The organism is Mesorhizobium sp. M0768 (assembly GCF_040320195.1).
Classification (GTDB): Bacteria; Pseudomonadota; Alphaproteobacteria; order Rhizobiales; family Rhizobiaceae; genus Mesorhizobium.
The window spans coordinates 1-55,629 of record NZ_JAMYPD010000015.1 but is presented as its reverse complement, the minus strand read 5'-3'; the positions used below and the strand labels follow the sequence as shown (position 1 = coordinate 55,629).

Below are 55,629 nucleotides of genomic sequence, written 5' to 3'. Positions count from 1 at the left end.
ACCGCCTCTTATATCGGCTCGCTGGTCTTCCTCGCCGTCATATCGACGGTCATGGCTTTCGCCGCCTACCTGACGCTGCTCGGACGCATTGGCGGCGCCCGCGCCGGCTATGCGACCGTCATATTTCCCGTCTTTGCGCTTTTGATCTCCACGGCGCTGGAAGGCTATGCCTGGACCGCTTACGCGATCGCCGGGCTCGTCCTCGTCGGCGCCGGGAACGTCCTGGTCATTCGCGGGGGACGGCGCTGACGCATGGAATGCTTGCGCAATGCCGCCGCGTTCCGGTTGTGCGGGTCGCGGTTCTATCGAGCTTGACTCTCCGCATCCTCTGTCTAAGCTGCGGTCAATGGGTCAGACCAATGTACCAGGGTTGGCCCGGGAGGGAACTAGACGCGCATGCCGATCCAGGCCGTTGAACCACGCCGGCTTTACCGACAGGTCGCCGATCAGCTCAGGCAGCTGATCGATGCCGGCGAGTTTTCCGTCGGCGACCGTCTGCCGACCGAGCGGGATCTGGCCGACCAGCTCGGAATTTCCCGCCCGACGGTCCGTGAAGCGCTGATAGCCCTGGAGGTCGAAGGCCGCATACGCATCCGCGTCGGCTCGGGTATCTACGTCACCGATCCGCCGAGCGCCGCCGCCTCCGAACCCGAAATAGAGGAAGGCCCGTTCGAGCTGTTGCGCGCGCGCGAATTCGTCGAAGGCGCGATCGCCGCCGAAGCGGCCCTCCATGTCCGGCCTGCAGATATCGAACGGGTCGACGACGTGCTGCGCCGGATGGAGGCCATGCGTCACCCCAACAAGATGACCATTGCGCTCGACCGGGAATTCCACACCGCCGTCGCCGGCATTCTCGAGAACGCGGTGCTGGTGCGCTTCATCGGAGAGCTTTTCGACCAGCGCATGAACCCGTACTTCGAACGCCTGTCGATCTATTTCGAGACCAGCGATTCCTGGCAGGTCGCGGCAAAGGAACATCTTGCCGTGCGTGATGCAATTGCCGCGCGCGACCCCGAGCGGGCCAAGGCCGCCATGCAGCAGCATCTGCGCCAGTCGCAAATCAGATTCTCACGCAATTTCGATGAGAGAGCCGCAGCCAAGGAGGTTGCGGAATAGCAGTTGGCCGGGGGGGAGATCCGGCCGTCAAGTTCAACCAGGGAGGAATTAGATGCTGAGAAAATACGCAGTTCTGCTCGGTGCGATCGCCGCAATTGCCATACCCATGGCGTCGGCCTCGGCGGAAACGGTCCTGAAATGGGCGCATGTCTACGAGACGACGGAGCCCTTCCACACCGAATCCGTGTGGGCGGCCGACGAAATCAAGAAGCGCACCCAGGGCCGCTACGCCATCGACGTCTATCCGGCCTCGCAGCTTGGCAAGGAAGCAGACATCAACCAGGGCCTGATGCTCGGCACCGTCGATATCATCATTTCCGGATCGAGCTTCGCGGCGCGCGAATATCCACCGATCGGCGTCACCTATTTCCCATACACTTTCCGCGATGCCGACCATTTGCTGAAATACACCAAGAGCGACGTCTACAAGGCCCTGACCAAGGGCTATGAGGACAAGACCGGCAATCACATCGCCGCCACCACCTATTACGGGACGCGGCAGACCACCTCGAACCGTCCGATCGCCAAGTGCTCCGACATGCAGGGCCTGAAGATGCGGGTTCCCGACGTGCCGGCCTATCTGGCCATGCCTCGTGCCTGCGGCGCCAACACCGCGCCGATTGCCTTCGCCGAGGTGTATCTGGCCCTGCAGAACGGCACGGTCGAGGCCCAGGAGAATCCGCTGACCACCATCGAGGCGAAGAAATTCTACGAGGTGCAGAAGAACATCGTGCTCACTGGCCATATCGTCGATCATCTCAACACCATCATATCGGCGTCGCGCTGGGCCTCGCTTTCCGACGAGGACAAGAAGATCTTCACCGAGGTGATGCAGGAGGCTGCCGCCCGCGCCACGGCAAAGATCGTCGCCCGCGAAAAGGAACTGGTGCAGGTATTCAAGGACCGCGGCATCAGCGTAACCGATGTCGACCGTGCCGACTTCGAGAAGAATGTGCTGGAGAAGGTCACCTTCGAGGAGTTCGGCTACAACAAGGCCGATTGGGAAGCGATCCGCGCCATCAAGTAGGGCACCGGGAAATCAGATGCTTGATCAAGAGGATAGAGCGGCAATCGGATTTGCTGCTTTAACCTGCCCTTACGTCCGGCTCCGGATTGCGCCGGACGGCCTTTTCAATCCTTGACGACCCACCAGCTTCGGGAGCCCGCGCCGATGGCCGAGGAACACCACATCGAGATCACCGTCGAAGAGATCGCGCACGCCTTCGAGGAGGTGCCGGTACACGTCGACCTGTCGGACCACGGCATCGAGGACTGGATCACGCTTGCCGTATTCTGGGGCATGGTCGTGTGTGTCTTCCTGCAGTTCTTCACCCGCTATGCGCTGAACAACAGCCTTGCGTGGACCGAGGAGATCGCCATCAACGCGCTCGTCGTCGTCGTTTTTCTGGGCGCCGCCATGTGCGTGCGCCTTTCGCGCCATATCCATGTCGACGTGCTTTACCACTATCTGCCGGAGCGCGTCGGCCGCTGGCTGGCGCTCGCCGTCGATGTTATCCGCATCGCATTCTTCGCCTACGGATCCTGGCTGATGTGGCGCTACGTCACGATCGTGGCGCATGAGCGCATGGTCACCGTCAACCTGCCGCGGCGCTGGTTTTTCTACGCCGTACTGGCCGGGTTCGTGCTGATGCTACTGCGCTCGATCCAGGTCTTCATCGGCAATTACAGGCGCGGCTATTCGGTGCTCGAGCGTCCTGGCGCGTTCGAGACGGCGGGGGTCTGAGCGATGCTGCTTCTGGTCGGGGGCTTTCTTGTCCTGATGCTCATCGGCGTGCCGGTCGCCGTTTCGATGGCGGCCGCGTCGATCCTTTACCTCGTCATCTACGGCGTCGCGCCCGATATCATCGCGGCCCAGCGCATGATCGCCGGGGTGGAGAGCTTTCCGCTGCTCGCCGTTCCGTTCTTCATCCTGGCCGGCAACCTCATGAACATCGCCGGCGTGACCGGGCGCATCTATTCCTTCGCCCTTGCCCTGGTCGGCTGGATGAAAGGCGGCCTGGCGCAGGTCAACATCATCGGATCGGTGATCTTTTCCGGCATGTCGGGCACCGCGCTCGCCGACGCCGCCGGCATCGGCACAATCGAGATCAAGGCGATGAAGGACCACGGCTATCCGATCGACGCCGCGGTCGGGGTTACCGCCGCTTCAGCCACGCTCGGACCGATCTTCCCGCCTTCGCTCCCCTTCGTCATCTACGGCATGATGGCCAATGTTTCGATCGGTGCGCTGTTCATGGCCGGCATCCTGCCCGGCGTGGTCATGACCGTGCTGATGATGATTACGGTTGCCATCTTTGCCTACAATCGCGGCTGGGGTTCCGACACGCCTTTCGAGCTTCGGCGGCTGGCCGAAGCGGCGGGCGAGGTGCTGGTGGTGGCTGCCTTTCCGATTGGCTGTTACGTGCTTGTGCAGCTTGGCCTGTCGATCAACATCGCGGTCGGCATCGCGCTGCTGCTACTGATCGCCGCGGACTGGTATTTCGATTTCTCCGCGGTCATGGCGCTGATGACGCCGGTCATCCTGATCGGTGGCATGACGATGGGCTGGTTTACGCCGACCGAAGCGGCGATGGCGGCTGTGATCTGGTCGCTTTTCCTCGGGCTGGTGCGCTACCGCACGATGACGCTGCGTTTGCTTGCCAAGGCCAGCTTTGACACGATCGAGACGACCGCCTCGGTGCTTTTCATCGTCACCGCCGCATCGATCTTCGCCTGGCTGCTCACCGTCAGCCAGGCAGCACAGCTGTTCTCGAACTTCATTTTCGCGCTCACCGAAAACAAGTGGGTCTTCCTGATCCTGGTCAACATCCTGATGCTGGTGGTCGGCTGCTTCCTCGATACGATCGCCGCGATCACGATTCTGGTGCCGATCCTGCTGCCGGTCGCCGCCGTCTACGGCATCAACCCGGTGCATTTCGGGCTGATCATGACTCTCAACCTGATGATCGGGCTTTTGCACCCGCCGCTCGGCATGGTGCTGTTCGTGCTGTCGCGCGTCGCCAAGCTCTCGGTTGAGCGCACCACCATGGCGATCCTGCCGTGGCTGGTGCCGCTTATCGTGGCGCTGCTTCTGATCACCTTCATACCCGCCATCACGCTTTGGCTGCCGACCGAGATGGGCTTGATCCGGTGAGTGGCCAGGTGATTGCCGCGACGCTGTTCGGCCCGCAGGACCTGCGCGTCGTGGAGCGTCCGCTTGAACCGCTGGCACCAGGCATGGTGCGGGTGCGCTTTGGGGCAGGGGGCATCTGCGGCTCCGACCTGCATTATTTCCGCCATGCCCGTACCGGCGACTTCGTCGTCACTTCGCCGCTTGTCCTCGGCCACGAAATCTCAGGCGAAATCGTCGAGATCAACGGCGCCGCGCCCGGCCTCGGCATCGGCGACCATGTCGCGGTCAATCCGTCGCGCTGGTGCGGGCGTTGCGCGCGATGCCTGGAAGGCCGCGCCAATCTCTGCGAAAACATCTATTTCATGGGTTCGGCATCGAAGACGCCGCATATGCAGGGCGGCTTCGCCAGTCTGTTCGACGCCACGCCCGCGCAATGTTTCAAGGTTCCATCTGACGTGGCCTACCAGGCGGCCGCACTTGCCGAGCCGCTGGCGGTCAGTCTGCACGCCGTCGCGCGGGCGGGCGACGTCAGGGGCCGCAACGTCGTCCTGTTCGGTGCCGGCCCCATCGGTCTCTTGACCATGCTCGCGGCCAGGCTTGCCGGCTGCGCTGAACTGACCGTCGCCGACATCGCCGCCGCGCCGCTCGCCTTCGCCCGCAGTTTGGGTGCCGACAGGACGATCGGCCTTTCCGGCGGCGACGCCGAACTCCAGGCGCTTGCTGCCGGCGATTCGCTTGATGTGGCGTTCGAGATTTCAGGCACTGCCGCCGGCCTTGCCGCGGCGATCGCCAGTGTCCGGCGCGGCGGCACGGTGGTCCAGGTCGGCAATCTTCCCGGTGGCCAGATCCCGCTGCCTGCCAATGCAGTGATGGCCAAGGAGATCGACCTCAAAGGCACATTCCGCTTCGGCACGGAGTTCGGCCGGGCGGTCGATCTCATCGTGTCGGGGGAGGTGGACGTCCTGAAGCTGATGACAGCGGAGCGCACGCTTTCTTGCGCCCCCGATGCCTTCCGACTTGCCGCCGACCGTTCACAGAGTGTCAAGGTAGTGCTGACCGCGGACTGAATCGTGGTTTTTGCCAGATCGTTGGCGGCCATAACTCATTGCGAACGGACGAAACTCAGAACGTGCTCGACGTATATGCTCCCACCCAGGTCTCCGGTTAAACTCCGGAGCAATACCCGGCAGCTTGCTGTCAAAATTGTTGGCAGCAAATCCGCTCGCGATGAAAGCCCTTCGTCGCGAGATTTCGTTCAGTTCGGCCATTCCTCGTCCTGCCAATCGCGCGCTGCGTGGATCACCCGCAAAATTGAAATGCTTTGTCGGGCGCCCTTGGCGGTCACGGCATAAGCGATGATGTAGGGCAGGCGACTCAAAGGCTTTTCATAGGTGCCGGATACACGGCCGGGTCGCCCGGTTGCCATTTCCCCAAGCGCGGCCCCTGCGTCCAGAATCCGGTCTGCTGCCAGGCGCGCAGCGCGCGGATTATCCTGCGAGATATAGGCGATCTGTTCCTTGATGTCGTCCAGCTCACCGCGAGACCACTGAACGGCTCGCGTCACACCTTGCGGCCCGTGCCGGCATCAATCGCGGCATAAATTTCTGCCATAGCCTTATCATGAGACACGATGCGCCCAGCTTCGACATCAGCAAGGCCGCGCTTGATACCTTCAATGATTTCAAGCTCGCGATCGACTTACGCTGCGACGGCTTCACCTGCGAGGAATGACTTGCTACGCCGGGTGTCGGTTTGCGATCCGGTCGAGCTTTTCCTTTACATCGGGACTGACGCGAATTGTCATAGTGGTGCTAGCGGCCATAGCGGTGTCCTGTGTTGATCGGTGTACACCTTAGCACAGAGCGCCGCGCTGGTTCATTATCCCCTGACCGCCGAGCCGACGATCGAATCCACAAAGAAGCGCTGCAGCAAGACGAAGAGCACCAGTGGCGGGAGCACGGCAAGCGTGGCGCCAGCCATCACCAGTCCCGTGTTGAGAGCGCCTCTGTTGTAGCTGAGCAGGCGACTAAGGCCGATGACGATTGGATATTCGTGTGCATTGCCCTGTAGAACGGTCAGCGGCCAGAGATAGCTATTCCAGTGATAGACGAAGGCAAACAGCGCCAGTGCCGCGATTGCCGGCGCCAGACTGAATCGAGGATGCGCAAAGTCCCTGTTTTTTGCGAGGTAATCGGCGCTTCACTGTGCAGGTACAAATAGAATGTGCGACCGTGCTGGCTTCCCAGCATCAGGATAGAGCATACGCCTGGAACCTTCATAGCCCGATGCCGCGCTTCTTTCCCAGGTTCCAATCCACGCCCCCCATATCCGAGCACACGACCCCGATGACTTGATTACCCAATCGCTTTTCGAGCGACGGCGACCAGGGCACGAGCTTGAATTCGAGTCCATTGTCGATCATCGCGAGCCGGCCTGAAGCCAGCGAGAAACGCCGCCGGTAAATCCCAGCCACATGATCGCCGTTGGCAGCCTTCGTGAACGAGAGGCCCGTCTGGGCGGCGAGGCGGGCACCGAGCGATTCCACCTCATGATCGTGTAAAGTATCGATCAGATTGCGCACAAGAATGACGCGCTGTCCCTCGCGCTTGGCCAGATCGCGGCTGACAAGGTGGTCGACCCGATCTTGCAGTGCCTGTCTTACGTCCCTACCAAAGCCGCCGTCACCGAATTCGGCAGGCTCGCGTGCAACGAGTTGGCGATCGAGCCAAGTCGCGCCGGAAGCATGGACCTGCTGTTCGATTGACAGGTCGGAGCGGACCGCGAGCGTGACCCGGCCACCGCCATTTGCACTCGCATCGCGGCACAACTCCACGACCGAGCCCGGGTCGGAGTCTCCGGCCGCATCAGGGTCATGGAAGCGAATGTGGTGCGTGCGTCCATCAATGCCATCGACGATGGCATAGGCCGCGCCGCGCCGTTCGTCATAAAGGCCGCGTTCGAGCAGTCGGCCGATCACGGGCGCATCAATCCTTTCGGCGGCTAGCACATAGTCGGCCGTCCCTTTTTCTAGCCCATGCACAGTGAGGCTGCGGTGCATGCGCTTGATGATGTCGCCGCGTTCACCGAGGGCGCGCAAAGTGGGCTCGGCCTGTTCGACCACTATCCACTGGCCGGGACGGATCTCGTTCGCGAGGCCCAGGCTTTCCAGTTGCCGCAGCCGGCCGACTTTGAGCCCCAGGAACTCGTCGGGCCGGCGATCAGGACGTGGCGCGAGATCAATGATACCATGACGGTCGGCGTCACGAACAAGCTGGCGATCGAGCTGCGTCCAGCGCTCAGTGTCGACCTGGCGCTCGATGGCCCGGCGGATGTCGAGGTCCATGCGGAGCCCAAGCGTCTGGGTGAGAATGTCGCTCGCCCGATCGCGCATGCCCTGGCGGATGTAGTCCCGCGAGATGACAAGGCTCTCGCCATCGTCGGCAACGCCGCGAACGAGGATGTGAACGTGCGGATGTTCGGTGTTCCAGTGATCGACGGCTATCCAGTCGAGCCTCGTGCCGAGGTCGCGCGCCATGTCGGCCATCAGGTCACAAGCGAAGTTCTTGAGGTCGCCGAGCTCCATTGCATCGTCTGGCGAAACGATGAAACGGAAGTGATGCCGATCATCCTTGCAGCGGTCGCAGAAGGCGTCATGATCTGCATCTTTGGTGTCGGGACCGAACATCCTCGCCTTCTCACCATCACGTGTAACACCTTCGCGGCGAAGATATTTGAGATGGGTGGCGAGTGGCCCAGACCCTCTGAACTGCCGTACCACACGGGTCTTGACGACGGCGCCGCGTGACCGGTCAGAGATGAGGCGACTGGCGCGGATGCTCGCTGACCTGCCGCGGCCAAACGTTGAAGCTCGCGGGGAGGTGATCCGACCCGAGCGTGTAAGGTGACCGCCGGCGCGCTGTGTGGCCGCAAGAGCCTGGAAGATGAAGGGTCGTGCGCGCTGGCCGGCGCGGGAGCGGATGCGACCAGGGCGGACGCGAAAGCTATCGTCACGCTTCATGCTAGACGGCCACGAGGTGCGGTTTCCATTGAAACACTGAAAAATTGGGAATAGCGCACATCGCTGATTGTGCCAGCACATTGCGAAATGAGACGAAAATTGTAAGGAAAACAATCGGCCGAACCGAGCCGCACCTCGCGGCCCTTTATCCTGCCAATCTCTCTGTTCTCATCCACAGCCAACCCTTCCGCCGCAATTTCCGCGACGGAACAGGCCGGAATGCAATTGAGGACGAACGTGGCGATCATCGCGATATGGCTAAAGAGGGCTGAGCGAATAGGCCGGAAACAGCGTGGTTCGATTGGAAATCGGGTTCACCCGGCTGTGGCTCGATCGCGGTCAGGTCCGCAGCAGGATCGCCCATTGGCGACCGCATTGCGGACGAATAAATCGCCGCAAAGATCGTCTCGGCATAACCATTGCCATCCGATGCAGCGGCGTTCCGAATGTCATGGGGATGCGGAAAGATCGTTGCACCTTGCCGCGCGCGCCGCGGAGTGAGAACTGCACCATCGAGCAGCGGCGCAAGTTTCCTGACGTAGTCGACCGTCTCGCGTGGCAGCGGACGGCCGGTTAAGAGATGTTCCGTGTACCGACCAGGACCGGCATTGTAAGCGGCAAGAAAGCCGCTGCGCCCGAAGCTGTCGAGCATTTCGCGAAGATATGCTGCACCTGCAAGAATGTTGTCACGCGGTTGATAGGGATCGTCACCAAGACGGTATTTGATGCGCAGTTCCTGCCACGTCGCCGGCATGATCTGCATCAAGCCCATTGCGCCCTTGCTTGAAAGCGCACGAACATCGCCGACGCTCTCGACATGCATAACGCCGCGCAGCAACTGCTCTGGAATGGCGAAGCGTTTTGACGCTTCCCGGATATGCCGCGACCACGGGCCAGCCGACAAGATCGTCGACTCGGAGTGCGCCGGCCGTTCACCAGCACAGGAAGCCGCTGCACCAGTTTCGGGCGCCACGAAGCCGAGCATGACACATGCGGCAAACGTCGTCATGCCTCTGTGGGCTGCGTCCCGCAGACCGCAGAACCGATGCGCTGCCAGCCTGCGACGGTGTTCGCTTCCGTTAAGGGCAGGGGCTCGCCAATCGAACCGGCTTTGCCAAAACTGTGATGAAATCGGTGTCCGCAGCCACAAGCAAGTGTCCGGCCCCCTCTTGGCTGCCTCGCGGGCGGTCGGGTCGAAGGTTTTCACCGGCGCGCAATGGATCAAAAGGGTTGGCGAGAAAGATTCGTCGAAGGGCTCCAGAAGCATCTGTTCAGCCTCGCCCGTCGCGCTTCGAAGATCGCTTCCAGTGCAGGCTCCAGACGCTGTTCTCTGCATCGGACCGGAACAGCTTGGCGCGGATCGGCTGCGTAAAGGGCGGGTCGTCTATTGAGACGGAGAGGTAATCCCCAGCCTTGTCTCCGGCGCGGTCCCAAGCCGCACCGACCGCCATCCCTTCGCAATAGATCAGATGGTCGGGCGCGTTTTCGGTTTTGGATTTCTCGGCAGGCAGGATGGCAATCTTCGCCTCGATTGTTAGCGTGGAGAGATTGCCGAAGAAGCCGTCATCATTGCGCGTGAAGGTTCCGATCTGGGTCATTGCAGTGCTCCTTTCTGAGTGTTGGTGCGCGTCGAGCCGAGCCCTCACGGCTCGCTAGCGAGGGATCGTTGGTGATTTCCAGTACCGGAGTGGTGCGCTCCGTGGTCCAGACGGGAACCGCGCGGCCAACTATCGATGAGAGCGGGAGCGGGCCGAAATAGCGGCTGTCAAAACTGTCGGCTGCACCCGGGTTCATAAGGAAGACGTCGGCCTCGGCAACGTCGCGGCAGCCCTGCCAGATGGGCAGGGATCGACCACGACTGTCACGCTCGCGCGCATGTCCATACGTCTTGCCGTTGACGATGATCATTGTGCCTTGGCGACAGACGGTTGCGCCCCCGAGTGCCAAAACACGCTTCAGGAGCGGCACTTTTTTCGGCAGATAGCCGCGTCTTGCCATGAAGGCCGCCAATGGCTCGGGCGGCATGATGACGGCGATATTGGCAATACCGATTTTGTCGGCCGGCTGGACGCGATAGAGCCCGACGGGGATGCTCGCCGATGCGTTCCAGATGGACAGCGGCGGATGGCTAATCCATGCCGGCGCCGCGGCGAGCACTGCGCCGCCAACCATGGTGGCGATGATCTTTGTGCGTCTGCTCATGACTCGATCCCGGGGCGCAGCAGGAAAGCTTTACGACGCTTGCCGGCGTATGGACTCGGCTGCTCGCGTGCGGCTATCCGGCTGTGGACGTGCCGCCGTTGACGCGGCGACATGAAGGTCAGGATTTGCTGCTGTTTCGCCGCTACCAAGCGGCGCGGTTGCAATCTCCTGGCTTGCGCGTGGATGGTTTGCGACGCAGCCCAGACCAGGATGGCAGCGTTCCAAATCGTTGCCATGCCGTGCACACTTGCCGCCTCAACGCAGGTCGGTTCTTCGCCCGCATGAGGGTGGATCGGTGTCAGGTGGCGGGATTTCACCAATAAGACGAGCTGCCGCGCCACGACGTCCCGCGTGCCGCGTGGAGGGAAGCCGGTTGAGGGGATATAAGACAGCGCAAATTGCTGCTGAACGGTCTCGCGATACTGCATTTTCGGTGCGCCACAGATCAGGTGCTGCGGTCGCGCCGGCCGACATAGGCGGGCGCGCGGGCTGCATGGGGTTTTGCCGGCGGAACATAGGTCGCATTGGCATCGCTGGTGGAGGTGCGTGCGCCCAGCTCTATCCAGGCGTGCAGGTCGTTGATGTCGTAGAGAACGCGCCCGCCGACCTTCCGGTATTTTGGGCCGGTGCCGTAGGTCCGGTGCTTTTCGAGTGTGCGGGCGCAGAGCCCGACGATGGGTGCTGCCTCCTTCGTGCGCAAATACTTTTGGGGCGCGTCCGCGGGACCCTTCGACATCGCTCGATCTCCATTCGGTTCTGCTGTCGTCCTGGCCTGCCGGGACGCGCGAAGTGGACCATGATCGAAATGAGGAAAGGCGAGGGAGGGCAAAGATTGGGGGGCGCGTTTTTGCTACCCCTTTGCTACCCCGAAGAAGGACTTCGGCGGCCGGACTTTTCGCTGCGGTTGTGGGGGTAGAAGAGAAGATCGCGATAGCCGCCGGCGACTAAAAAAGCTGCACGGCGTAAGATAGCTCGGACCTTGTGGCGGAGATGATGATCACGCCAATCTCGCGGCACAATCGGCTCTTGCGAAAACAGCACCTCCGCGAGCTGACGATACGTTGCACCCGTGCGGTGACCATCATGTGCGCGTAAATTGAGGATATGCCTGGTCTTGGTCTGTTGCGGCAGCGCGCCGTAAGATGAACTTCCTGCCCGGCCGTTCAGTGCGCGCCAGAACCGGCGCGCTGCATCGAGCCGCGTCTCGAATGCAGCGTCGAGCGGCAGAAGGATAGCGTTGAATTCACCGGCGCGGTCATCAGCGACGAGATGACTTTTCCCAATTAAGGTAGACCAAGTAATGTGAAGGCCTTTGTCCTGCGGCCAAACGCTGGCTCCGGCAAGGCTGGAAGGTCGAACTGTTTGATGGGATGCGGATACCTGCATGACCCGGAGCACGCGCGGCGAGGCCTGTTCCGTCCAGATGATATTGTCCGCTTTCGGAACTCCGGCACCGGCAGTTTTGAAATCGCGCGCCCCAACGGGCGGCGAGATCGGGCTGACCGGCAGGTTCTCCAGAACCAGCGAGTTGCGATGCAAGCTGGCTGCACTCTGCCACGAATTCGTCATTCCGGATCAGATACTCGGCAGCGAACTCCGTAGCCTGGTAGCTGCACATGTGTGCATACGCCGCCGGATCGGTCCAATCGCCTTGCACTGTTCCTGTCCTCTCCGCGTACCCGGATGTGAGGCGTCGGCGTCAACATTCCCGGCGGATAAGGAAGTTGAATAGTTGGAGAGTCGACAAACCATTATGCCGACTCAGCAAAGTGGAGCGCCGGCCGCGTCAGTGCGGAGCGCCGCCAGCGAGAAGATATCGGTAGCCGCTGGTCGTTATCCATCGCGCGCGGGCAAGATGGGTTTCCCAGGACCGGAACGCTCGTTCCGGCTCCTGCTCCGGGTCTATATGCAAGACGATCCTGGCCACCTCTCGCCAATCGGCATCTTCCGCCGCCGCGTCAAGCAGGCGAATGTAGGTGAGCAGACGCTCCTCGTCATAGCCGGTCAGGACCGAGGCATCCGGCGCAATGTCGGCGACATCAGGATCGAGCAGCGGTTTAAGCATGGTATTTGACCGTTCATATTTCGATCGCGATCTCGAAGGAGCCGTCCTTTAGATCGAGCACCAATCATAGCGAATAGGAACGATCATTCCTAGAACGATAGTTCCCTTTCTGGTCCCTAATCCGCCATGAATCTCAAGGAGATCATGGCGGCCAACATGCGTCGTCTGCGCCATGACCAGAACGTGACGCAGGAGGAACTGGCCGCCCGCTCTGGACTGAGCATGCGTTACGTCGGATCGATCGAGCGCGCTCGGGTCTCGGCCAGCATCAGTGTTCTTGGGAGGATCGCAACTGCGCTGAATGTGGACCCATGCGAGTTGATCAGAAAATCGGCACCGTGAGTTGACGCGGGAAACACCTCGAATTTTCGATGATCGGCGAGGCGACATGCAGGAATGAAGTCTCCAGTCGCGAACACGACAGGTAGTCGCCCCAAAGTCCGACGGAGCTCGTTGGGCAGCGACTGCGCTCATCTTGCCGTGAAAAGGAGGACGGCCCCGCCCTGTTCGTCCGGGCGGAGCCTTGGTCGGGGCCTTACTCCGCGTTGCGGCGGCCGTTGGGGCGGGACCAGATAAGGCTGTAGTCTTCGCCTTGCTCATCGTTGAAGAGGTTGGCGTAGATCGGAGCCGTGAAGCTCGGATCGTCCACCTTCAGGCCGAGAAAGTCGCGGCCCTCATTGGAGCGCTTGGACCAAGCGGCGCCGATCTCGACCCGCCCGACGAAGACACGGTGACTGGGGGCGTTGTCGCCAGAGCGGTTGGCCTCGGGGACGATGCGGACGTTCTTGGCCTGGAGCGAGAGGGTGACGATTTCGCCGGTGAACTCGTTGTTGCCGGTCCTCTTGAAGCTTCCGATTATCGCCATGAGTTTTCTCCTTGAACTCTGTTTCGAGCCCGCACCATTGCGGCCTCAATGGCGATCGGCGGGCCGCAGGCGATCGACGCCGCATCGCTTGCGACCGCAGCGCCAGCGGAGGATGGCAGCCAAGCGACTTTGTTGTTTGGCGAGGAATGACGGCGCAGCCGGCAGGGGAAGAAAGTCGATTGGCGCCATTGCGGCTTAGGCGATCGAGGCGCAGCCGACCTTCGGCCAGATCAGCCCATTAGAGAGGCCGTTTGGAGCGGCCCACCAGATAGAGACATCAACGGAGAACCTGGCGATACCGTCGCTGGCGAAATCCTGGCTACGATGGTCACCGGCGTCGATGCTCCTCTGTACAGGCATCGCGAAGTCGCAAGCTGTTGTCAGCAACGCGCATAAGACACGCACGTGATGGTTCAAGTCACGGCTGACGTGCACCACCGGATATGCGCTATCTTTAGAACGGGTCGGAACCCCGTGGTGGATTCGAACTGTGCGTCGCGCGATGCCGTGTCAGCGACGACGCTAACAATGCGACGGGCAAAAAAAGCATCCTGCCCACGCCGGTTGTTCGGTGAGTTCGCCCAGATCCAGGCCCTGTTCGGTTGAACGGGCGTCGTTATTCGCAGCTGTGATGCCAGCTGCGACGCAGCTGAACGTTGACGGCAAGCGTGACGGCGTCGCGCGCCTTTGCTAGGGCGCGGACTTGAGTATCGCAAAAAGACGGGCGGCGCAGGAAGCCGGAGATCGGGCATCCCGGGCCAAGCACTCCAGCGAGCTGCAAATACAGTACCCGCTGCCCGATCGCGGCCGTATCGTACAATCGAAAAAAGGGTAGCGGCGGGCAGCGCTTACGCGCCGCCTCCCTTGGGGCGGAAGTCGAGGACTGGGATGCCGAGCTTCTTTGCCTTGTCTGCAAGATTGTCCTGAATTCCGGTCCCGGGAAAGACGATGACGCCTATCGGCAGCGCCTCCAGCATTGCATCATTGCGCTTGAACGGGGCGGCTTTGGCATGCTTTGTCCATTCAGGGGCAAAGCCGATTTGGGGTACCTTGCGATGGTCTGCCCAACAGGAGGCGATCTTTTCGCCACCCTTCGGCGATTTCCCGTGCATCAATACCATGTCGGGATGCCTGGCGTGGACCTGGTCGAGCTTGGCCCAGATCAGCTGGTGGTCATTGAAGTCGAGCCCAGCGGTGAAGGCGATTTTCGGGCCAGGTGGCAGAAGGACTTCCTGCGAGGCGCGTTTCTTGGCGCTGAGAAAATCGCGGCTGTCGATCAGCGCAGAGGTCATGTTGCGATGGTTGACCATCGATCCGCTGCGCGGTCGCCAACTCGATCCGGTGTGGCGCTCGTAGTGCTCCGCGGCCTGATCACGCATCAGTTCGAAGGCGCTTTGGCGTTCGATCAGCGTCTGCCCTTCGGCCGTCAGGCGTTCCAGCTCGACGGATTTCACTTCGCTGCCGTCCTGCTCACGCTGGCTGCGGCGTTGCGCCTGCTCGTTGTGATCGAGTTCGCGCTCGATCCGATCTGCGGCGCGGTGAAAGATGTTGACGGTCGACCACAGAAGATCGTCGAGATCGGGCTCGAGGCGAGTGTCTTGCAGTGCCACGATGAGGGCGTCGAAGATGTCGGCCATCGCGCCGGCGACGCAGTGGCCCTCTGGAAGCGGTCGAGGATCAGGCTCATCCACGAAGGGACGGTAGCCATAGAGCTGGAGTTCGGTGAGGACGTGGTCGATGGGTGAAGACGAGTGCTGTGGTTCGTAGTCGTCATGCTCGCTCATTGGATGCTCCGCCGGTTGGACCGCGACCGTCGCGGCCTTCATGGCGACGGAAGCCGGCGGACGGGACGGACCTGCACCCGCAGCGAAGCGAAGGGCCGGAGTGTCAGCGGAGGAGGGTGGAGGCCGGCTATTTTGCTTCGCGATGGAAAGCGCTCCCTTGGGGAGCGCGCCGGAAAATAGTCGGCCGGAGACATTGCGGGGCCGAGTCGTTTGCTGGCCGATCGCCCTCTCGAAGGCCCGCAGGCGCGGTTCTCTCCGACTTCAGGAGCATCCAAGTGATGATAGCGACAGCGGACAGGCTGTTCGTTCCGAGTTATCCCGCCACTGCCATGAAACGGGCGATGTCCTGCGGGGCGAGCTGAACACGGACTGCTGCTCGAACGGCATCCAAGCCTAGCGTACAGAGATCTTCGTTGAGGTCCCCAAGTGCCGGCGAGAGCACGACCGGCTCGATCCCGGCAGCATTCGCTCTTTCGATCAAGGTGTCACGCGCGCCGTTACCGGCTGGATCGGCGTCGCGCACGATGTAGAGCCGTCTCAGTGTGAGGGGGAACAGCATGGCAGCAAGATGGGCGGCCGAGAGTGCCGCTGCCATGGCCATATCGGGCAGGATGCACCGAAGCGACAAGACGGTCTCGATGCCTTCGCCGCCCGCCATGACGTCGCCCGGTAGGCCAAAGCGAACCGCGTGACCGAGAAGATCGCCCATCGCGCGCCTCGGCGTACTGACCGGTGCCTTGCCCCTGCCGGAAGGATCAAGCCATGTGCGATGTACGCCAGTCAAATGGCCGTCGAGATCGGTAACGGAAGCGATCATCGCCGGCCAGGTCTCAGTCGGCGCTTGTTCGTCGGGCCGGTAGTAGCAGCGCGGGTGAAAACGCAGGCTTCCGGTCCCGTGCAAAGCGGCAATACTGCGGTTGTGCAGATACGCCTCTACGACCGTACCCGCAATCGGCTGCGACATCGCAAACAGCCGACGCGCTTTCTCCGACATTTCCGACGGCGCGGCCAGCAACTTCGACCGCATTGATGTCTGCTCTGATCCGGGATGCGGTAGGCCGAGAAACGTTATTGCCTCATGGGCAACGTCCCTGAAGTCGCTCAAACCGCGGCTTTCGCGGATGATATCGAGAAGATCGCCATGCTCCCCGGTCGCCGCGTCAGTCCATTTGCCGGCTGCGCCCTTTCCGCTCTGCGAGCCGACGAGCCGCACGAACATAGAGCGACCCGGCGTGTTTCGGACATCGCCAACAAGCCAGTAGCGTCCCTCGCGATGTCCGTTCGAAAGATAGTGGCGACAAACCGCTTCGGCCTGTCGGCCCAGGCGGTGGGCCAGTTCGGACGCGTCGCGTCGGGGCATCATGCATCCTCCCGCGAGTCGATGCGCTGATAGCGCTCCAGCACCTTGCCCAGAATTGCGGGTTCGGGCGCCTGTGGCTCAGTGGGACTGGCCGACCCTGCGCGAATCTCGACGGCAAGGCGCTCGATGCAACCACTGGTCGTCTTGCGCACGAGGAGGTGCGAGTGGGTCGTCACTTCGGCTACGAGGTCAGGTAGGTCCTCGATCCAGATGTCAGCCTTGACGCGGACCTGGGACATGGAGAACTCCACGTTCTCGAAGGCAATGTCTCGCGAGGACAGAAGGGTAATTTTCTGAGGGGTAGTCGCCATCGGGATGTACTCCGAGACGGGCAGTCGAGAGCCTCTCTCTCGACCTTCAAACTCGTCATGGAGATCCCGGCACTCCTCGTCCTCTTGTGCTTGGCAGCCAACCGAGGTTGTTGCGGGGTAGCAACTCAGTGACGGCGTTCCTGTTTACAAACGCGGCTGCATACAAACGTGCAGCAGTAGCGATTAAGGACCACAGCGCGGCGATGAACGACGAGCGGGCCGGTCGCCCCATTGGAAGTATCTGGGTTCTTCATCACGCCTTCGGCGCTGTGGCGTGCGACACCGAGGGCATGCGGCTGAGTTCGAGAGCGAACAGAGCGCTTTTTGCGACGGGAAATCGATTTGGACGTGGTTGGTCATCACGGGCGGCTTGCCGCTAATCGTCGCCAGCAATGACGCTGCCAGCCAAGAAGCGAAGGAGGTACTCCGCTGCCCTGCTCGCCTGAACGCGACGCGGCGCGCGCGGGCGTTGCGACGCAATAGGCCCTGCCGGCCGTATCGATACTGAAACGATGGTCGGATCCCTTTAGGAGTGTGTCTGGCCGGACTGGAAGCAGAGGCCAGCCATGGACTTGTTGCGCAACCACTCCGATTGACAGGTCGAAGGCGCCTCTTCGCCGCAGCACCTCCGGCGGGCGGTTTTCGCAGCCGGTTTTTTGGAGAAGAGTTCTCCGGCAGGACCGTGTCCAGAACGGCGAGACAGGACGGAGTGCTCAACGAGGTCGGCGAACAGCTCAGACCTAAGAACTGCTGAGGACTTCTTATGAAAATCCCCGACCAATTCGACGAGACCACACCACTGCGCGTCGAAATCGCTGCGCGAATTGCCTTTCCCGACGGCTCGATGAGCGCAGCAGGCCTACGCAAGGAACGTGACGCCGGTCGACTTGAAACGGAGCTAATCGCCGGAAAGGAATACGTCAGCTTGATGGCAATCGCGAGGATGAGGGAACTATGCCGCGGACTTCGAAAGGGCCACGCCTGGTATGGCGTGACGAAAGCTGGAAAAAAGATGGAACGCGCCGAAACAAAGCTGGATGGTTTATCCGCGATGGAACCAGCTTCATCAGCGCTGGCGGCGGCGAAAAAGGCCGTCCAGGAACTGAAGCTGAAAAGGCGCTTGCCGCCTACATTGGAAGCAAATACCACCGAGCGCGGGGAGCCGAGGACGTCTTAATTGCCGATGTGGTCAACCTCTACCTTAAAGAGGTTGCACCGAAGCACGCGACACCAGAAGAGACGGCGGCTCGGCTGGATAAGGTCCTTGATTACTTCGGGGAAAAAACTCTCGCCGCCATCAATGGCAAACTCTGCCGCGAGTACGTTGCGTCGCGCCCCACCGAAGCCGCGGCGCGCCGCCAACTCGAGGATCTTCGTGCCGCCATCAACTACTACCGCAAGGAGGGTTATACAACCGCCGCACCGGTCATCACCCTGCCAGACAGGGCCGCCGCCCGCGAACGCTGGTTGACCCGCAGTGAGGCGGCCGCACTGATCTGGGCAGCTTGGCGAATGAAGCAGACATGGAAGGGCCAAGAGAGTGGCCGGCGCACTGGGCGACATCTCGCGCGCTTCATCCTCGTCGCACTTTATACAGGAACGCGCTCGGCCGCAATCTGCGGTGCCGCCATACGCCCAACGAAAGGGCGCGGTCATGTGGACCTAGACCGCGGTATCTTCTATCGCGGTGCCACCGGCGCAAGGAAGACCAAGAAGCGCCAACCCCCTGTACCGTTGCCCGAGCGGCTGCTGGCGCACCTCCGGCGCTGGGCGCGCACTGATCTTCACATCGAGACCAAATCGCGCGGCAAAAGTGCGAACATCGGTCGCAAGATATCGCAGGATTTTGTCGTGGAATGGAATGGAAAGCCGGTGCAGTCGATAGACAAGAGCTTCAAGACGGCGCGCGAAATCGCCGGCCTAGGGCCCGACGTTACTCCGCACGTGTTCCGCCACACCGCGGCGACTTGGATGATGCAGGCCGGCACCGATCTGTGGCAGGCTGCGGGCTTTCTTGGCATTACAGTGGATGTCCTGATCGAAACTTACGGCCATCATCATCCTGATTTCTTGGCAGACGCCGCCGAGAAGATCACGAAGAAGCCGGTTTTCTCCAAGTCGCCGCAAACCGTTCCGAGTATAACTCAAATCACAAGACACGAACGCGGTGTGCTCATCCCACAGGTTTCCCACAGAAACGGCGAAAGGAAACGCGACCAGTCGTGAGCGAACGTGGCGAAGGAGCCCAGGAACAATAACGACTTGCTGGTAACTCCACATCGTTCGGGACGATGGGATCGCACGTTCAAAACTGCCATCCGCACCCCGCTCAAAGGTCTACTCCGGCTCCCCAGGGCGCGTGCTCGCAGCCGTGCCTTGGATCGGTTTGCCGGGTCCCGAAACCGACATTGAATCTGGGAGGATTAGAGGCAAAGATCGTGATGCCTGGCTTGACGGAGGCTTGTCTTCGAGGCCAATGAATACGCGCCTGGCCAAATCTCAAAACAGCAGCAAACGGCGCACTAGCCGCAAGCCCGGCGCACCGCTTCTGAGTGAAACTGTCAATCGGCAAGACCTTGGCGATGCCAACCATGTCGTTGTCCATCATCATTGCCGGGATCGGTTGCTCCGGGCCGCAAGACCACCAAAAAATGGCATGGTCTCGTAGGCGGGACGTATCGGCGTTTCTGGCGCGGACCTCAACCAGGAGGTCGCAATCTTTTACCATCACAAAAGCCCCATCTGAGTCGGTCAGTGGTCTATCTCTGGCCTGCTACCCCGCGACGATCAAGACTGTGCTTTCCGGCGACCAATGCAGCACGACATCCTGACCTTCCGCCAGCCTGCCAGCGCCGGTGTTCTGCACAATCACCTTGAGCGTCTGGCCAGCACGCTCGACAAAGTAGGTGCTGCTATTTCCGGCGAAGATGCGCTTCGATACCTGGCCTCGCAGCAGATTCGCGTTGGCCGCATCCGGAGCCTCGGCATCGGTGAAGATGCGGATGCGTTCGGGCCGCACGGCGCAGCTTGCCTTGGCCCCAGCGGCAAGCTTGGCACCCGCGCCGGCGGCAATCGCTGTGCCGTCCGGCAGTCGGATGCCGTTGCCCGTGCTGTCGCCGCGAAGGATGTTGGCGTCGCCCAGGAAAGTGGCGGCAAACTCGCTCTTCGGCCGATCGTAGATCTCCTCGGGCGAGCCTTCCTGCACCAGCTTGCCATCGCGCAGAATGCCGATGCGGTCGCTCATCGTCAGCGCTTCTTCCTGGTCGTGGGTGACGAAGATGGTGGTGATGCCGATCTCGCGCTGGATGCGCTTGAGCTCGATCTGCATGTCGACCCGCAGCGCCTTGTCCAACGCTCCGAGCGGCTCGTCGAGCAACAACACGCGCGGCCGGATGACGATCGCGCGAGCGAGCGCAACCCGTTGGCGCTGGCCGCCGGACAGCTGATGCGGCCGGCGGCCGCCGAGCCTGCCGAGTTGCACAAGGTCGAGTGCGCGCTGTACCTCGCTGGTAATCACCGCCTTGGGCTCGCCGCGCACCGACAGGCCAAAGGCGACATTGCCAGCAACGCTCATATTGGGAAACAGGGCGTAGTTCTGGAACACCATGCCGATGCGCCGCTTCTCCACCGGCACCCGCTCGACACTTTCGCCGCCTATGGAGATGCGGCCAGAGTCGGGAAAGTCGAAGCCGGCGATCTGGCGCAGCAGCGTGGTCTTGCCGCTGCCGGAGGGACCGAGCAGGGCGTAGAAGCCGCCGTCGGCGAAATCGATAGACACATCGTCCAGCGCCTTGTGGGCACCGAAAGCGCGCGACACGTTCGCTACTTGGACGCCAGCCATTATTTCTCTCCGCCGAATTTGAAGAAGCGCGCTGTCAGCAGCATCAGCGCCATCGACACGACAATGATGATCGTCGAGACCGCATTGATCTCGGGCGTGAAACCCTTGCGGATCGCGGCGTAGATTTGGACCGGCAGCGTCGTCTGGCCGGGCGTCGACAAGAAGTAGGATACGACGAACTGGTCGAAGGACACGGCGAAGGCGAACAGCCCACCGGCAATGACGCCCGGCATGATCCAGGGCAGCGTGACGCGGTTCGTCAACTGCCATTGATTGGCGCCGAGCGAGCGCGCCGCCTCTTCCAGCTCGTGCGCGAAGGTCTGCAGTCGGGCCGACACGACGACAATGACGTAGGGAAGCGCAAGCGCGACGTGGCCAAGCAGGATGGCGAACAGGCCGCGCCCAATGCCGACGCCGAAGAAGAAGATCAACATCGCCGTGCCGGTTATCAGCCACGGAATGGCGATTGGCGGAAACAGCAGCGCCTGCAGGAATTTCTTGCCGCGAAACTCATAGCGGTAGAGCGCAAGTGACGCTGCCGAGCCAAGCACGACGCAGATGATGGTGGTGATGACTGCGATTTCGACACTGTTCCAGGTGGCTGAGATAAGCTGGTCGTTCTGCCTCAGCGAAGCATACCATTCCGCCGTCCATTCGAACGGCAGCTGGTAGAAGGGCGAAACGTTGAAAGACATTAGCGCCATGATGATGATGGGCACATAGAGGAAGGCGAGCAATAGCCAGATGTAAAGGCGGCCGAGCCATTCGAGAACACGTGTCGTCGCCATCACGTAGCCCTCCGCAGCACCGGCGAGGCAACCGCCAGGATGACCAGCACGACGGCCAACAGGATAAAGGAGAGCGCAGCACCAAGCGGCCAGTTGAACACGGCGACGAACTGGTCCTCGATGACAGTGCCGTAAAAGGTGCCGGTACGGCCGCCGAGGATGCGCGGTTCCATGAACGAACCAACAACCGGGACGAAGACGAGCGCTGCGCCCGCCACCAGCCCCGGCATCGACAGCGGAATGATGACTCGATTCAGCACCTGCAGCCGCGAGGCGCCGAGCGAGCGCCCGGCCTCGATTAGCGAGTCATCGATGGCCTGCAGGGTCAGATAGCAGGTCAGCACCATGTAAGGCACGTAGGAGTGCACCAGCCCGATGATTACGGCCGGATAGGAATACATTAGGTCGATGTTGATCTTGAACGGCAGGACGGCGTTGAGCGCAGTGTCGAGAATGCCGCCTTCACGCAGCACCATCGCCCAGGAGAAGATACGCACCAGCCCGTTCGACCAGAACGGCAGGATGACGAGCAGGAAAATCGCCTCTCGGCTGCGGCCTTTCAGCACCTTGGCCAGCACATAAGCGGCGGGATAACCGATGACGATGCACCACAGCGTCACCTCGAGGCCGAGGCGCAGCGAGGCCAAAAGCAATGTCAGATAAAGGCTTTGTGAAAAGAAGGCGGCATAGTTTTCGAGTGTGAACGCCCACGGCTTTCCCGACAGCGGCAGGTCGGTCATGAAGGAGAAGAAGACCATGGCTGAGAGCGGCAGGAAGATCGCAACCGTCAGCCAGAGATAGGCAGGCGCCAGCAGTAGCAAGGCCGATCTCAATCCGCTGCGCGACGCGGCCGCAACCTGTGCTGCCATGACATCCTCCTCCCAGGATGGGGAAGCATCAGCCGACATGCATGGTCGGCTGATCCCGGCTTCTGCTGTTACTTCACGTCGACCTTGAGCTGCTGCCAGAGCGACAGATAGGTTTCGCGCTGGGCGTCTGTGATCGGCGCCTGGAACTGAATGCGCTTGGCGACTGCCGGGTCACCCATCACCTTGCGGTTGAACGCATCCCCGGGAAGTGCTTCTACAGCCTTGGTGTTGGCGGATACCGGGGCTCCGACCTTGGTGACCCATTCGACATAGAACTTCGGGTCGATCATGTAGTTGATGAAGGCCTCGGCGCCGGCGACATTCTTGGAACCGACCGGAATGGAGAAGGCGTCGAGCCAGGCGACAGCGCCCTCCTGCGGGATCACGAGCGAGACCGGCAGCTTGAAATGGGTCTTGGCGCGATCGGCCGAGCCGCTCCAATAGGTGCCGATGTCGATCTGGTTAGAGGCAGCCATCTGGTTCCAGTCGTTCTCCGAGCTCCAGAACGTCTTGATCTGCGGCATCAGCGAGGTGAGCTTCGCCTTGACCGCCTCGATATCCTTGATGTCGTTGATGTTCTGGCCGGTGGCAATGGCGCCGAACTGAACCGCCTCGACGGCATCATCACGGATGGTGACGCGGCCCTTGTGAGCGGGATCCCACATTTCGGCGATGCTCGTCGGCGGCTTATCGAAAGATTTCTCATTGATGGCGAGCGCCGTCAGCCCCCAGACCCACGGCACGCCATAGACCTTGCCGTCATGGACGAGCATCGGCGATCCGGCCTTGTCCTTGCTGATGTCGGGAAAGTTCGGCAGCTTGGACGTGTCGATCGGCTGAATCAGCTTTTCCGCCATCGCCTGGTCGTTGAAGGCGGCGTTGATCATGACGACATCGTAAAGGCCGGGATTGGTCCTGAGCTTGGTCAGCATCTCCTGTTCGGAATTGAAAAAATCGTTGACGACCTTGTTGCCGGTCGCCTTCTCGAAGGCTTCGATGGCCCACGGCTCGTCGGCGCCGTAGCCCTTCCAGTTGAGTACGTGCACCTCGTCGGCCTTGGCGGCAAATGCGAGTGCGGAGGTGAAGACGGCGGTCGCCGTCAGCAGGGCAGTCAAGTCGGGCATGCGCATGTTCGTTCCTCTCTGTGTTTGCCCGCTTCCCGGGCTTTGTCAGGCTGTCGGGCGTTTGGCCACTTGCTTCCGGCCATGGAGGCCGATCGGCGGACCGCCGGCATGGCTTAGGAATGTCTGGATCTCGTGGTCGGTCGGCGCTGATGAACCACCGTGGCGGGTGACGGAAATGGCCGCCGCCGCATTGGCGTAGCGCGCTGCTTCAAAAGGCGGCGCGCCGCGCGCCAGCGCGCTGACGAAAGCGCCGATATGTGTGTCGCCGGCGCCATTGGTGTCGATGGCGTCGACCTCGAAGCCGGCACTCGTTTGCGCCGAGCCATCGGCCAGCCGTATGTGGCAGCCTTTCGCTCCGGCGCGAATAACGACGCCGACGGCCTTCGGGGAGTGGTCGCTAAGAAGCCGTGACGCGAGTGTCTCGACGTCGCCCGGACCGGCAATCGCGGCCGCTTCCATCCTGTTGCAGCTCAACCAGGTGGTGCGGGCGAGTATCCGAGGCAGGATAGGGCGGGGAATGTCGACGACGACAGGTGTCGGGTCGAGGACAAGCGGTGTGTCGGCCGGAAGTGCCTCGATCCAGTCGACAAGCGCGTCTCGGCTTCCCGGATAGCTAAGCGTATAGCCGGAGGTGAACACCCAATCCCCCGGCGCGACCGAGACGGGCGCCATCATGTCAAGGCTGAGCAAGCTCTCCGCACCAGGCCACGAGACGAAGGTGCGCTCGGCATCGCTGCTGATCATGGCGACGCAATTGCCGCTGTCCATGACGGGCGATGGCGTCGTCAATGTCTCGATCCCCTCACTGGCTAAGGCCGTGCGCAGGAAGTCGCCATTGGGTCCGCTGCCGAGCTGGCCGCCGAACACCACCTTCATGCCGGTGCGGCTGGCCGCGACCATCATGTTGAAGCCGCCGCCGGCGACTTGCGTGTAGCTCGACGCCGTCTTCTCCGTACCCGGCGCCGGCAAGGCGTCGATGCGGTAGACATAGTCGACCACCGCGCTGCCGACATGGACGAGACGCCCACTCATGCCGCCGCATCCTTGCCGGGACCCGTCCTGTCGGCACGGCGCTTGGATATACGGGCCGCAACAAGGTCGGCGGTGAGCGCGCCAACCGCCGCAATGTCGATGCCCTTGAGGTCTGCAATGCGGTTCTGAGGCAGTCGGGAAAAGCCGGTGCAGGCGCCGGCCATGCCGGTCGCGATGGCGCCGATCGTATCGGTGTCGCCACCGAGATTGGCGCTGATGACCGCCGCTTGCCAGGGATCACCGCCGGCGACTTCCAGCACGGCGAATGCAGCCGGAACGGACTCCTGACTGGCGACGCCGGTGCCGACCAGATCGGTGATCAGCCGGATCGCGTCCTTCGTCGCCTTGCCGCGCACAAGCTCCTGCGCCCACCCAATGCGCGCAGCAATGTCACCGCCGGTCACCCAATGGCCGAGCGTTGCTCCGCACCTCGCCGCGGCGATGGCGCTGTCGGAAGCGGCGCGCCAGTCGCCGCCTGCGACGCCGCGGCTGACGGCCGCCGCAACGGCGGCTGCGGCCGCAATGGCAACCGAGGTGTTGTGCGTGGCCCGGCAGGTCTCGGCAACTTTGGCGACCAGCGCGTCCAGCGGCTCTGGCGGCATCATGATGCCGACCGGCGCAATGCGCATGGCCGCACCATTTGTGTCGCCGCTGCGCCCCGCTTCCTCGGCCGGCACGCCATTGTTGATGGCGTCGATGGCGCGTTTGGTCGATGGTCCCAGCAGATCGTAGCTGCCGCGCGCTTTGACGTCGCGCTCCCAGTCGAGCAGCGCGTTGACCCACCGCGCATGATCGAAGCGGTTACCGGATTCAACCAGGATACGGCCAAGCAGAAGCGCCTGTTCGGTGTCGTCGGTGATCGTTCCAGCGGGAAACCCCTTCGACACCGGATGGTCGGCGAAAGGAGCAATGAAGCCCTCTACATGGGCGTAGAGTTCGGCAATCCGGGCCGGCGACAAAAGCTGCGTCGGCATGCCCAGCGCATCCCCCAGTGCCCCGCCGACAAGCGCCCCCATGGCCCGATCAGTCATATTCCCGGTGTTGTCGTCCGGCATCACTCAGAACCTCATATGCAGCGCAAAATGCGCCGGGTTGAGCAGGCTGGTCACATATTCGATCGGCCGGTCATCGGCGGCGCGGGTCAACCGGCGACCGCGAAGGAACGGCGTGCCTTGCGGGCAACCGAGGATTGCAGAGTCCTCGGCGTTGAGCATTTCGATGCCGACCCATTCCTCGCCATGGTCGGGAATGAGGCCCGCGCCGCGCAGCGTCTGGTGCAGCGAGCCTTCGCGCAGGCCGCGCAACGGCACGTCCTCCAGTTCCGGCGACAATGGCAGGCGGCTGCGCTCGATGGAGATGGCGTGGCCGTCGCTGGCATTGGTGCGCACCCGGTCGACAGCGATGAAAAACGGGTTTTCTATACCAAGCAGTGCGGCAAGACCGGGGTCCTCGATCACCTCGAGCCGCAGCGTCCGCGTCTCGGCGTTGGCGCCGGCGTTGGCGAGCGCCCGCGACCAACCGATGGAGTCATCAACGGGCTTGTCATCGAAGGTGACGAAAGAGCCGATGCCGACTTTGGTCGTGATCAGCCCGCGGTTGGACAGTTCCTCGAGGCCTTTGCGGACGGTGTTGCGGCTGACGGAGAAACGCTGGACGAGCTTGTTCTCGCTTTGCAGCCGGTCGCCGAAACCGAGAACACCGGAGCGGATTTCATGTTCGAGAACGGTGGCGATCTGTTCGGGCTTGCCCGTGCCGGGAGACAGTTGAACCAAGCGCCGCTTCATATGGGTACCTGTTCAGTGATCCTGTATAATCCTGTTCATATCACGGCAGGCTTGTCAACGAGTGCCGCATGGAGCAGTTCGTGATCCCAAGTCCGGTTCAACAGGACGGCATAAGGAGCGTCAGCCTAGCGCCGCCGCAGCCGAGACGCGGGATCGACCGCTCCCCTCGAGGGGCATCGTTTAGCAGGAGCTCGCGACCAAGGTGAATTCCAGGATCGCAGTCGGATGGGGGGAAAGGATGCCACACAACGCACTAGATACGGCGCACGACGGCCGCCTCGCCATCGTTGATCTCGCGGTCGCCGCCTGGCGAGGCCGTCAAACTACTCCTGTCGAGTGAGGTGAATTACGAGGGGAAATTACCAGCCCGGACCCGCGAGAGGCAGGCGTTTCTTTCGAGAGTTGGAAAATTTTACAAGTTTCGTCGGTCTGCTGCATTCTTCTTAAAAATGGCCAAGACAAGCCGCTTGCCTTCGCGCACACTGTCTTCGAGCGGCTTCGCTTTCGCCAGATGCGCCGCAATCGCGCTAGCCAGCATGCAACCCGTCCCGCGCATTGATGCGACAAGACGAGGTGCGTCGAAGCGGATTGGTTCTTGATCAGAACGCAACAGAATGTCGGTTGATCGAGGTCCTGATGCGTGGCCCCCTTTGATCAGCAGGCCCGGCACGCCGGCTGCCAGCAATTTCCGTCCCAGTCTCACCGCGTCGCTCTCGTCGGCTGGCGGTTCCGCACCAACAAGGAGCGCCAGCTCCAGGAGATTGGGGGTCACAAGGCAGCAAAGCGGCATCAGGTCGCGCCTCATGGCAGCGATGGCACCTGCTTCCAGAAGCCCCCGGCCGGAGCTCGAGGCAAGCACCGGATCGAGCACTGCCGGCACCTGCGGATTTTCGCGCAGCACGCCGGCAATGGCAACGACGATCTCAGCCGTTGCGAGCATGCCGATCTTAATTGCCGCCACCTTGTTGGCCTGTAGCGCGGCGCACATCTGATCGGCCACAAGATCGGGCTGCGAAGGATGGATTTCCATTACGGCTTCGTGCGTCTGCACCGTCAGCGCTGTGACAGCCAGGCAGGTGCGCACGCCAATGGAAGAGATCGTCTCGATATCACGTGCAATTCCAGCCCCACCGCTGGGGTCTGATCCGCCGACCACGAGCACATGCGGTTCTCGCCTCAGCGCCATGGCTTTGTCTTTTCGATCCATTCTCGCGTGCGCGCTTCGGGATCGGCATTCAACGTGATGTCGGTGACCACCGCCGCGCTGTCCGCACCAGCCTCGAAGACGCCGTCGAGCCGGTCGGGGTTGAGGCCGCCGATGGAGACCAATGGGATCGGCGCCACCCGATGCTTCCACTCGCTGATCCGCTCGAGCCCTTGCGGCGCCCATTTCATCTGCTTCAGGATGGTGGGATAGATGGGGCCGAGCGCGATATAGTCGGGCTCGGCAGCGATGGCCGTTTCCAGTTCGAGATGATCGTGCGTGCTGAGCCCGAGCTTCAATCCGGCGTACTTAATCGCCAGCAGGTCGGCCGCAGCCAAATCCTCTTGGCCGAGATGGACGAAGTCGCAGCCTTCCTCAATGGCGAGCCGCCAATAATCGTTGACGATCAGTTGGCAACCATGGACCACGCAGACGCCGTTCGCGCGGCGGATTTCCGTCCGCAGCGTGGCCTCGTCCCTATCCTTGATGCGCAACTGAACCAGCTTGACGCCAAGTGGCACCAGCCGTTCGATCCAGGCGGCGCTGTCGACGATCAGGTAGAAGGGATCGAGCTTCATGAGAAAACCGCCCTGCCGAATGTTGGTGTCGATGGCACCGCGACGTCGCGGGGTTCGAGCATCCCCGAGCTGAAAGCTTCTCGACCGGCGTCGACCGCCTTGCCGAACGCACGCGCCATGCCGACCGGATCGGCCGCCTTGGCGACCGCTGTGTTCAGGAGCACGGCATCAAAGCCGAACTCCATGACTGTTGCCGCGTGCGATGGCCGTCCGAGACCAGCATCCACGATCAGCGGGACATCAGGGAAATGTCCGCGCATCGAGCGCAGCGCCATGATGTTGACCGGCCCGAGGGCGGAACCGATCGGTGCGCACCAGGGCATCAAGACCTTGCAGCCCGCCGCAAGCAGCCGCTCGGCGACGACAAGGTCGTCGGTAGTATACGGGAACACCGCAAAACCGTCCTCGCACAGGATGCGGGCGGCTTCGAGCAGACCGAACACGTCCGGCTGCAGCGTGTCGTGATTGCCGATCACTTCGAGCTTGATCCAGGGCGTGCCGAAGACTTCGCGCGCCATTTGTGCGGTCGTGACCGCTTCCTTGACGGAGTGGCAGCCAGCAGTGTTGGGCAGGATTCTGACACCAAGCGACCGGATCAACGACCAGAATTTTTCGCCAGCCCTGCCGCCTGCCATTTCACGGCGCAACGAGACGGTCACCACCGAGGTGCCCGATGCCCTGACTGCATCGGCAAGGATGGCCGGCGAAGGATATTGAGCGGTGCCGAGAAGCAGGCGGGAGGGAAGCGTCGTCCCGAGAAGATCGAACATGCTAGCCCCCCTGCATGGGCGAGAGGATTTCGATCCGGTCGCCGTCGTTCAATTGGAATTCCGCCCGGCTGGCTTTGTGCACGAGGTCGTTGTTGACGGCGGTCGCGAGCCAATCGCCCTCATAGTCAAGCGCGGCAAGCAGCTCGGCCAGCGTGGTGGCGGCAACCTCATGCACTTTGCCGTTGACCATCAGTTTCATGAGCAAGCTCCACGGGTTTGTCGTGATTGAAGACAATTTCGCCCGCCAGGCGCGCCATGGCAGGGGCGAGAAGAAAGCCATGGCGATAGAGCCCGTTGATCGCGACGGTGTCTCCGCTCATTTCGACGCGCGGCAGATTGTCGGGAAAGGCTGGACGGACGCCGACACCGGTTTCAACGATCTCGGCCTCGCCAAAGGCCGGATGGAGGGCATAGGCGGTACCCAGAAGCTCCATCATGGAGCGCGCCGTGACCGGTCTGGCGGACCGGCTTTCAATCATCGTCGCACCGATCATGAACTGGGCGTCGGCACGCGGTACCGCATAGAGCGGAAAGCGCGGATGCAGCAACCGGACCGGGCGCGACAGCGAGAAGTCTGGCGTGTTTAGGATCAGCATTTCGCCGCGAACGCCGCGAAGCCTGTCATCGGCGGCTGCCATTCCCGTGCAATCGATCTGACGATCGAAACCGGAAACATGCCGGGCGTCGGTGCCGAAGTGGAATTTGACACCCATGGCTGCGAGCTTGTCATGAAGTGCTGCCATCGCCTGGCGCGGATCGAGATGGCCCTCATCGGGAAAGAGCAATCCGCGGCGAAAGCGGCCGGCTAAGTCGGGCTCCAGGAGCGCAATTTCGTCTTCGTCGACACGCCGATGGCCCGACGTGCGGCTGGCGAGGCGGTCGAGCTCGCCGGCATCGCGCGGGGCGGCCACGACAAGTGTTCCGCCCCGTGTCACCTGACCCGGCAGCACCGCATCCCACCAGTCGGCAGCGTCACGTCCAAGGTCCAGCACCGGCTGCTCGGCGCTTTCACGCTCGCACCATGGCGCCAGCATGCCGCCGGCGAACCACGACGCATTGCCTCCAAGGCCATGCCGGATCTCGGCGACCGTGACCGTCGCGCCGCGGGCGGCGAGTTCGAAGGCGACGGTGAGGCCGGCGACGCCGGCCCCCTTTATCAGCACCTTCATGACGGCTTACCTGGCTGAGGCGTGAGCGGTGCGCCGGTCTCGTCCGCTGGCACGTAGAGATCGCCGCCCTCGCGGTATTTCGCCGCCATCGCCGCCATGCCCTCTTTCTGTGCCTCGGCGCGGATGTCGTGAGAGATACGCATCGAGCAGAATTTCGGTCCGCACATCGAGCAGAAATGCGCCAGCTTGTGCGCCTCCTTGGGCAAGGTCTGGTCGTGGAAGGACCGTGCGGTTTCGGGGTCGAGCGACAGGTTGAACTGGTCCTCCCAGCGGAACTCGAAGCGCGCGCGGGAAAGGGCGTCATCCCTGACTTTCGCCGCCGGGTGGCCCTTCGCCAGGTCGGCCGCGTGCGCTGCGATCTTGTAGGTGATCACGCCGGTCTTGACGTCATCGCGGTCGGGAAGGCCGAGATGCTCCTTGGGCGTGACGTAGCAGAGCATGGCCGTTCCGAACCAGCCGATCATCGCCGCGCCGATGCCGGAAGTGATGTGGTCGTAGCCCGGCGCGATGTCGGTCGTCAGCGGTCCAAGCGTATAGAACGGCGCCTCGCCACAGACGGCGAGCTGCTTGTCCATGTTCGCCTTGATCTTGTGCATCGGCACGTGGCCGGGCCCCTCGATCATCACCTGGCAATCTTTCGCCCAGGCGATCTGCGTCAGCTCGCCGAGCGTTTCCAGCTCGGCGAATTGCGCCGCGTCGTTGGCATCGGCAATCGAGCCGGGACGAAGGCCGTCGCCGAGCGAGAAGGAGACGTCATAAGCGCGGCAGATGTCGCAGATCTCCGCAAAGTGCTCGTAGAGGAAGCTTTCCCGGTGATGGTGCAGGCACCATTTTGCCATGATCGAGCCGCCGCGCGAGACGATACCCGTGACCCGGTTAACGGTCAGCGGGATGTAATGCAGCCGCACGCCGGCGTGGATGGTGAAATAGTCGACGCCCTGTTCGGCCTGTTCGATCAGCGTGTCGCGGTAAACCTCCCAGGTAAGATCCTCGGCAATGCCGCCGACTTTCTCGAGCGCCTGGTAGAGCGGCACCGTGCCGATCGGCACCGGCGAGTTGCGGACGATCCATTCGCGGATGTTGTGGATGTTGCGGCCGGTCGACAGATCCATCACCGTGTCGGCGCCCCAGCGGATCGCCCACACCATCTTTTCGACCTCTTCAGCCATCGACGATGTGACGGCGGAGTTACCGATATTGGCGTTGATCTTGACCAGGAAATTGCGGCCGATGATCATCGGTTCGCTCTCGGGATGATTGATGTTGGCGGGAATGATCGCGCGTCCGCGCGCCACCTCGTGGCGGACGAATTCAGGCGTGACGAAGTCGGGGATCGCCGCGCCGAAGGCCTCGCCGTCGCGCTCAAGCTTGCCGTGCAGGATCTCGCGACCAAGGTTCTCGCGGATGGCGACGAACTCCATTTCGGGCGTGATGATGCCAGCGCGCGCATAGGCAAGCTGTGTCACCGCCTTGCCGGTCTGGGCCCGGAGTGGCCGGTTGCGGACTGGAAATTCCGGTGTTAGGCGCTCGCCTGCCGCAAACCCATTGTCTTCTGGCCGGACGTGGCGGCCGTCATAGGCTTCGACATCGCCGCGCGCGGTGACCCATTCATGGCGAAGCCGTGCAAGGCCGTTTTCGATGCTGGTTTCGACAGTCGGGTCGGTATAGGGGCCGGACGGATCGTAAGCGGTCACCGGCGGCTCGCCTGCCGTCGGATGGACGGAGATTTCGCGCATCGGCACCCTGAGCTGCGGGTGGATGGTACCGGATTTGTGGATTTTGCGTGAGGCAGGCAGCGGTCCCGTCGAGACGGCGGGGGTGAGGGCATTCATCTTGAGGCTCCTTTGCTCGTTGCATTGGAGACCCAGTTCTGTGCCGGAAGGATGAAAAGACGCTTCTGTCGACCTGCCGAAACAGGACCTCGGGCGTAAACTCCCGCAAAGCGCTTGCACCGTCCCTACGCCAGTATGAACTGGATCAGGTTCAACGGGTCACTGCGCCGCGAAAGCCAGCAGTATCTCAGCCCCTTGCCGGGACTCCCCTGGTGAATGCGTGAGGTTGGACGGGACCGCTCCGGTTTGTCAAGCGCGTTCTGGCCGCGGCTGATCGGCGGCCGGTCAGACCGTGCGGAAAAAATCGTGCATGTCTCGGCGACAAGTCAAGCGTCGGAGATGAAGGCAGGGACAAGGGAATCGCAAACCGTCGGACTAAAAATCGATCCTGATGATCACACCTTCAATGGGCACCAAAGGTTTGCGCGTAGATCGCCTCGATTCTTCCTGCCTCGTCACTGGTCAGCGCGGCGAATTCCTTCTCGCGCGCGCGGTTCGATAGATGGCCATCATTCTGGTGAAGAAAACGGAAGAGCAGATCGGTCAACCGCTCGGGCATGTCGATAAAGGCGTCCACCTGCTGCCGGAACTGATCGTAGCGCTGCAGAAATGCGGTTTCCTCGGGAAGGTCCCGTTCGATCGTCCGCTGAACGCAAGCATAGAGGAATTCGGCGTGCGGGGTTGCATCGAAGAACCGGTAGAAATCACCGGTGTCATTCAGCACCCGGACGTTGAATTGCGGCGTCGGTTCCCATTCCACCAACGGCAGAAGGCGCTGCGAATAGCTCTCGAGCACGCCCCTGTACTCGTTGATCTGGTCCAGGATCGCGGCCGAGACGGGAAAGACCACTCCCGGCGGATTGAAGCCGCGCATGGCAAGGACGTGGTGGATTAGGTAGCGGTGAATGCGGCCGTTTCCGTCCTCGAACGGGTGAATATAGACAAAGCCGAAGGCGAGGATTGCGGCGGCTACGACTGCATCAAGCTTTTGCGCGGGGCCCTGATCGAACGCCGCCATTCCATCGATTAGCCGCGGCAGGTCCTCGGGCCGAGCGCTGATGTGATCGGGCAAGGGCGTACCGTTGTCTCGATCATGCTCACCGACGAAACCTCCTTCTTTTCGGAAGCCAAGTCTTACGAAACGAGCGTCACCAAGTACAATTCTTTGCAGACGCAGCAGCTCATCGCGATCGATCGGCCAGCGGCCGGCTTCGCCGATGGCGCGGCCCCAGCGCTGGATGCGATCTTGCGGCGGGTGCTCGCCCTCGATCGCATAGCTTGATCGCGAGTCTTTGAGCAAAAGAAAGGCGGCGGTCCGAGCAAGGAGGTCGCGCGGCACGTCCGCTACGATTGCCTCCGCGCGCCGCGGTAGTTCAAGGCCGATGAATTTTTCGAGAATCTTGGTGCGGAACACCAGAGGGCAGAACTCACGCGTGCCGGGGAGATTGTCCCTTACGCGATAGCGCGAAGCGGTCTTGTCGGGTCCGGGCCACTGCAGCTCGGGATCGACAACCGGAATGTATCGTCCGGCCTCCGCGTCCGGCAGATCGATACGCGCGTCCCTCAGCCATTCATATAAAAACCAGATGCGGCGGGCATAACTGCCGGTCGGGCTTTCACGGACCAGCGCCTCGATCGGCGCGGGACCGGTCACTTGGAACAGCCGCTTGAGGACGGCAAGGTCCAGTCCCTCGTACTTGAGCGCAAAGGTCAGGTGGCCTTCGAGGGTAGGATTTGGGGCATGGCGGGGGGTCATGATCCGCCAGCCATCCCGTTCGGTAATGCGATGATGCTCGCCAGTGGCGAACAACCTACGGGGCAAGGGCGCGGCGAGCCTGTAGGCTCCGATCAGGGCGCTGTACCCGGCCGGGGTCGCCGTTTCAGGAAGGCGGATTTCCTGAAAAACGGTAACAGGACCTGAAAATTGGTGCTGTTGCACCGCAGGCATGAAACGCGAATCCTTCCATTGAATTTTGGTTTAGTCGGCAAAACCTATGAAAAATGATCCTATCCCATGAAAATTGATGCCACAAGAAAAATTTTCCGAAAACCGATTCTAAAACAGTGCTGAGGTCGATCAAGCAAGAACTCCGCCACCGGCTCAAGGAAGCGACTTCAGACCAAAAAGGTGAGTCCAGGAACCGCCATTCGCCCGTCTTAGTCACGAGGCCGGCACGGATGGCCCGCCTTACGTCGAGCCGGATTGCTCGAGCGCGCCGTTCGGGGCTCACTCATAGAGCGCTCTGGTGCGCGATCGATAGCCGCGATCACGCTTGCGACTGATCTTGGTGACGTGGCGGCGTCGGAGTAGAAAAGTGATGCAGGATCTCGGTGGGGTCGTGTGTGTGTGACCTGAAGTGAGTTCTCTGCGGTATGGGGGGCGGCACGCAGCGCGCGTCTTCTCGGCAAACAGATCGACGAAGCGGCACCGAAGGGAAGTTCCTGGCATTCATTCTCGCCATCGCTGCCCCAATTTGCCGATCGGACTGCCGATCGATCTCGCCCAATACTTTGCGCGCGCAACGGCCGAAGCCGAACTGGGCGGCACCTGCTCATTCGGGAGCTGACTCATGCTTGGTGCCCGAGAGAGCTGTGCCTGATCGAATGCGTGAAATCGTAGCTCGGAGTGGAGAGGCTGACGCGGTCATCTGTCACCCGCCTTCGGGCTGTAACGGAAAGCGCGACATCGTCTCCAATGCTCGTTCCCCACGTCGAGGGGCCCAGCGGCTTGGCTACGGGGGGGACTGTCAGCTAGTGGCCGCTGGGCCTTGACGACCAGCGACCCTAAGAGGAGGCCCTGTGCTGGCTGACGAAAACTTGCGAGCAAAGCCACGGAAAAGCATCATTCGAACGAACTCTTTCGTCGAGACGAGGAGGGCAGTGAGGCGGTAGCCGCCGCTTTGAAGCTCTCCGGCAGCTGCTACGCTGGTCATTCAGAGGGTCGCAGTTGCGCTTGCGCCGTCATATCAGATAAGTCTAATATAATCCGCGCCCGGCCATCGAACGCGCCGTGGCGCCCTCGAGTCGGCGCTATTCATCGGGTGGGCATGTCGGGCACGCAAGGGAGGACGAAATGAGACTGGTTCAGTCATTTGCATTTGCTGCTGTGCTGCTTTTTTCGTCTGCATTGTCTGCGGCCGCCCACTCGGCTCGTGAGGACATCGAAGCGGCGTTGGTAAAATTCATGGACGCCTTCAACAGCGGAAACGCAGCAGCGGTAGGTCAAATGTATACCGAAGACGCCGCCCTGCTGCCACCCGACGGCAAACGCGTCGATGACCGCAAGGGCGTGGAAGAATTCTGGCAGGGCGCAATCAAGGCCGGGATGAAAAATCTCACCCTGAAGGCGCTGGAAGTGGAAGGGAGCGGGAATCTCGACGCCTACGCGCCGAAGGTCTTCCTGGAGGGCGCGGCGATTGCGGCAAGCGGCAGCCTGTCGTAATTCGTACCGACATGGCTCCCCGGGCTGAACGAAACTGCGAACTATGTGCTGCCGATCTCCCTCAAAACTACGCCAGAGCTCTCTGACAGGATGCGGAAGCGTGATCGTGACCGCGCCGAGCGGATCCGGCTTGCCGGCGGTCCGAAGCCGACATTGAGGGAACGTGCCGTCTCGCTCGCTCTTGAGAGGGGCGAAGTCCGGACAAAAGACCTGACCGAGATCGGCGTTCCTCGCTGCTACCTAGCCCGCATGTGCGAGGAAGGCTTGCTCGCGAAGGTGGGCTACGGCCGCTACCGTGCGGCATCCCCCAACGCGGCTTGATGACATGATACGAATGGGCGCGCCTTGAAGCGGGCGAGACGAGCCATGAGGTGGCGGCGGCACCCCGCCGGTTGTGAGATGCCAAAGCGATCTTGTGTGCGTTCGACCATGGCGCGGGCTGCACCAAACCTCGGCCTGACTTGACGAGATTACACCTCCTGGTGCTAATCGTTTGTGCCGGCGGCATTTCGGGCATCGCTCTTGGGGCCTTCGACCTCTGGTCATTTCCTACCTGACAGAAATCCTGCCGCCCAGACGCCGTGGCATGCGGATCCTTCTCGTCAACACCACCGCCGCCCTTGGCGCCACTGCTACAATCTTCATCGTCCGCTGGCCTGCGCTGCTTCAGCCATTTGGGGTCGACGCGTGGCGCTGGGCGTTTTGTCTCGGCAATTACGGCGCAGGGGTCTTAGGCTCCTGTTTCTGATCCGGAATCACCGCGGTGGCTGTTCTCGCAGAGCCGGCTGGCGTAGGCTGAAACAGTAGTCCAGGCATTCGAGTGTTCCCCGAGAATAACTTCGGAGAAAGTCCTGATTGCACTGCGCGGAAATGTAGGCCTCAATGGGGCGTCAAGGGAGGGCGGACGCCATCATAGTGTCGGTACGGACTGACCCGCAACCTTTAGCTGTTGAGACAGTGATCGATCCGTCCCGCAAGCGGCGGCTGATCGACCTTTCCGAACTTTGGCGATATCGGGAAGTTGTGTTCTTCCTGGCCTGGCGCGATTTCAAGGTCAAATACCGCCAGACTTATCTGGGTGTGCTCTGGGCAATGTTGCAGCCGCTCGTTGCCATGTCGGTCTTCAGCGTCTTGTTTGGCCGACTCGTGGGCATCTCATCAAACGGAGCGCCATACCCGCTGTTTGTCCTGTGTGGGCTCGTGCCGTGGAATTTTTTTTCGCGAGCGGTTGGCAGCATGACGGGCAGCCTTGTCAGCAACCAGGAACTTGTGAAGCGCGTCTATTTTCCGCGTCTGATCATTCCCATGTCCGCTATGGCCACATGCCTGACCGATATGATCGTCGGCCTCACTCTTTTGTTCGCGGCGCTGCTGGCGTTCGGAATCTGGCCGGCGCCGCAGGTGTTCTTCCTGCCACTGTTCGTGCTCATCATGGCTGCATCGGCGATGGGGCTGGGAGTGGCACTATCTGCGATCAATGTCCGCTTTCGCGATGTGGGATATCTCGTGCCGTTCAGCCTTCAGATAGTTCTATTCATGACTCCGGTTGTCTATCCGGGCAATCTCGTGCCGCACTTTTGGCGGCCGCTCTACAGCCTGAACCCTATGGTGGGGATAGTCGAAGCCGTGCGCTGGAGCGTACTGGGCACGCCCGCCGATTGGGTCATGATCTCGATATCGACTCTCTCCTCGCTGGGCCTCCTCGTTGCCGGACTAGCTATTTTCTCAAAGTCCGAACGCGCGTTTCCGGACCTGATCTGAGCAATGACCGACACAGTGATTGAAGCCAGCAATCTCTGCAAGGCCTACAGACTGGGGGTGGCGAACAATAGCTTCCCTACCTTGCGGGACGCGCTGGCCAGCGGCGCAAGGCGAATCCTTCGCAGGAAGCCCGATTTGGGTCGGCGCAACGGTGGAGACGATCAATTCTGGGCCCTGAGGAACGTCTCCTTCCAGGTGCGCGCAGGCGAAGTCCTTGCCGTGATCGGACCTAACGGCGCGGGAAAGAGCACCATTCTCAAGATATTGGCGCAGATTGTGGAGCCGACTTCCGGTCGCGCGACGATACGCGGACGGCTGGGAGCTTTGCTGGAGGTCGGCACGGGGTTCCATGCGGAGCTGACCGGCCGCGAGAACATCTATCTCAACGGAGCGATACTCGGCATGCGGCGCGCCGAGATCAGATCCAAGCTCGATGAAATCGTCGATTTCTCCGGCGTCGAGCCGTTTCTCGACACGCCCGTCAAGCGTTACTCAAGCGGCATGTACTTACGCTTGGCCTTCGCGATTGCCGCGCATGTCGATCCCGATATTCTGGTGATCGATGAGATATTGGCCGTTGGCGACGCCGCATTCCAAAAGAAATGCATTGCCAAGGCCGAAAGCGTTGCCGAAACGGGCCGCACAGTGCTGATCGTTAGCCACCAGATGTCGGTTCTGCAGCGGCTTTGCAACCGCGCAATTCTTATCGACGGCGGGACGATCCTGGCCGACGGCCCGACGGGCGACCTGGTCCGGAATTATCTGCAGACACTGGAAGCGCGAGCGAGCACGGATCTGAGTACACGAACGACGCGCACCGGGCGAGGCCGCCTGCGCGTCGTCGGCATCGAGGTTTTCAACAAAACGGGTCCCGTCGCGTCGGGGCAGCCGGCGGATTTTCGGCTTCAGGTCGATGGGCCGCGCGAACTTGCACAATGCCTCATTACCATTATTGACGACCTCGGCGATCCTGTGACGTCATTCGACACGAAGGAGCACTCCGAGCATGATCGTCAGGGCGAAGTCTATACGGTGCATGTAGAGAGCCTTATGCTGAGACCAGGGCGTTACAGGATTGATGTGGCGCTAGTGGCGGACGACAGTGTGGTCGAAGACCACGTCGAGACCGCCGCCGTGTTCGATGTCATGCCCGGCTTGCTCGACAACCGACCGGTTACCGCCCAACCCGGCTTCGGCAGTGTCAGCTTCCCGCATCGATGGGTGACCAGGCGTTGACGCCTGTTTTCAAACTGAAGCACGCACGAGTTTCCGCCGAATCCGGCGCCGTTGCTTTGCTGTCCACATCATGATCTTCAGGATAAGCCGGTCGGCCCTGCTTCCGATCGTCGGCGGCGCGACGTAGGGCGCACGCGCCAGCCGCAGCGTCCATCGGACGTGGAAGCCTCGCAGTCCACTTTCCTGCAAATGTTGCGCGACCCAGTCGAGGAATGCAGCGCGGGCAGGGTATTTCCCCATGCGGTCGTAGACCCCTCGCTCAGCCGCCGCCGACGTCGAACCGGAATGCTGCCGATAGCGTGCCAGAGTTACAGGCGTGACAAAGACGGGAAAACGCAGGAATAGCTTCGCCCATAGAGCCTGGTCTTCATAGAGATCGAAGCGCTCAAAGCCGCCGACCGTGCTGATCGCGCTCTTCCGCAAGAGCACCGAACAGGTACACGGAACGTGCCCGTTCTGTATCAGCAGAAGTCGCCTCAGAAGCCGCGGGGGCTGGTGCAAACGGCCGGCAAGCCCGTCCGTCGGCTCGACCCAATCGGGGCGCTCACCGTCTGGATACCACCATGTTGTCGGCCCGAAGATCATTGCGGCTTCCGGGTTGGCATCGGCTGCCGCCAGAACCGTCCGGAGCATATGCGGTTCGTACAGATCATCTGCGTCCAGGAAGGCAAGCAAATCGCCGCTGCCGGCCTCTATTCCGGCGTTTCTCGCTGCCGCCGCGCCACGCTTGGATCCGGGAGGCCTGTTCAGCACCTTGATCCGAGGATCGGCCGCTGCAACATCATTGGCGATCCTGACACTGTCATCCGTCGAGCCATCGTCGACCAGCAAAAGCTCCCAGTCCGCAACTGTCTGGGCTTGGACGCTGGCGATCGCTTCGCCCAGAGTTGCCTCCGCATTGAGGAAGGGGGTTACGATCGTCACTCGCGGCAGGGAAGTCATCGCCGAAGCCATCCTTTGATACTTCGCTTGAGCACCTTACGGCGCTCGCGCGCAAGCGCTTTCCAGATTGCTGAACGAATGCGGAAAGAGGCGCCCTTATCCGCCATTGTGCGATTAAGCCATTTGAGAAACGTGATACGCGCGGCCTCGTCAGTGCCTGCATCAGAGCAGGCAACAGAGCAACTTTCAGAATGCTGGCGGTATTTTGCCCAGGTCCGGCCGGACACGTAGGCGGGCGCGAATGCGAGCGCCTTGGCAAAGAACGTCTGGTCCTCGAACATCAGGGGAAAGCTGTTCTCGAACCCCCCAAGCGTTGCGAATAAGCTTGAACGCATCAGGGCGTTGCAAGTTGTCGGCGTCTGGGCCTCGTTCTGAAGCAGCAGCTCAAACAGCACAGGCGGCTCGTATCGGGTGTCTGGTTCGACGCCGAGCGGGTAGTAGAAGTCCGCGCGGTCAGCAGCCTCTTGCCAGCTATGCCAGATCAGAGTCCGCCCATAGATCATGCCAAGCGCCGGATCGCTTTCCATAATAGAGACCTGGTCGGAAAGCTTTTCGGGCAGCCATGCATCGTCTGCGTCGAGAAATGCGACATAGGCGCCGTGCGCTTCCGTCAGTCCACGGTTGCGCGAGGCGCTGATACCGTGATTGCCATTGTCATGGTGAGACAATAGTCGCACCTTGCCCGGCAGCCGCTGCTCATAACCGCGTATGATGGCGGACGACTGGTCAGTCGAGCCATCGTCGACAATGAAGAGTTCCCAGTCGGTGAAGCTTTGACCTACAATGCTGTCAACAGCTTCCCGGAGATAACTCTCACCATTGAACACGACTATAATTGCCGTGACACGCGGCTGTCCGCCTGAATTGTCAGCCATGGCATAGCACCATGCGCCGAAAGTCAGCTTCACCCCAATCGGCGACCGTAACGCGGGGCAATCGGAAAGGGTCGACGCGAGGCCCAGCTTCACGCGGCAGCGTAGTTACTGCATAGTCCATGCCAGCAGACCTTACGGCGTTGGCGGTGTTGCCATCGAAATCTCCAAACGGGTATGCGAATCCCACCACCCGCCGTGCTGTAATCTTCTCGCATTTTTGGCGGCTGCCTGAAATCTCGCGTTCAAGATCGTCCCGTTTCAGTAGCGGCAAGGATGGGTGCGTACAGGTGTGGGCGCCGATCGAAATGCCATCGGTGTCGGCAAGCTGCCGCAGCTCCGAATGCGTCATGGCGCGATCGCGCCCTCGGGGACTGGCGTCGGTTCCTGCCCATCTTGCCAGCCGCTCCAGGGCCTTCTGGCGTTCGTGTGCACTCAACGGCTTCAGCAGTGCGTGCAAGTCGAAATGGAGCGTCGTGCGGTTGATCGCGTTATTGGAGTCCGCCGGCATTGCGTCCTCCCAAACGCGCCAGTCATAGTTTCGGCCAGCGATCTCGATCTCCAGAGTGTTGGGGAGAGCAGGCATCTCCAAAATGATGCGGGATAGAATGTCCCACCAGAACACTGAGGGATCGGTGATCGCATGGGTGGTGACGAAGACAGTCGCAGGACAGTTCATACGCCGCATGATCGGCACGGCGTTTTGGAGGACATCCGCGTAGCCGTCGTCAAAGGTGATTGCCACCGCATTTCTCGGTGACCGTCTCTCGCCAAGCCGTTGCGCCAGCCATTGCAGGGGAACAATGTCCCGCGCTTTCGTAAGAAGTTCGATCTGGCGTGCGAAATTTTGCGGCGAAACCGCGAGTTCCCAAGGATCGACGAACGGTTCTGCGACGCGGTGATACATCAGCACGATAGGTCGACCGAAACCGGCAAGCAGACGCCCCCGTCGCAGCAATTTGCTGACAGTTTGACGCGCTGTCACGGCGCCGCTCATCGCCTGAAAGCCCGCGCCGCGACTATTACCGGACAATAGGGGTCGTGCACATCAAGTAATGCCGAATTCAGCTCATGTTCCGCCAGGCCGTAGAGGAAGGCCGTAGCAGAATACGCGTTTCCATAGTGACTGACTTCGACGTTCTTCGCCCCGAACCTGTACGCCAGAAGTCGCGTTAGGGCAGCCGGAGTTATCGACCAGAACCAGCTCTCGCCCCATTCTCCCCTGTCAATCGGGCTGACCCAAGGCACTGTAATCAGGAGTACGCCTCCCGGCTTCAGGATCCGCCACAGGGTTGCGACTGCAGCAGGTAGATCGAAAAGAAGGTGCAGGGTCTGGGTGAGTACGATACAATCGAAGGTCTCGGACGGCAGATCGTCGCTATTCGCCAGATCACCCACGAAGGTTGTCAACGGGTGGCCGTTATAACGGTTCAGAACATCGCTTGCGGTAACCCGACTGCCTCCGAACCGCAACGTATAGGCGTTGTCGCCGATCTCCAGGACCCTGCCGGATATGTTCAACGAACAGGACGCGAGGAAAGTCTCGACATAGCGGCGGTCCAATGGCTTGCCGCGATCAAAACCGAACTCCGTGCTGAAGGGTACAGTACGCTCGAGGTCACCGAACCGGGCGCTCGAGCGGTGCCGACTTGACCGGCGCCTGAGACGATGCCGGAGCATCACAGCGGTCTGCAACGGCGCCGCAAGCGAAACGGCGATCGTGCTGCTGAGTTGACCGACGAGTGAAGAGCGGAACCGAAGCGCTGTACCAAGCTGTCCCAGTTGCTTGTCCGTATAATAGCACTTCCATTTTTCGACACCCTGACGGTAGGCGGCCGCCCAATCCGGATTGGTCTGCGCGACGTCCCGCTGCCGGCGAAGGACCTTCAGCGCCGCGCGCAACATCATCGGATTGCTGTTCGACATATTCGTTGCGTGCCGACGGTAATCTGCCAGGTATTCCGGAATGCAGGCCACCTTGTTCGCCCGAGATAGGCGAAGGTAGACGTCGTAGTCCTCGCACGCCCGCAGTGACCGGTCAAATCCGCCGGCCGCTTCCAACGTCCCGCGGCGATAGAGCACCGTCGCATGCATTCCAATCAAGTTGTCGGTCAGGAAGCATGCATACGGGTCCTCGCCCACCGACCTCAGTGGTACAGTATTCCTGACTGCACCGGCCTCGTCGATGTCGCGGAAGGCACCGTAGACCAACGCGCAATCGGGATTGTCGTGAAACAAGGCAAGATTGGTGGCCAGCGCCACCGGGCGCAGCCTGTCGTCAGCATCCAGGAAGGCAATGAATTCGCCGCGCGCTGCCGTCATCCCGGTGTTACGGGCAGCGGCCAAACCCTGGTTTTTTTGGCGGATGTAGTGGACGTCGTCATATCGACGAACAACAGTTTCGGGATTGTCCGACGACCCATCGTCCACAATGATGATCTCATCCGGCTTACGGGTCTGGTTGCGGACGCTGTCGATCGCTTCGGCAAGGAACCGCGCATGATTGTAGGTCGTGATGACAACTGAAACGCTGGATGCAGCGGGGCGGGTGGTCATCTCTCACCCGCTCCGTTTCGGCAGGTCGGGTAGCCGGCAAAGGTCAACCAGCCGACAGATCGCCGACATGCTTCCTCGAAGCTGACAGCCGGCTGGTACCCGAGCTCACGCTCGGCCTTGCGCCATGGAAGTTTCGTATGGCACTGGTGCAAAAGTGCACGCTCCTCCGATACCATGACCGTTGGGGCCGTAGTCGCACCGGTCGCATTGCGTCCTGCCCTCCGCCACTCGGCATAGCCTGCCTTCAGTCCGCTGCGAACAGGCTGTGGCAGGCTTCGGACAAGCCGCCGATATCCCTGGCTTTCCTTCAGTCCTTGTTTCCATCTCGGAGCAAATGACAATGGCGCTGAAGCCGAAATCGCGGCCAGGTCGAACCCCAGTGCCTCGGCGATCGGTCGGCAAAGATCTGCCCAACTGATCTCTTCCCGGTCTCCGATCAGATACGTTCGCCCAGAGGCCTCGGGCACTTCGATGGCGAGCTTGATCGCGTGAATGACATTGTCGACATAGGCGCTGTTGCAGATACCACGACCGCCATCCACTAGGTAGGCGGAACCGTCAATGAGCTCGTCAGCGAAACCACCGGTCCAACTGGAGCGTGGGCCAAAGACAATTCCGGGCCGCAGCACCACTACCTGCACCGCGCCGTCGCGTGACAGTTGTCCGAGACGGCGTTCGGCATGAATCTTCGCATTGTTGTACTCGATCGTCTGATCGTCATGCAGCGCGCTCGTTTCGTCCGTCCCGGGCGGGGGCGATTGGCCATGAACGGAAGCGCTGCTGAGATAGATCAGACGAAGCACGCCGGCAGCGGCGGCTGCACGATAGACGGGCTCGATAGCATCGACGATCGTGCGGGCGTCACCGGCAACTGCATGTAGGACGTACTGACAGCCCGTAAAGGCAGCGGTAAGAGCCTGAATATCACGCGCATCCGCCACCATTGCGTCAATCGCAAAGCGAGACAGACTGGCGAAAGCATCCGGCCTGCGAACGATCGGCCTCACATTCGCCCAGCCGGAAAGTTGCAGCAACTCCACGGTGCGGCAACCTATGAAACCGTTGGCGCCAAGCACTGCAACAGGGCCGGTCATTGTCTGGTCCCGGCGGAAGCAGCGACATGGAGCAATTCTTCCGGACCGAGCCACGGCATCTCCATCAGTTTCCGTCTGGCATAGCATCCTTCGACCAGATCGACCACATTGCGCCCAACACTGGCCGGCACGGAAAGGGGGGCCCCATTTCGGACCGCATCCACCAAGCCCGAAATCTGATCGCAAAATGCATCGACAAAATCGCGCGACCGGCCGTCGGCATTGGTGAAGGAAACGCAGCCTGTCGTGCGACTTCCATTCAAGGCGACCTCCACGGTCTCGGTCTCATTGACTGTCCAGGAAATCGAGCCACGTTCGCCCTCAAGGCGGTACAGATTCGGGCGAGCCCAATCCCGGCTCAACCTGACCGTCGCGTCGAAGCCGCCAAAACGCAGCCGGACAAGGCAGTTCGCCTCGACGCCGCCCATTGCGTCATCGGCGTAGTGGATTTCGTCGGGTTCTCCAAACCACCAGGTCAGGAGGTCAAGGCAATGCGTGCCGATATCCTGAAGCACACCACCACCGGACTCCGCGAAGCTGAAATAGCTCATCGAAGCCACCGGCCACTGGAAGGAGCCGCCCTCGAAACAACTGACGCTTCGTAACCGTCCGATCATTCCGCCCTCCAGCATGGCCTTTATCGACCGCGTCGCAGGGAACTGCCTTCTGACGAGCCCTGTTGCCACATGAAGATTGTTGGCTGCCGCTGCCGCAAGGATACGAGCCGCCTCGGAGCTGCTCGTGGCCATCGGCTTTTCGCACAGAACATGCATCCCGGCTTCCAACGCCTGTGTCGACTGATCAGCGTGATATCCAGGTGGCGAAGCAATGATCGCAATATCAGCGTCCATAGCCAAAAGGCCGTCGAAACTGGCCGCAACCTTGGCTGAGGGCAGTCGCGCCTGAACGAGTGCGGCCTGCTTCGCATCTGGATCGAATATCCCCGCGACTGTAACTTGGCCTCTGCTTTGAAGGCGTGAAAGCGCTTCCGCATAGTAGAGCCTTGTGACGGCTCCACATCCGGCCAAAACGAGCCGGACCGGTTCATCTTCCCGGAGTCCTGCAGGCCGCTGCTCGGTTTCAACTAGGATGGACAATCCTGCCTCCCTGTCTTGCAACGAGCCGCAGCATACGACCAAATGTCTTGAGTGAGGGATCGAAGCGGAACGCTTCGCTCATCTGCGCCAGGCATCCAGCCCAATCGCCGGCGCCGAACAGTCGCCGCGCAGTTTCGAGAGCGCTTAGCGCATAGGTCAGCCGGGCCGACGCGGCGACATCGTCCGCAAGCTCGGTTGGAAGATAGCTCTTGAAAATATCGATCGCCATTCGCGTGTAGGCCATGTCCTCGGCACTTCTGATATGGCGCCCTGTGTTCGATTGGGGGTGCATCCGATAAAGTGCAAGGGCCCGCGGTTCGTACCAGACAGGAAATTGAGAAGCTATGCGGACCCACATCTCCCAGTCTTCACTGCATTTGAGCCGCCGGTCGAAGGCGCCGAGTTCTTCGTAGACCGCGCGGCGCACCACGATTGATGGCGTCATGATGTGCTGTTCCAGCGCCAGTCGAACCGCCGCATTCTCGAGCCGTCCGGGGCTTGACTGCATTACAGGCGGGATCGACAGCTCCTGTCCCTGGGCATCCATGAAGATCGCCCGGCAGAATGCCGCGCCTGTACTCGGGTCCGCATCGAAGCCTCGTCCGAGCAATTCGTAGAAGCCGGGCCGAACGGCGTCGTCGCCGTGCAGGAGATGTACGAGTTCGCCCTGGGCACGATCCAGGCAGGTATGAAAGTTGCCGATATGCCCCAGATTTTGCGGCTGGTGGAAAAAGCCAACGCGGTTCCCACCGATTTCATTCAAGACCCTTTGCGGATCATCGGAGGAACAGTCGTCAACCACCTCGATTTGCATTTGAGCCGGGCCGGGGTCCTGCGCCAGCACACTTTCCAGCGTTGCGGCAAGAAAGCAGGCGCAGTTATAGGCGGGAATCATCACTGACCATTTCGGGCGAGCAGCCTCCCGTGGCAACGGCGAGATCGGATCGCGATACTCGAAGTCACGGACCGCCGTCATCTCTGGTGCACCGAGGACTTCAGCAGGTGCAGCCCCAACCCGACAATATCGCGTTTGGCCACGTCGGTACCACCGCTGCGAAGGCTCCGCAGGAAGCACGATCTGGCCGATGGCAAATCGCCTTCTACCAGATACCGCATTGACCATTCATAGAAGTAGCGGGAGCAGCCGCCGCGGGCAGAATTTGCCCCCTGCGTGTCCATGACCTGCGCCATGCGCCGGTAGAATCCTTCGATCGCATCCAGCTTGGGTCGGTTTGGCAATGCCGATATAAGTCCGCCCGGATGCAGACGGTAGACACCTGCTACCTCATCGACAAAAGCGAGATCTGCTGTCCTTGCGCAAAGCACATACAGCGGCCAGTCAGTAATCGGAAAGAAATCAGCATACCACCACGGCACATTTCGAACGCACGCGGTTCGCATCATGCCAGCGCAAGTTGCGAAAGGATTGCCTTCCCAGATATCCCTTTGCGTCACGATGGGTTTCTGGTCCGCCCGCGTCCACCGCGTCGATGTGAACTCATCGCCATCCGCCACGACTGCATTATAGAATATTGCGGAGAGTTCCGGGTGCGCGTCGAGATGGGCCGCCTGATCTTTCAGCTTAGTCGTGGATGTCCACAGGTCGTCGCCATCGAGGATTGAGACGTAGCGCCCACGCGCCATCCGGAGTCCTCTCGCGACGACTTCGTTCGATCTCACATTACTGCCGGAATATATCGCCGACAGCCTTTCAGGATGGTTGGAAACATATCCCTCGACAATCTTCCGGGTTCCGTCGGTCGAAAAGTCTTCACTGATCAATATCTCGACACCGAAATCGGCCTCTTGCATGAGAGCGCTGTCGATTGCAGCCGCCACGTAGCGTGCGTGATTGTAAGTGACAATAAGGACGGTCACGCGAACCGTTGACTCATTCACCTTCCGCTCCACAGTGCATGCCGCCCGCCTATCTCAGATCATGCCGATCATTGCTGGCTCTAGATCGCGTGAGCTGCCCTCATTTCCGCAATTCCACCATTGGCCTCAAACCAGCGCAATGTGCGTACGAGACCCTCTTCATAGGGCACTTTGCACGACCACCCCGGCAGGATTCTTCGGCATAGGGTCAGGTCAGGACGCCGGTTGGTCGGATCCTGGGGCACCGGCTCACCATGAACGATGGTCGTTCCGGGAATGAGGCCCGCAACATACTGCGCGATCTCAAGCACCGAAATTTCCCGGTCGTTTCCTACGTTGACTGCTCCCACATGATTGACGTTCTCCAGCCAGAACAGCCGTTCGAGCCCATCGACAATATCGTCGACATAACCCCAGCTGCGGGTTTGGAGACCATCACCATGGACGACGATCGGCTTGCCGGCCAACGCATTGGCGATAAAGTTGGAAACAGCACGCCCATCATCGGCTCGGGTGCGCGGGCCGTAGACGTTAAAGAGCCTGGCAACCCGCACATCGACGCCGCGGACACGGTTGCTTTCGAAGAGGAGCGCCTCGGTGCAGCGCTTGCCTTCGTCGTAGGAAGAGCGCGGGCCCGTACAGTCCACTGACCCCCGATACGTCTCGGGCAGCGGGTTGACCAACGGATTTCCATAAACCTCCGAGGACGACGCAAAGCAGATTCGCCCATCCTTTTTGAGCAGCTTCAAGAGCCGCATAGCGCCAATTAGATTTGCTGAGACGGTGCGCTCGGGCTCCCGCATATAGACCGGCGGCGACGCGGGCGAGGCAAGATGAAAGATCTCGTCGAATTGGAAATCGGATTTGAAATGCTCCACCTCGGAGCGGACCAGCACTAGGCGTTGATCTCGGATATGACCAATGTTTTCTGCTCTGCCGGTCCATAGGCTGTCGACCACAACCAGCATGTCCAAATCGTTTCTTTTGAGAAGCCGGTCGACCAGGTGCGACCCGATGAATCCTGCTCCTCCAGCCAGCAACAGCTTTTTCATCTCATGTCTCGAAGGGGACATAGGCTGTCCGAATTCGTGTCCTCGCTGGGCATTGCAAGCGTCCCTTCTTCGGGAAGCCGCGTCAAATAGGCTCCGCTTGGTCCAAGCTTCTCGTCCATTATAGCAAGATTGCTGAGCACCACGCGGTAGTCGGCTTTCTCGGCGGAATCCGCAAACTCATGAATAGAGTAGTTCCAAAAATTTCCTCCGATCTCAGAGCCGTTTTCCCCTGAGCTGCGGTCCTCGCTTTCCGGTTGGGGGAGTGCTCGCTTCACCTTGCGCAGGAAAATGGCCGCAAATGCGGCAACGAGTTTCGCGAACTGCACAGGTGATCGCCAGAGCATTTTGGTGCAGTTCCTGGCGACAGCAGCAAATCGGCGCGTCATCAGCCCAAGCTTGGCAATCTCGACATCGGTGCGGAAGATCGCATCCAGCAGGACCGGCTTCACCGCCTCTGTGCAGCGGGCAAGTACGCTCTCGAGCACCATCCGACGCGAGATGAGCATTCGCACGAAATCTGCCGACATATTCCCTGGCGTTCGGCGGTATCCGACAAGATGCTCCTCAACGACGCCGAAACGGTATTTGGAGGCAATGCTCTGTTGGATGAAGAAGTCCTCGCAACCCTCTGCACCGCTCTCGCGCAGTCGCGAGGAGTAGCCACCCATTTCGAAGAGAACATCGCGCCGAAACATCACCGAACTGCCGTTGCCGATGAAATTTTTTCCGAGATGCTGCATGAACACCCATCCATTTGGGTGCGTCTGCTTCGGCGTGATGATCACCATATCATCGGCATCAATCGTCCGGTAAAGTGTGTAGACAAGCCCTAGATCATTGCCAGCCGCAGCGAAAACACGCAGCTGCTTTTCGAGCTTGGTCGGGTGCCAGAGATCATCGGCGTCTACAGGCGCTATAAAGATGCCTTTGCTTGCCCGCACCCCCGCATTCCGCGCCGACGCGACGCCACCATTCTTCTGTTGGAGCAAATTGATGCGCCGGTCGCCATCAGCCAGTCGTCGAACGATCGATGCTGTTGCGTCGGTCGAACCATCGTCAACGACTATTATTTCCATATTTTTATGCGTTTGGGCGAGCACGGACGCCAAGGTACGCTCGATGAATGGCTCTGCGTTGCAGGCAGGGATAATAACCGCCACGAGCGTGTGGGCAGAGTGCTGTGAATTGCCCGGCAAATCCGCCATCCCTAGTCGCGCCGGAAGGAAGAGAATTGCGATCGCGCCCATATTGGCCAGAAATGATTTTTGGACGAGATATCAACAAGACAATCAGGCAGCCTGAAGTTCGCAAAGACCTGACGAGAGATTGACGGACAGAGTGTCATCTAAACCCTTCTCCGTTGGTGTGTGCAGGCGTCCGCAAAAACCCACTGAATCTCTTTGCTTTTCAGCATTCTTCGTCTGCTGCTATCCGCCGCAACCTAGGCACAGAGTTGCTGGGATCAGTCGTTCACGCATATATTAGCCGAAACTACTATTCGCGCCAAGGAGCTGAAACCGATATAGCGACGGCGGTGGCTCTATCTCCGCGTAAAAAGGCGGAACCAAGTCCCGGGCCGTCATCCACTTCAAGTGCTCCGGCGCCGGCAGCAGCTTGCGGGCTTCGTCCTCCGTTTGGATGAACGCCATTTAATCAGTTAGTTCGCGATCGCCGCTCCCGGTGGGGCCTGTAGCGTAATTGTGATGGTGTCACCCGGAGCGAGCAGAGTATCTTCAGTCGCCTCGATCGTCGTTGCCTTTCCGTCATTGGAACGGGTTATACCCATCATAACCCGGCGGCCCCCTTCGGCCAAAAGGTCGCTGCGCAGCTGCCTCACGTAGGCGATTTGTTTGGCCAATGAATCCATCTCAGCCCGCATTTCCATCATCGCCGCGCTTTCAGTCTGCAAGTCAGCCAACAGGTTAATTCGACCCTGGTCGGTAAGCTTCTCAAGGCTGCGCTGCAATTCCCCTTGGTCGCGTTCAAGTCGAGAGATCTCAGCGTTGGTTTGCAAAGCGCGGGTCGCTGACAAGAGCACTGCGCGTTGAGCATCGTTGATCATTGTGATCTGGATCAGACCTTTTTCGAAGAGCTTCTTGAGGCGATCAAGTTCAGCCGCATCCGCTGCCGCGCCAGCTTGATCCGCCTTCTGCTGCTCCTTCAGGTAGCCCATCCGTTCCGCCGCCTTGGTCGTGGCCAACTTGATTGAAGCGCGCTCCTTCTCCTGATCCACATAGAGAGCTTCAAGATGCTTCTGTTCCTGCCGCAAAGCTTCGTCGCGACGGGGTTCGAGGCTCGGGTCACGTTCTGCGTCCGGAACCTCGATCGCCCTGGCGCCGCTCAGCTGCGCCTCTATTCGAGCAGCCTTGATTTGGCTTTCCTGATACTTGATGCGCAAAACGTAGAGGCGGCCGCCAAGGTCGGCTACTGTCAGCTCAGGGTTTTCAACCTCGCCGCGACCGAGCTTATAACCGCCGCCAGCGGCCACAGCTTGTCGGACAGCCATTCCTGGTCGGAAGGCCTGAGTCCCAGGAGAGGCAATGTCCCCGTCGATATAGACCGGTCGGTATTCCTCAATATCAACTATAATCTGATCTGGATAGAACCCCGTCCAATTCTCAGTGCCGTCAGCGGATCGTTGCGGAAGGGACTTCGGTTTTAGGACCTCGATTACCTCCTTGCGAACATCCTCTATTGTCTTCTGGCGAACCTTTAAGGGGCCCAAGACCGGCAACACAATTATACCGCTCCGGTCGATCACAGCTCGCTTTTGCATCTCGGGATAGCCTATGACCGCGAAGCCGATCACGTCGCCAGTCTGCAGGCGGTACTCGTCAACGTTGTACTCCTGTGCTAGGGCAGGGCCATTCGACAGATTCGCGTAGACGAACAAGAGTAACAAGCATGCGAGCGCGGCGCAGCTGCCTGCTCGCCAGCACACCGATCTATTCAACATTCGCGCTCTCGTGTGTTCGAACGGCTGACAGTCATACACATAACCAACCAATTCAGCCCCTTGTCGCAACGCATTTAATGGATCGAGCAGTTGCGGATCGAGCAGCATCTCAGCTGCTCCAACCTGCCATGAAAATATCGAGTTCACTGTGTCCGCGGTCACAGCGAGTGACGCTGATATGCCTCATTTATCCCAGATAAAGCTCGGTACAAAAGTCGCACAGGCGGAAGAGTTGGACGGGATCGACATAATGGACTGTATGCTTAGCGCCGTTCCCTCAGGGCCATCGCTGAAGCTCTGGCGTGTAGCGGCAGGCGAGACGGACACCTATCTCCGGCCAGGCAGAACCATGGAGTGGGACACGGCGGCTGGCGACGCAGTCCTTCGAGTTGCTGGTGGCATCGTCCTTAATCTCGAGAGACCTACAACAAGGGGGCGCCAACGATCAGATGTCGATTTTGCAAATCTTGTCGCTCACGGCGACGCAGAATTCTAGTCGGAAAAATTGGGCTCAGAGGCTCGGTGTAGTCCCCGATTGCTCCACGAGCACACCGCGGATGAAAAGCACGCCTCGTTCTGTCGACGGAGGATTGTGAAGAGGGAAAGCGTGAGATGCTGCACGATATGGTGGCCACGAATGGATGAAGAGCCAGAGTCGCCGGAAATTGTGGTGGCGGCAGGGGTGAGCGCGTCGGAGGAGCTGGCCGAACAGGTTATCAACTATCTCGGGCATCACGGCTACATCGACCGATGAACCGCGCTTTTCAGCCAAGTGCCACACGTCCGGCGCTATCAAATGGGTGAGGAAGGCATCTTCGACCAGATCTGCGAGCTGACCCAATGGGCAACAGGGTATCATGACGATCGCTCGCGCCGTCGCCGCGCGGTGGCGATTCAGGCAGCCGAGCGTCATTCCGGGTTTCGGATTGACGCTCGGCTTCTCGCTTGCCTACCTTACCCTCATCATCCTCATTCCCCTGTCCGGGCTGATCTGGCGCTCGGCGGCGCTCGGCTGGACCGACTTCTGGGCGATCGTCACCAACCGCCGCACCATCAACGCGCTTGAAATCAGCTTCGGCACCGCCTTCATTGCCGCCGCCGTCAACGTCGTCTTCGGCACGATCGTCGCGTGGGTGCTGGTGCGCTACAGCTTTCCAGGCCGCCGTATCGTCGATGCCATGGTCGACCTGCCCTTCGCGCTGCCGACGGCGGTTGCCGGCATCGCGCTGACCACGCTTTACGCACCGAATGGCTGGATCGGAAGCCTGCTGACGCCGCTCGGCATCAAGGTCGCGTATACGCCGCTCGGCATCGTCATCGCGCTGATCTTCATCGGGCTGCCCTTCGTCGTGCGCACTGTGCAGCCGATCATGGAGGAAATCGACAAAGAGGTAGAGGAAGTGGCCGCCACGCTCGGCGCCAATCGCTTCCAGATCATCAGCCGTGTTCTGCTTCCCGGACTGGCACCGGCCATCGTCACCGGTTTCGCGCTGGCCTTCGCGCGCGGCGTCGGCGAGTACGGCTCGGTTATCTTCATCGCCGGCAACCTGCCCTACAAATCCGAGATCGCACCGCTTCTGATCGTCATCCGGCTCGAGGAATACAACTATCCGGCGGCAACCGCGATTGCAGCGATCATGATGGTGCTGTCATTCTTGATGCTCTTGATCGTCAACCTGGCGCAGTCATGGACCCGCAAGCGTTATCGCTGACGTGGCCATCGCATCGCCGATCGGAAGCGCCACCGCCGACCAGCGAGCGACCGGTCGCGCGCTACCTGCTCATGGTCGACCAGGCACCGAGCAGGGCTTCGGCCATTTGGTCGAAACGCTGGCCATCTGGCATTGGTCGCATGGGGCGCGGCCGCCATATCCGCCGAAAGCGCCTTGGCAAAGGTTGGGTTTTTATTCGCATCTCCTAATATTTGATCGCTCTACCCCGTTCCGATATGTTATGATGGTTAACGCGTTGAGGGCTGAATTGCCAAGGAGCGCGTCGCGCGAGCGGCTGCGAGTGGGACGGCGATGTCCTTTTTGCTTTTTTTGCGCGGCTTTATCATAGTACTGTCGGCATTCGCCATCAGTACATATTTGCTTACCGCCTCGCTTTGGAGTACGTTTGTCCAAACGTTAATTTGTGGGATCTTGATACAGATTGGGTACTTTGTTGCGGTAATGCTGCTAGTGTGGCGCTCGGTCTCCAAAAAATCCGTGATTCCGAAGCCAAATACCCCACGCGATGAGTCTGAAAGGGAGCAACTGCCGAGCCACTTAGTCAATAAGGTGGACCACTCTCCGCCTTTATAGGCTCCGGCTGTTTAGAGTAGGATGATCAGCAGGATGACACTCCAGATCACGATACAAAATGTGACTGCAACCTGTCTTATTCGGACACCTGAGAGGCGTTCCGCGAGCGGCCAAATGCGCCCAGAACTCTTATGGTGATCGATATCGTGCGCCGGTGATCGACGAGTCATTCCAATCGACGTCCCTGTTTCCGCAGGACAGGCTCAACTTAGGCCCGGAATCTCTTGCTCAGATGTTTTGCCATTTGGCAGTACGACTTGATTCTTCCTTTAATTGGATCGCATGACGTGTAGCGGAATTGCAGACAGCATGGGCCGCGTGAGTTTCATTATTGCAATCCGAGGTTAAGATTTTACGTCTTTGGCGAGGAGCGGCTCCCCCGGCGTCGATACTGAATTTCGAGACGGTCAGACAATGTGGTATAGTGTTCGTCACTACGTATACGCTGCCAGTTTCATCCCACGGGTTTGAAGGCTTATGCTCCGCGAAGTTGAAAATCAGCACCCGGATTCTGCCTTTTTTTTTGGCGATCCTCAGTCGGCAACGATTGATCTCGAAACACTCGTGGCGGCAGCGCGACGGCAGTTGAGGTTCGTCCTTACATGCGCTCTCGTAGGCCTTGTGCTGGGGCTAGCGTATCTTCGGCTCGAGGTGCCCTTGTACGAGTCGACGTCCAGAATCCTGATCGACAAGAACCAGCCTTCCGTCGTGACGAGATTAACAGAGAGCGGAAGCTCCACACAGCTTGATCCGATGATGCTGAGCCAGGTCGAATTGTTGCGTTCCGACCGCATCGGGCTAAAGGTCGTTGACAGCCTCGGCCTTGCTACCGATCGCCCTTTCTTGTCAGCGCCGTATTCGTTGCTCAACAGTCTCACAGGATCGGTCGCTCGGGTGGTGCGGTCATTCATCGGCAGTTCCGACGAAAGCGGAGCGCCGGAAAAATCGAGTGCGGCGCAAGGACCCGATCCTCGGTGGCAGGCATTTGACATTCTGGCTGAGAATATAACGGTAGATCGTGTAGGCGATTCTTACATTCTGCAAGTCCAATTTTGGTCGCCTAGCGCTGAAATGGCGCAAAAAATAGCTAATAAGTATGCGGAAATCTATATCTCTGACCAAGTCGGAGCCAAAGATGAGTCGATTATCCGAGCTCGCAGTGCACTGGCGGAAGAGCTCGAGACGGTGCGGAAGCGATCGGTCGACGCCGAGCTCGCAGTCCACAGGTTCCGAACAGACAATACGCTGACCAAGGAAACGCTGGTTACCTTGAGCCAGCTCGAACTTGAGGCGTCCTCTCTCAAGTCGCAATATGAACAGGTCCTGCAGCAGTACCAGGCCAGCCTGCAGAACCTTTCGATGGCGTTGACGGAGGCGCGGGTTATCTCGGAGGCACCATACCCCAGCAGCCCGAGTTCTCCGAACAGCCGTCTTGCGTTGGCCGTCTGCGTCGTGCTCGGCGGCATGATTGGCGCCGGTGTGGGCGGAATTCGAGAGTACCGGGAGCGCTTTTTCCGCACGAGGGGTCAAGTGCGCGATGAGCTCGGACTTGACACGCTCGGAATGATCCCGTTGCTGGACGGAAAGCCAATTCGCCGAAACAAGCATGATCGTGCGACCGAAGAGCCGTCATTCATCGAGGTGGGGAACAGCGCTTTCAACTGGGTAGAGCAACATCCGCGCTCGGAATTCGCTGAAGCGATGCGAACGGTGAAAGTCGCTGTTGATGTCGAGTTACGAGGGAAGAGCACCAAGGCGATCGGCATCATTTCCTGCCTCCCGGGAGAAGGGAAGTCGCTGGTCGCGGCTAATTTTGCGATGGTTCTCGCTATGCAGCATTGTAGGACGCTGTTGATCGATGCCGACATCCACAATCCGGGCTTGTCCCCTATGTTAGCCAACGGCTGGGAACGAGGCCTGGCCAACTTGTTGGCTGGACACTTCAACGCGACAGACTTGCTGGCCCATCAATCATTGCCATTGCGGTTCCTGCCCGGCGTGAACCAGAGCCAACAAAAGCTCGCAAAGACCGTGCAGCCTATCGAGAAAATGGGAGACTTTCTGCTCAAGGCGGGCTCTACGTTCAATTACGTCGTCGTTGATTTGCCCCCGTTGGCTCCAGTCGCGGACGTGAGGTCCTTTGTCCAGCACCTCGACGGCCTTATTCTGGTTGTTGAATGGGGCGTGACCGCTCGTACATTCGTGCGCGAAAGCCTCAACAATCCGATCCTTGCGGATAAATGTATTGGCGTTCTGCTTAACAAGGTCGATCTCAAAAGAATCAAGCTGTATCAAAAGTTCGGCAGTGCCGAATTTTACAGTGAACGTTATAGTCAGTATTACCAGACTTAGTTGTGGAGCAAGCATTGTTTGTCTTAAGCAGATAACCCATGGAAGGCTGTGACGAACAAAATCCTCGAATGCCGAGAATGACGACTAATGATGTTCGTCGGGGCCTATCCGTGCGAGACGCAGGAAATGGTGTTCGATGACCTGCCACGGGTAATTTCCTCCAACTGAGATTAGAGTCCGGCCTCGATTGAAGGACGGACTGATGAAGAGAAAGCGGTTTCCGGAAGAGCAGATCATCGC

The 55,629-nt window shown here is 60.5% G+C and carries 57 protein-coding genes, 1 pseudogene and 1 riboswitch (1 of these 59 only partly in view); of the genes and pseudogenes, 17 read left to right on the top strand and 41 right to left on the bottom strand.

The features are described 5' to 3' along the window. The 6 genes from NKI08_RS19575 to NKI08_RS19550 form a co-directional block, all read left to right on the top strand. A protein-coding gene (locus tag NKI08_RS19575) for a DMT family transporter (RefSeq protein ID WP_352771572.1) crosses the window boundary here: on the top strand, positions 1-249 show its end. Its footprint begins 657 nt before the window's first position; only the last 249 of its 906 coding nucleotides appear in the window; its start codon lies beyond the left edge, outside the window; the stop codon is at positions 247-249. A 147-nt stretch (positions 250-396) separates the two neighbouring features. Continuing rightward, positions 397-1,116, top strand: coding sequence for a FadR/GntR family transcriptional regulator (locus NKI08_RS19570; protein ID WP_352771570.1), 720 nt, complete (start codon positions 397-399; stop codon positions 1,114-1,116). A gap of 52 nt (positions 1,117-1,168) precedes the next feature. Next, positions 1,169-2,143: a sialic acid TRAP transporter substrate-binding protein SiaP gene (locus NKI08_RS19565; protein WP_023717039.1), complete on the top strand. Its 975-nt coding sequence runs from the start codon at positions 1,169-1,171 to the stop codon at positions 2,141-2,143. Between the two features lie 144 nt (positions 2,144-2,287). Next, the gene (locus tag NKI08_RS19560; RefSeq protein ID WP_352768569.1) at positions 2,288-2,860 is read left to right on the top strand and encodes a TRAP transporter small permease; all 573 of its coding nucleotides are present in this window, start codon (positions 2,288-2,290) and stop codon (positions 2,858-2,860) included. A 3-nt stretch (positions 2,861-2,863) separates the two neighbouring features. Beyond that, a complete protein-coding gene (locus NKI08_RS19555; RefSeq protein WP_023674276.1) occupies positions 2,864-4,270 on the top strand; it encodes a TRAP transporter large permease in 1,407 nt (468 codons plus the stop codon). Then, positions 4,267-5,316 (top strand): L-idonate 5-dehydrogenase, encoded by a 1,050-nt coding sequence (locus NKI08_RS19550; RefSeq protein ID WP_352768566.1) that lies wholly within the window; start codon positions 4,267-4,269, stop codon positions 5,314-5,316. The genes NKI08_RS19555 and NKI08_RS19550 overlap by 4 nt, the downstream gene beginning before the upstream one ends. A 188-nt stretch (positions 5,317-5,504) precedes the next feature. On the opposite strand, the gene NKI08_RS19545 is transcribed toward NKI08_RS19550, so the two are convergent. The 12 genes and pseudogenes from NKI08_RS19545 to NKI08_RS19490 form a co-directional block, all read right to left on the bottom strand. After that, the gene (locus NKI08_RS19545) at positions 5,505-5,813 is read right to left on the bottom strand and encodes a type II toxin-antitoxin system RelE/ParE family toxin (RefSeq protein ID WP_352771567.1); all 309 of its coding nucleotides are present in this window, start codon (positions 5,811-5,813) and stop codon (positions 5,505-5,507) included. Beyond that, a pseudogene (locus NKI08_RS19540) lies at positions 5,810-6,071 on the bottom strand (CopG family ribbon-helix-helix protein). Before NKI08_RS19540 ends, NKI08_RS19545 begins: the two are co-directional and overlap by 4 nt. A gap of 453 nt (positions 6,072-6,524) precedes the next feature. Next, entirely contained in the window at positions 6,525-8,267 is a 1,743-nt protein-coding gene (locus NKI08_RS19535) for a relaxase/mobilization nuclease domain-containing protein (protein WP_352771565.1), read from the bottom strand. Next, a complete protein-coding gene (locus tag NKI08_RS19530) occupies positions 8,264-8,515 on the bottom strand; it encodes a hypothetical protein (RefSeq protein ID WP_352768560.1) in 252 nt (83 codons plus the stop codon). The genes NKI08_RS19535 and NKI08_RS19530 overlap by 4 nt, the downstream gene beginning before the upstream one ends. After that, positions 8,512-9,252 carry a lytic transglycosylase domain-containing protein gene (locus NKI08_RS34690; RefSeq protein WP_502899649.1) on the bottom strand — a complete coding sequence of 247 codons (741 nt, stop codon included), beginning with the start codon at positions 9,250-9,252 and terminating at the stop codon, positions 8,512-8,514. The genes NKI08_RS19530 and NKI08_RS34690 overlap by 4 nt, the downstream gene beginning before the upstream one ends. A gap of 286 nt (positions 9,253-9,538) precedes the next feature. After that, on the bottom strand, positions 9,539-9,865 hold the full coding sequence (locus NKI08_RS19520) for a DUF736 domain-containing protein (RefSeq protein WP_352771563.1): 327 nt from the start codon (positions 9,863-9,865) through the stop codon (positions 9,539-9,541). Beyond that, positions 9,834-10,469 (bottom strand): S26 family signal peptidase, encoded by a 636-nt coding sequence (locus NKI08_RS19515; RefSeq protein ID WP_352771561.1) that lies wholly within the window; start codon positions 10,467-10,469, stop codon positions 9,834-9,836. Before NKI08_RS19515 ends, NKI08_RS19520 begins: the two co-directional genes overlap by 32 nt. Continuing rightward, a complete protein-coding gene (locus NKI08_RS19510) occupies positions 10,466-10,897 on the bottom strand; it encodes a replication initiator protein A (RefSeq protein WP_352768553.1) in 432 nt (143 codons plus the stop codon). Before NKI08_RS19510 ends, NKI08_RS19515 begins: the two co-directional genes overlap by 4 nt. Before the next feature lie 17 nt (positions 10,898-10,914). Then, positions 10,915-11,205, bottom strand: coding sequence for a helix-turn-helix transcriptional regulator (locus NKI08_RS19505; RefSeq protein WP_352771559.1), 291 nt, complete (start codon positions 11,203-11,205; stop codon positions 10,915-10,917). A 125-nt stretch (positions 11,206-11,330) separates the two neighbouring features. Next, positions 11,331-11,696, bottom strand: coding sequence for a DUF2285 domain-containing protein (locus tag NKI08_RS19500; RefSeq protein WP_352768916.1), 366 nt, complete (start codon positions 11,694-11,696; stop codon positions 11,331-11,333). A 31-nt stretch (positions 11,697-11,727) separates the two neighbouring features. Further along, complete coding sequence (locus NKI08_RS19495) at positions 11,728-12,087, bottom strand: transcriptional regulator domain-containing protein (protein WP_352771668.1); 360 nt, start codon at positions 12,085-12,087, stop codon at positions 11,728-11,730. Between the two features lie 168 nt (positions 12,088-12,255). Next, positions 12,256-12,534 (bottom strand): DNA -binding domain-containing protein, encoded by a 279-nt coding sequence (locus tag NKI08_RS19490; RefSeq protein ID WP_352470545.1) that lies wholly within the window; start codon positions 12,532-12,534, stop codon positions 12,256-12,258. Positions 12,535-12,660: 126 nt separating this feature from the next. Here NKI08_RS19490 and NKI08_RS19485 point away from each other — a divergent pair, with 126 nt between their 5' ends. Next, on the top strand, positions 12,661-12,876 hold the full coding sequence (locus NKI08_RS19485; protein WP_023674290.1) for a helix-turn-helix domain-containing protein: 216 nt from the start codon (positions 12,661-12,663) through the stop codon (positions 12,874-12,876). A 193-nt stretch (positions 12,877-13,069) separates the two neighbouring features. Here the strand turns inward: NKI08_RS19485 and NKI08_RS19480 are convergent, their stop codons facing one another. From NKI08_RS19480 to NKI08_RS19465, 4 genes are all read right to left on the bottom strand, one after another. Next, positions 13,070-13,399: a DUF736 domain-containing protein gene (locus tag NKI08_RS19480; RefSeq protein WP_352502581.1), complete on the bottom strand. Its 330-nt coding sequence runs from the start codon at positions 13,397-13,399 to the stop codon at positions 13,070-13,072. An 848-nt stretch (positions 13,400-14,247) separates the two neighbouring features. Further along, complete coding sequence (locus NKI08_RS19475) at positions 14,248-15,183, bottom strand: SLOG family protein (RefSeq protein ID WP_352771556.1); 936 nt, start codon at positions 15,181-15,183, stop codon at positions 14,248-14,250. 313 nt (positions 15,184-15,496) lie between these two features. Continuing rightward, a complete protein-coding gene (locus NKI08_RS19470; protein ID WP_352771666.1) occupies positions 15,497-16,543 on the bottom strand; it encodes a DUF7146 domain-containing protein in 1,047 nt (348 codons plus the stop codon). Further along, entirely contained in the window at positions 16,543-16,854 is a 312-nt protein-coding gene (locus tag NKI08_RS19465) for a hypothetical protein (protein WP_352771554.1), read from the bottom strand. The genes NKI08_RS19470 and NKI08_RS19465 overlap by 1 nt, the downstream gene beginning before the upstream one ends. A gap of 763 nt (positions 16,855-17,617) precedes the next feature. Here NKI08_RS19465 and NKI08_RS19460 point away from each other — a divergent pair. Together NKI08_RS19460 and NKI08_RS19455 are read left to right on the top strand one after the other, a co-directional pair. Further along, on the top strand, positions 17,618-18,031 hold the full coding sequence (locus NKI08_RS19460) for an excisionase (protein WP_352771552.1): 414 nt from the start codon (positions 17,618-17,620) through the stop codon (positions 18,029-18,031). Between the two features lie 8 nt (positions 18,032-18,039). Beyond that, positions 18,040-19,080: a tyrosine-type recombinase/integrase gene (locus NKI08_RS19455; protein ID WP_352771550.1), complete on the top strand. Its 1,041-nt coding sequence runs from the start codon at positions 18,040-18,042 to the stop codon at positions 19,078-19,080. Between the two features lie 547 nt (positions 19,081-19,627). Here the strand turns inward: NKI08_RS19455 and NKI08_RS19450 are convergent. The 14 genes from NKI08_RS19450 to NKI08_RS19385 form a co-directional block, all read right to left on the bottom strand. After that, positions 19,628-20,695: an ABC transporter ATP-binding protein gene (locus NKI08_RS19450; RefSeq protein WP_352771548.1), complete on the bottom strand. Its 1,068-nt coding sequence runs from the start codon at positions 20,693-20,695 to the stop codon at positions 19,628-19,630. Then, entirely contained in the window at positions 20,695-21,483 is a 789-nt protein-coding gene (locus NKI08_RS19445; RefSeq protein WP_352771546.1) for an ABC transporter permease, read from the bottom strand. Before NKI08_RS19445 ends, NKI08_RS19450 begins: the two co-directional genes overlap by 1 nt. Beyond that, complete coding sequence (locus NKI08_RS19440) at positions 21,483-22,352, bottom strand: ABC transporter permease (RefSeq protein WP_352771544.1); 870 nt, start codon at positions 22,350-22,352, stop codon at positions 21,483-21,485. Before NKI08_RS19440 ends, NKI08_RS19445 begins: the two co-directional genes overlap by 1 nt. Positions 22,353-22,420: 68 nt before the next feature. After that, positions 22,421-23,482, bottom strand: coding sequence for an ABC transporter substrate-binding protein (locus tag NKI08_RS19435; protein WP_352635147.1), 1,062 nt, complete (start codon positions 23,480-23,482; stop codon positions 22,421-22,423). A 39-nt stretch (positions 23,483-23,521) separates the two neighbouring features. Then, positions 23,522-24,508 (bottom strand): PfkB family carbohydrate kinase, encoded by a 987-nt coding sequence (locus NKI08_RS19430; RefSeq protein ID WP_352768533.1) that lies wholly within the window; start codon positions 24,506-24,508, stop codon positions 23,522-23,524. Then, positions 24,505-25,563 carry an ADP-ribosylglycohydrolase family protein gene (locus NKI08_RS19425; protein WP_352771541.1) on the bottom strand — a complete coding sequence of 353 codons (1,059 nt, stop codon included), beginning with the start codon at positions 25,561-25,563 and terminating at the stop codon, positions 24,505-24,507. Before NKI08_RS19425 ends, NKI08_RS19430 begins: the two co-directional genes overlap by 4 nt. Before the next feature lie 3 nt (positions 25,564-25,566). Beyond that, entirely contained in the window at positions 25,567-26,292 is a 726-nt protein-coding gene (locus NKI08_RS19420; RefSeq protein WP_352771539.1) for a GntR family transcriptional regulator, read from the bottom strand. Positions 26,293-26,704: 412 nt separating this feature from the next. Then, positions 26,705-27,478 (bottom strand): hydroxymethylpyrimidine/phosphomethylpyrimidine kinase, encoded by a 774-nt coding sequence (locus tag NKI08_RS19415; RefSeq protein ID WP_352771664.1) that lies wholly within the window; start codon positions 27,476-27,478, stop codon positions 26,705-26,707. Then, on the bottom strand, positions 27,469-28,074 hold the full coding sequence (locus NKI08_RS19410) for a thiamine phosphate synthase (protein WP_352771537.1): 606 nt from the start codon (positions 28,072-28,074) through the stop codon (positions 27,469-27,471). The genes NKI08_RS19415 and NKI08_RS19410 overlap by 10 nt, the downstream gene beginning before the upstream one ends. After that, a complete protein-coding gene (locus tag NKI08_RS19405; protein ID WP_352540067.1) occupies positions 28,071-28,844 on the bottom strand; it encodes a thiazole synthase in 774 nt (257 codons plus the stop codon). Before NKI08_RS19405 ends, NKI08_RS19410 begins: the two co-directional genes overlap by 4 nt. A 1-nt stretch (position 28,845) precedes the next feature. Then, the gene (gene thiS, locus NKI08_RS19400; protein ID WP_023679205.1) at positions 28,846-29,043 is read right to left on the bottom strand and encodes a sulfur carrier protein ThiS; all 198 of its coding nucleotides are present in this window, start codon (positions 29,041-29,043) and stop codon (positions 28,846-28,848) included. After that, complete coding sequence (thiO, locus tag NKI08_RS19395; protein WP_352768528.1) at positions 29,012-30,013, bottom strand: glycine oxidase ThiO; 1,002 nt, start codon at positions 30,011-30,013, stop codon at positions 29,012-29,014. The genes thiS and thiO overlap by 32 nt, the downstream gene beginning before the upstream one ends. Then, positions 30,010-31,845, bottom strand: coding sequence for a phosphomethylpyrimidine synthase ThiC (thiC, locus tag NKI08_RS19390; protein WP_352771534.1), 1,836 nt, complete (start codon positions 31,843-31,845; stop codon positions 30,010-30,012). Before thiC ends, thiO begins: the two co-directional genes overlap by 4 nt. Before the next feature lie 104 nt (positions 31,846-31,949). Continuing rightward, positions 31,950-32,066: riboswitch (TPP riboswitch) on the bottom strand. 182 nt (positions 32,067-32,248) lie between these two features. After that, the gene (locus NKI08_RS19385; RefSeq protein ID WP_352470527.1) at positions 32,249-33,793 is read right to left on the bottom strand and encodes a Fic family protein; all 1,545 of its coding nucleotides are present in this window, start codon (positions 33,791-33,793) and stop codon (positions 32,249-32,251) included. A 1,125-nt stretch (positions 33,794-34,918) separates the two neighbouring features. On the opposite strand from NKI08_RS19385, the gene NKI08_RS19380 reads away from it, so the two are divergent. The 4 genes from NKI08_RS19380 to NKI08_RS19365 all read left to right on the top strand — a co-directional run bounded on the left by NKI08_RS19380 (position 34,919) and on the right by NKI08_RS19365 (position 38,284). Then, complete coding sequence (locus NKI08_RS19380) at positions 34,919-35,287, top strand: YybH family protein (RefSeq protein WP_352771532.1); 369 nt, start codon at positions 34,919-34,921, stop codon at positions 35,285-35,287. Between the two features lie 90 nt (positions 35,288-35,377). Beyond that, positions 35,378-35,608, top strand: coding sequence for a type IV toxin-antitoxin system AbiEi family antitoxin domain-containing protein (locus tag NKI08_RS19375; RefSeq protein ID WP_352771530.1), 231 nt, complete (start codon positions 35,378-35,380; stop codon positions 35,606-35,608). 636 nt (positions 35,609-36,244) lie between these two features. Continuing rightward, positions 36,245-37,048: an ABC transporter permease gene (locus NKI08_RS19370; RefSeq protein ID WP_352771528.1), complete on the top strand. Its 804-nt coding sequence runs from the start codon at positions 36,245-36,247 to the stop codon at positions 37,046-37,048. A gap of 3 nt (positions 37,049-37,051) precedes the next feature. Further along, positions 37,052-38,284: an ABC transporter ATP-binding protein gene (locus NKI08_RS19365; protein WP_352771526.1), complete on the top strand. Its 1,233-nt coding sequence runs from the start codon at positions 37,052-37,054 to the stop codon at positions 38,282-38,284. 9 nt (positions 38,285-38,293) lie between these two features. On the opposite strand, the gene NKI08_RS19360 is transcribed toward NKI08_RS19365, so the two are convergent. The 11 genes from NKI08_RS19360 to NKI08_RS19310 all read right to left on the bottom strand — a co-directional run bounded on the left by NKI08_RS19360 (position 38,294) and on the right by NKI08_RS19310 (position 50,839). Beyond that, positions 38,294-39,226: a glycosyltransferase family 2 protein gene (locus NKI08_RS19360; protein ID WP_352771524.1), complete on the bottom strand. Its 933-nt coding sequence runs from the start codon at positions 39,224-39,226 to the stop codon at positions 38,294-38,296. Further along, positions 39,223-40,101 carry a glycosyltransferase family 2 protein gene (locus tag NKI08_RS19355; RefSeq protein WP_352771522.1) on the bottom strand — a complete coding sequence of 293 codons (879 nt, stop codon included), beginning with the start codon at positions 40,099-40,101 and terminating at the stop codon, positions 39,223-39,225. The genes NKI08_RS19360 and NKI08_RS19355 overlap by 4 nt, the downstream gene beginning before the upstream one ends. Continuing rightward, on the bottom strand, positions 40,094-41,095 hold the full coding sequence (locus NKI08_RS19350) for a polysaccharide deacetylase family protein (RefSeq protein ID WP_352771520.1): 1,002 nt from the start codon (positions 41,093-41,095) through the stop codon (positions 40,094-40,096). Before NKI08_RS19350 ends, NKI08_RS19355 begins: the two co-directional genes overlap by 8 nt. After that, complete coding sequence (locus NKI08_RS19345) at positions 41,092-42,654, bottom strand: glycosyltransferase (protein ID WP_352771518.1); 1,563 nt, start codon at positions 42,652-42,654, stop codon at positions 41,092-41,094. The genes NKI08_RS19350 and NKI08_RS19345 overlap by 4 nt, the downstream gene beginning before the upstream one ends. Further along, on the bottom strand, positions 42,651-43,748 hold the full coding sequence (locus NKI08_RS19340) for an NAD-dependent epimerase/dehydratase family protein (RefSeq protein ID WP_352771516.1): 1,098 nt from the start codon (positions 43,746-43,748) through the stop codon (positions 42,651-42,653). Before NKI08_RS19340 ends, NKI08_RS19345 begins: the two co-directional genes overlap by 4 nt. After that, positions 43,745-44,845: a Gfo/Idh/MocA family protein gene (locus NKI08_RS19335; RefSeq protein WP_352771514.1), complete on the bottom strand. Its 1,101-nt coding sequence runs from the start codon at positions 44,843-44,845 to the stop codon at positions 43,745-43,747. The genes NKI08_RS19340 and NKI08_RS19335 overlap by 4 nt, the downstream gene beginning before the upstream one ends. Beyond that, positions 44,829-45,821, bottom strand: coding sequence for a glycosyltransferase family 2 protein (locus NKI08_RS19330; protein ID WP_352771512.1), 993 nt, complete (start codon positions 45,819-45,821; stop codon positions 44,829-44,831). Before NKI08_RS19330 ends, NKI08_RS19335 begins: the two co-directional genes overlap by 17 nt. Then, complete coding sequence (locus NKI08_RS19325; RefSeq protein ID WP_352771510.1) at positions 45,818-46,744, bottom strand: glycosyltransferase family 2 protein; 927 nt, start codon at positions 46,742-46,744, stop codon at positions 45,818-45,820. Before NKI08_RS19325 ends, NKI08_RS19330 begins: the two co-directional genes overlap by 4 nt. 59 nt (positions 46,745-46,803) lie before the next feature. After that, positions 46,804-47,775 carry an NAD-dependent epimerase/dehydratase family protein gene (locus tag NKI08_RS19320; protein ID WP_352771508.1) on the bottom strand — a complete coding sequence of 324 codons (972 nt, stop codon included), beginning with the start codon at positions 47,773-47,775 and terminating at the stop codon, positions 46,804-46,806. After that, positions 47,772-48,980 (bottom strand): glycosyltransferase family 2 protein, encoded by a 1,209-nt coding sequence (locus tag NKI08_RS19315; protein WP_352771506.1) that lies wholly within the window; start codon positions 48,978-48,980, stop codon positions 47,772-47,774. The genes NKI08_RS19320 and NKI08_RS19315 overlap by 4 nt, the downstream gene beginning before the upstream one ends. A gap of 452 nt (positions 48,981-49,432) precedes the next feature. Continuing rightward, entirely contained in the window at positions 49,433-50,839 is a 1,407-nt protein-coding gene (locus tag NKI08_RS19310) for a polysaccharide biosynthesis/export family protein (RefSeq protein WP_352771504.1), read from the bottom strand. 70 nt (positions 50,840-50,909) lie between these two features. Between NKI08_RS19310 and NKI08_RS19305 the strand changes: the two genes are divergently transcribed. The 4 genes from NKI08_RS19305 to NKI08_RS19290 all read left to right on the top strand — a co-directional run bounded on the left by NKI08_RS19305 (position 50,910) and on the right by NKI08_RS19290 (position 55,389). After that, on the top strand, positions 50,910-51,227 hold the full coding sequence (locus NKI08_RS19305; RefSeq protein WP_502898838.1) for an inositol monophosphatase family protein: 318 nt from the start codon (positions 50,910-50,912) through the stop codon (positions 51,225-51,227). Between the two features lie 361 nt (positions 51,228-51,588). Continuing rightward, the gene (gene cysT, locus NKI08_RS19300; protein ID WP_352771502.1) at positions 51,589-52,443 is read left to right on the top strand and encodes a sulfate ABC transporter permease subunit CysT; all 855 of its coding nucleotides are present in this window, start codon (positions 51,589-51,591) and stop codon (positions 52,441-52,443) included. Between the two features lie 312 nt (positions 52,444-52,755). Next, positions 52,756-53,037, top strand: coding sequence for an exopolysaccharide production repressor protein (locus NKI08_RS19295; RefSeq protein WP_352771501.1), 282 nt, complete (start codon positions 52,756-52,758; stop codon positions 53,035-53,037). A gap of 477 nt (positions 53,038-53,514) precedes the next feature. Next, positions 53,515-55,389 (top strand): Wzz/FepE/Etk N-terminal domain-containing protein, encoded by a 1,875-nt coding sequence (locus NKI08_RS19290; RefSeq protein ID WP_352771499.1) that lies wholly within the window; start codon positions 53,515-53,517, stop codon positions 55,387-55,389. Positions 55,390-55,629 lie beyond the last annotated feature (240 nt).

Bases quoted from the DNA above. Each gene is read 5' to 3' on its own strand.
- NKI08_RS19570 (WP_352771570.1), top strand. From the start codon at position 397: ATGCCGATCCAGGCCGTTGAACCACGCCGGCTTTACCGACAGGTCGCC.
- NKI08_RS19565 (WP_023717039.1), top strand. From the start codon at position 1,169: ATGCTGAGAAAATACGCAGTTCTGCTCGGTGCGATCGCCGCAATTGCC.
- NKI08_RS19560 (WP_352768569.1), top strand. From the start codon at position 2,288: ATGGCCGAGGAACACCACATCGAGATCACCGTCGAAGAGATCGCGCAC.
- NKI08_RS19555 (WP_023674276.1), top strand. From the start codon at position 2,864: ATGCTGCTTCTGGTCGGGGGCTTTCTTGTCCTGATGCTCATCGGCGTG.
- NKI08_RS19535 (WP_352771565.1), bottom strand. From the start codon at position 8,267: ATGAAGCGTGACGATAGCTTTCGCGTCCGCCCTGGTCGCATCCGCTCC.
- NKI08_RS19530 (WP_352768560.1), bottom strand. From the start codon at position 8,515: ATGATCGCCACGTTCGTCCTCAATTGCATTCCGGCCTGTTCCGTCGCG.
- NKI08_RS34690 (WP_502899649.1), bottom strand. From the start codon at position 9,252: ATGCTCGGCTTCGTGGCGCCCGAAACTGGTGCAGCGGCTTCCTGTGCT.
- NKI08_RS19520 (WP_352771563.1), bottom strand. From the start codon at position 9,865: ATGACCCAGATCGGAACCTTCACGCGCAATGATGACGGCTTCTTCGGC.
- NKI08_RS19515 (WP_352771561.1), bottom strand. From the start codon at position 10,469: ATGAGCAGACGCACAAAGATCATCGCCACCATGGTTGGCGGCGCAGTG.
- NKI08_RS19510 (WP_352768553.1), bottom strand. From the start codon at position 10,897: ATGCAGTATCGCGAGACCGTTCAGCAGCAATTTGCGCTGTCTTATATC.
- NKI08_RS19505 (WP_352771559.1), bottom strand. From the start codon at position 11,205: ATGTCGAAGGGTCCCGCGGACGCGCCCCAAAAGTATTTGCGCACGAAG.
- NKI08_RS19495 (WP_352771668.1), bottom strand. From the start codon at position 12,087: ATGTGCAGCTACCAGGCTACGGAGTTCGCTGCCGAGTATCTGATCCGG.
- NKI08_RS19490 (WP_352470545.1), bottom strand. From the start codon at position 12,534: ATGCTTAAACCGCTGCTCGATCCTGATGTCGCCGACATTGCGCCGGAT.
- NKI08_RS19485 (WP_023674290.1), top strand. From the start codon at position 12,661: ATGAATCTCAAGGAGATCATGGCGGCCAACATGCGTCGTCTGCGCCAT.
- NKI08_RS19480 (WP_352502581.1), bottom strand. From the start codon at position 13,399: ATGGCGATAATCGGAAGCTTCAAGAGGACCGGCAACAACGAGTTCACC.
- NKI08_RS19475 (WP_352771556.1), bottom strand. From the start codon at position 15,183: ATGAGCGAGCATGACGACTACGAACCACAGCACTCGTCTTCACCCATC.
- NKI08_RS19470 (WP_352771666.1), bottom strand. From the start codon at position 16,543: ATGCCCCGACGCGACGCGTCCGAACTGGCCCACCGCCTGGGCCGACAG.
- NKI08_RS19465 (WP_352771554.1), bottom strand. From the start codon at position 16,854: ATGGCGACTACCCCTCAGAAAATTACCCTTCTGTCCTCGCGAGACATT.
- NKI08_RS19460 (WP_352771552.1), top strand. From the start codon at position 17,618: ATGAAAATCCCCGACCAATTCGACGAGACCACACCACTGCGCGTCGAA.
- NKI08_RS19450 (WP_352771548.1), bottom strand. From the start codon at position 20,695: ATGGCTGGCGTCCAAGTAGCGAACGTGTCGCGCGCTTTCGGTGCCCAC.
- NKI08_RS19445 (WP_352771546.1), bottom strand. From the start codon at position 21,483: ATGGCGACGACACGTGTTCTCGAATGGCTCGGCCGCCTTTACATCTGG.
- NKI08_RS19440 (WP_352771544.1), bottom strand. From the start codon at position 22,352: ATGGCAGCACAGGTTGCGGCCGCGTCGCGCAGCGGATTGAGATCGGCC.
- NKI08_RS19435 (WP_352635147.1), bottom strand. From the start codon at position 23,482: ATGCGCATGCCCGACTTGACTGCCCTGCTGACGGCGACCGCCGTCTTC.
- NKI08_RS19430 (WP_352768533.1), bottom strand. From the start codon at position 24,508: ATGAGTGGGCGTCTCGTCCATGTCGGCAGCGCGGTGGTCGACTATGTC.
- NKI08_RS19425 (WP_352771541.1), bottom strand. From the start codon at position 25,563: ATGCCGGACGACAACACCGGGAATATGACTGATCGGGCCATGGGGGCG.
- NKI08_RS19420 (WP_352771539.1), bottom strand. From the start codon at position 26,292: ATGAAGCGGCGCTTGGTTCAACTGTCTCCCGGCACGGGCAAGCCCGAA.
- NKI08_RS19415 (WP_352771664.1), bottom strand. From the start codon at position 27,478: ATGGCGCTGAGGCGAGAACCGCATGTGCTCGTGGTCGGCGGATCAGAC.
- NKI08_RS19410 (WP_352771537.1), bottom strand. From the start codon at position 28,074: ATGAAGCTCGATCCCTTCTACCTGATCGTCGACAGCGCCGCCTGGATC.
- NKI08_RS19405 (WP_352540067.1), bottom strand. From the start codon at position 28,844: ATGTTCGATCTTCTCGGGACGACGCTTCCCTCCCGCCTGCTTCTCGGC.
- thiS (WP_023679205.1), bottom strand. From the start codon at position 29,043: ATGAAACTGATGGTCAACGGCAAAGTGCATGAGGTTGCCGCCACCACG.
- thiO (WP_352768528.1), bottom strand. From the start codon at position 30,013: ATGAAGGTGCTGATAAAGGGGGCCGGCGTCGCCGGCCTCACCGTCGCC.
- thiC (WP_352771534.1), bottom strand. From the start codon at position 31,845: ATGAATGCCCTCACCCCCGCCGTCTCGACGGGACCGCTGCCTGCCTCA.
- NKI08_RS19385 (WP_352470527.1), bottom strand. From the start codon at position 33,793: ATGCCTGCGGTGCAACAGCACCAATTTTCAGGTCCTGTTACCGTTTTT.
- NKI08_RS19380 (WP_352771532.1), top strand. From the start codon at position 34,919: ATGAGACTGGTTCAGTCATTTGCATTTGCTGCTGTGCTGCTTTTTTCG.
- NKI08_RS19375 (WP_352771530.1), top strand. From the start codon at position 35,378: ATGCGGAAGCGTGATCGTGACCGCGCCGAGCGGATCCGGCTTGCCGGC.
- NKI08_RS19365 (WP_352771526.1), top strand. From the start codon at position 37,052: ATGACCGACACAGTGATTGAAGCCAGCAATCTCTGCAAGGCCTACAGA.
- NKI08_RS19360 (WP_352771524.1), bottom strand. From the start codon at position 39,226: ATGACTTCCCTGCCGCGAGTGACGATCGTAACCCCCTTCCTCAATGCG.
- NKI08_RS19355 (WP_352771522.1), bottom strand. From the start codon at position 40,101: ATGGCTGACAATTCAGGCGGACAGCCGCGTGTCACGGCAATTATAGTC.
- NKI08_RS19350 (WP_352771520.1), bottom strand. From the start codon at position 41,095: ATGAGCGGCGCCGTGACAGCGCGTCAAACTGTCAGCAAATTGCTGCGA.
- NKI08_RS19345 (WP_352771518.1), bottom strand. From the start codon at position 42,654: ATGACCACCCGCCCCGCTGCATCCAGCGTTTCAGTTGTCATCACGACC.
- NKI08_RS19340 (WP_352771516.1), bottom strand. From the start codon at position 43,748: ATGACCGGCCCTGTTGCAGTGCTTGGCGCCAACGGTTTCATAGGTTGC.
- NKI08_RS19330 (WP_352771512.1), bottom strand. From the start codon at position 45,821: ATGACGGCGGTCCGTGACTTCGAGTATCGCGATCCGATCTCGCCGTTG.
- NKI08_RS19320 (WP_352771508.1), bottom strand. From the start codon at position 47,775: ATGAAAAAGCTGTTGCTGGCTGGAGGAGCAGGATTCATCGGGTCGCAC.
- NKI08_RS19315 (WP_352771506.1), bottom strand. From the start codon at position 48,980: ATGGCGGATTTGCCGGGCAATTCACAGCACTCTGCCCACACGCTCGTG.
- NKI08_RS19310 (WP_352771504.1), bottom strand. From the start codon at position 50,839: ATGCTGCTCGATCCGCAACTGCTCGATCCATTAAATGCGTTGCGACAA.
- NKI08_RS19305 (WP_502898838.1), top strand. From the start codon at position 50,910: ATGCCTCATTTATCCCAGATAAAGCTCGGTACAAAAGTCGCACAGGCG.
- cysT (WP_352771502.1), top strand. From the start codon at position 51,589: ATGACGATCGCTCGCGCCGTCGCCGCGCGGTGGCGATTCAGGCAGCCG.
- NKI08_RS19295 (WP_352771501.1), top strand. From the start codon at position 52,756: ATGTCCTTTTTGCTTTTTTTGCGCGGCTTTATCATAGTACTGTCGGCA.
- NKI08_RS19290 (WP_352771499.1), top strand. From the start codon at position 53,515: ATGCTCCGCGAAGTTGAAAATCAGCACCCGGATTCTGCCTTTTTTTTT.